Origin of the sequence: Streptomyces sp. NPDC096324, assembly GCF_044763015.1 — a bacterium.
Lineage (GTDB): Bacteria > Actinomycetota > Actinomycetes > Streptomycetales > Streptomycetaceae > Streptomyces.
This window is the reverse complement of sequence record NZ_JBIWFK010000014.1, coordinates 1-55,469: the sequence shown is the minus strand read 5'-3', so window position 1 is coordinate 55,469 and position 55,469 is coordinate 1. Positions and strand designations below refer to the sequence as shown.

Sequence of the window (55,469 nt, the reverse complement as noted above, 5' to 3'; positions counted from 1 at the left end):
AACAAGCGCCAGGTCCTCGAGGTCTGAGCGGCTGGTGAGAGGTCTGATGTCTGACGCCAAGGCGGATACAAACGCCAAGAAAAAGGCGGACAACACAGCCTCGTCCCACACGCTTCTGGAAGGGCGGCTCGGCTACAAGCTCGAGTCCGCCCTTCTGGTGCGTGCGCTGACCCACCGTTCCTACGCGTACGAGAACGGCGGTCTGCCGACCAACGAGCGTCTGGAGTTCCTCGGGGACTCCGTACTTGGCCTCGTGGTCACGGACACGCTGTACCGCACTCACCCCGACCTGCCGGAAGGCCAACTGGCCAAACTGCGGGCCGCGGTGGTCAATTCTCGTGCGTTGGCCGAGGTGGGCCGCGGCCTCGAACTCGGCTCCTTCATCCGGCTCGGCCGGGGCGAGGAAGGCACGGGAGGCCGGGACAAGGCGTCCATCCTCGCCGACACCCTTGAAGCGGTGATCGGCGCCGTCTATCTCGACCAGGGTCTTGAAGCGGCGGGCGAACTCGTCCACCGTCTCTTCGACCCACTGATCGAGAAGTCCTCGAATCTCGGTGCCGGCCTGGACTGGAAGACCAGTCTCCAGGAGCTCACCGCGACCGAAGGGCTCGGAGTTCCCGAGTACCTGGTCACGGAGACCGGCCCGGACCACGAGAAGGTCTTCACTGCTGCCGCCCGCGTCGGAGGCGTCTCGTACGGCACCGGCACCGGCCGCAGCAAGAAGGAGGCGGAGCAGCAGGCCGCGGAATCCGCGTGGCGTGCCATCCACTCCGCCGCGGACGAACGCGCGAAGTCGGCGCAGGCCGCCGAACAGGCGGCTCGTGCCGCCCAGCAGGCGGCGCAGGACATCGAGGAGACCGCCGACGCCTCCTCGACGCCCAGCACCGACACGGCCACCGCCTGAATCCTTCACCCGGGCGGGAACGCGCTGATCCGCGTCCCCGCCCGGCCCCCGCACCACCGGACCCCGCCCCGCCGCACTCGCGCCGGGGCGGGGTCCGTGCGTTGCCGCTGCCGCGGAGGGGGCCGGGTGAGTGGGGCCGACTGAGCCCCGGCCGGCGGAAGGCAACTCCGAACCCCGCGCGGCTGGGCGCCCGCGCGGTTTCCCGGCTCCGCCCCGGGCCTTCGGCCTGCCCCGGGTTCGCGGCGGTGAGGGGCCGGGATCGAACCCCGGGGGAACGCTTGCCTCAGGCTGGGTGGTGAACCGCTCCCCGACGGTCGCCGTCCGGTGCGATGTACCCTTCCGGCATTACCGGCCCAGCCCGTTCCCCCAGGAGGAGTCCCGTGCCCGAGCTGCCCGAAGTCGAAGTCGTGCGGCGGGGGTTGGAGCGCTGGGTCACCGGGCGGGTGGTGCGATCGGTGGAGGTCCGTCATCCGCGGGCCGTACGGCGGCATCTGGCGGGCCCCGACGGCTTCGCCAAGGCGCTCGCAGGGCACCGGGTGGGCGAGGCGATGCGCCGCGGCAAGTACCTGTGGCTGCCCCTCGACGACTCGCCGTACTCCGTGCTCGCCCACCTGGGCATGAGTGGACAGCTCCTCGTGCAGCCGGAGGACGCCGCGGAGGAGAAGCACCTGCGCATCCGCGTCCGCTTCGAGGACGAGCAGGGGACCGAGCTGCGCTTCGTCGACCAGCGCACCTTCGGCGGGCTGTCGCTGCACGAGAACACCCCGGACGGCCTCCCCGACGTCATCGCGCACATCGCCCGCGACCCTCTCGACCCCCTCTTCGACGACGCCGCGTTCCACACCGCGCTGCGCGCCCGCCGGACGACCCTCAAGCGCGCCCTGCTCGACCAGTCACTGATCAGCGGTGTCGGGAACATCTACGCCGACGAGGCGCTGTGGCGTTCCAAGCTGCATTACGAACGCCCCACGGGAACGATGACCCGGCCGCGCACCGCCGAACTCCTCGGCCACGTCCGCGAGGTCATGAACGACGCGCTCGCCGCCGGAGGCACGAGCTTCGACAGTCTGTACGTCAACGTCAACGGCGAGTCCGGCTACTTCGACCGCTCGCTCGACGCGTACGGGCGCGAGGGCGAGCCCTGCCGCCGCTGCGGGACGCCGATCCGCCGACGCGCCTGGATGAACCGCTCCAGCTACTTCTGCCCACGCTGCCAACGGGCCCCCCGCCCGACCGCCTGAGGCGCCGGACCCCGGACCCTGGGCCTTTGAGCCCCTACGCTCCCCGCGCCGCCCGCGAGGTCCCACTGGCCTCGCGGATCTCGTCGTAACGCCCGCGGGCCTCCAGGACGTCGTCCATGCGTCCTTCGACGAAGTCGATGAGGGCCAGCAGTCGCTCGGCGACCTCGCGGCCCAGCGGCGTGAGGGTGTAGTCGACGCGCGGCGGGTTCGTGGGCCGCGCGTCACGGAGCACCAGACCGTCGCGCTCCAGCGCGTGCAGGGTCTGCGAGAGCATCTTCTCGCTGACGCCGTCGACCCGGCGGCGCAGCTCGTTGAACCGGAACGTGCCGTCGTACAGCGCTCCGAGCGTGAGCGAGCCCCAGCGACCGGTGACGTTCTCCAGCGTGCCCCGGGACGGACAGCCGCGGGCGAACACGTCGTACGCGAGGTCCCCGCCGCCGGCACTCACGCCGTCCTCGCCGCTCCCGGCGCGCTCCGTGATCCCCGCGGACGATTCCATGCAGCCAGCATACTCAGCCACAGCGCCACCCGACAGGTTGCACTAACTCCTGGTTAGCTCCCTGCCCGATGCCCTGCTCCCGCCCCTGAGCAGCCGCGAGCAGACGTGTTCATGCGCGAGGTCCACCGGTCCGCCAGGCTGGCCGGTCCACACACGATCGGGGGACCGGCGGAGGCCACGGGGGATCGGGGCGGAAACGCCACATGGCCGACCCCCCGAGCGGGTCGGCCATGCGTGGTGCGATCGGCTCAGTAGCCGAAGTCCTGCGTCCACCAAGGGCCGCCCTCGCCGAAGTGGGCTCCGACGCCGAGGGTCTTGAAGTCGCAGTTCAGGATGTTGGCCTTGTGGCCGGGGCTGTTCATCCAGGCTTCCATGACGGCTGCCGCGTCGACCTGGCCGCGGGCTATGTTCTCGCCGCCGAGGCTGGTTATCCCGGCGTTCGCCGCGCGGTCCCAGGGGCTGAGCCCGCTCGGGTCGGTGTGGTCGAAGAAGGACCGGGCCGCCATGTCCTCGCTGAAGGTCCGGGCCAGGTCCGTCAGGGCGCTGTTCGCGGCCACCGGGCTGCAACCGACCTTGGCTCGCTCGTCGTTGACGAGCTTGAGCACCTCGGTCTCGGCGGCGGACTCCGCGGACACGTTCACCGGGGTCTTGGCGACCGGCGCCTTGGTCTCCTGCTTGGAGGGCTTGGTCGTCTTCGGAGCCTTGGGCTCCTTCGTCTTCTCTTCCTTGGAAGCCCCGTCGTCCTGCTTCTTCGGCGGCTCGGTCGTGGTCGGAGCGGCCGACGGTGACGTGGAGGTCGAGGGGGCGACGGTCGAGGGGGTCGACGCGCGACCGGAGCCACGGCTCGTCGACGTGCCCTCGCGGGAGTCCGCGCTGCCCGAGGTGCCGCCCTGCTGGGTCTCCACGCTGGAGGGCGAGCTCGCGGCCTGGACGCTGTCGGAGTTGTTGCTGCCACCGCCGAGCGCGTAGTTCTCGGCGCCGGGCACGACACCGGCCGCGACGGCCACGGTGCCGAGGGCCACGGCCGCCGAGACGCCGAGCAGTCCCGTCTTGACCGGGCTCGGACCCTTCCGCTTGCGGTGCGAGCGGGCGGAGGCGGCGGTCGGGAGATCGGCGACGGCCGCGTAGCCGTACAGGTTCTCCGGGCCGTAGCTTTCCGTGGGGGTCCCGCTCGTATCTGTGACTCCGGTGGCGCGCCCTGTGGCGGCGCGGCCGGCGTCGGAGCGTCGGTGGCGTCCCATCTCTTGGGCCTTCCTCGATCTTGAGTCAGCGATCCTCATTTAAACCTCACCCGAAAGAGTGAGTTTCTAATGAGACTCATTGGGTCGGGACGGTACCCCATGGCGCGTGTGGAGGATGTGCTCCACGAGACATTGTCCGGTTAGCGTGCAGCCATGAACGAGGTTTCACGGCTGGTCGTCTGGGTCCGCGGACGGGTCCAAGGTGTGGGTTTCCGCTGGTTTACGCGGGCCAGGGCGCTGGAGATCGGAGAGCTGAGTGGTTTTGCTCTCAATCTCGACGACGGACGCGTCCAGGTGGTCGCGGAGGGCCCCCGGGCCGGCTGTCAGAGTCTGCTCGACTGGCTCCAGGGAGACGACACGCCCGGCCGGGTGGACGGAGTCACTGAGATCTGGGACACGCCCCGGGGGATCTACGACGGCTTCGCCATCCGCTGACGACGACGGCCCGCGGGGGCCCCGGAAGGTGGCGTGGCGTATGCCACCGGCACCCGTCAGTAGTGGGAATGGCCTGGTAGTTGCCAAGAACGGCGCGAAGTGGCAGGCTCCCGAGATAACGATGATCCCGCCGCCCTGAGGGCCCCACCGGAGTCGCAGCGCCGCCGCTTCAGAAGCCGCGCGACAGTGGGTTGCCCGCCGATACAGGGCGTGATCGTGTTGACCGTCAAACTTTTTGGTGAGACGCTGAAAGCCCCGCGCACCTTAGCTGTTTGGCATGTGGAACGGCAGCACGACAACAGCAGTGTCAAGCATCGCGGGTGCGATTCCCTCACGACCCACACCGCTTCGGTCGGTCACTCAGTGTGGAGGACCATCCATCATGGCAAAGGCGCTTCTCGGTTACGTCGGCGGTTCCGACCCGCGACTCATTGCCGAGATGCGACGGCTCCAGCAGCGCGTCCAGGACCTCGAATCCGAGCTTGTACGGATTCAGGCCGAGAACGACGCGCTCGCGGCTGCCGCTTCTCACGACTCGATTCTCGAGAGCATCGACGTACCCCAGGCGGAGCCTGCGCTCACCTGATCACTGCACCGCACCATGACAGCAGTGGTTGGGCGGCCCGAATCAACCGCTACGTTGTCAGATTTGCAAGGGACGCCGTCCGGCGTCCCTTCTTTCTTTTCCCCGAGCGGCCATCCCCGTCATCCCCCCTCTTCAACGTCTGGTGTGCCCTGCGCGTTCATGGGCGAAACCGCGCGTTCATGGAGTGAGACCGGCCCGAAAGGTAGAGTCCGGCGGCGTGCACCTCAAGGCCCTGACCCTGCGCGGGTTCAAGTCGTTCGCCTCCGCGACCACGCTGCGGTTCGAGCCGGGCATCACCTGTGTCGTGGGCCCCAACGGCTCGGGCAAGTCCAACGTCGTGGACGCCCTGAGCTGGGTCATGGGCGAACAGGGGGCCAAGTCGCTGCGCGGCGGCAAGATGGAGGACGTCATCTTCGCCGGCACCACCGGGCGCCCGCCGCTCGGCCGCGCCGAGGTCTCCCTGACCATCGACAACTCGGACGGGGCGCTGCCCATCGAGTACGCCGAGGTCACCATCACGCGGATCATGTTCCGCAACGGCGGCAGCGAGTACCAGATCAACGGCGACACCTGCCGCCTGCTCGACATCCAGGAACTGCTGTCCGACTCCGGCATCGGCCGCGAGATGCACGTCATCGTCGGACAGGGCCAGCTCGACTCCGTCCTGCACGCCGACCCGATGGGCCGCCGCGCCTTCATCGAGGAGGCGGCGGGCGTCCTCAAGCACCGCAAGCGCAAGGAGAAGGCGCTGCGGAAGCTGGACGCGATGCAGGCCAACCTCGCGCGCGTGCAGGACCTCACCGACGAACTGCGGCGCCAGCTCAAGCCGCTCGGCCGGCAGGCCGCCGTCGCCCGCCGCGCCGCCGTCATCCAGGCCGACCTGCGCGACGCCCGGCTGCGCCTCCTCGCCGACGACCTCGTAAGGCTGCGGGGCGCCCTCCGGTCCGAGATCGCCGACGAGGCCGCGCTCAAGCAGCGCAAGGAGTCCGCCGAGGCCGAGCTCAAGAAGGCGCTCCAGCGGGAGGCCCTGCTGGAGGACGAGGTCCGCCGGCTCACCCCGCGCCTCCAGCGCGCCCAGCAGACCTGGTACGAACTCTCCCAGCTCGCGGAGCGGGTGCGCGGCACGGTCTCGCTGGCCGACGCGCGCGTGAAGAGCACCACCTCGGTGCCCGCCGAGGAACGGCGCGGGCGCGACCCCGAGGACATGGAGCGCGAGGCCGTCCGCGTCCGTGAGCAGGAGGCCGAGCTCGAAGCGGCCCTGGACGTGGCCGAGCGGGCCCTGGAGGACACGGTCGCGCACCGCGCCGAACTGGAACGCGAGCTGACCGTCGAGGAGCGCCGCCTCAAGGACGTGGCCCGCGCCATCGCCGACCGCCGCGAGGGACTCGCCCGCCTCGGCGGCCAGGTCAACGCCGCCCGGTCGCGCGCCGCCTCCGCGCAGGCCGAGATCGACCGGCTCGCCGCCGCCCGCGACGAGGCCCAGGAACGCGCGGTCACGGCACAGGAGGAGTACGAGGAACTGAAGGCCGAGGTCGACGGGCTCGACGCGGGCGACGCCGATCTCACCGAACAGCACGAGGCGGCCAGGCGCGCCCTCTCCGACGCGGAGGCCGCGTTGAGCGCGGCCCGCGAGGCCGCCACCGCGGCCGAACGCAAGCGGGCCGCCACCCGGGCCCGGCGCGACGCCCTCGCCCTCGGCCTGCGGCGCAAGGACGGCACGGGAGCGCTGCTCGGCGCCACGGACCGGCTCACCGGGGTGCTCGGTCCCGCCGCCGGACTGCTGACGGTCACCCCCGGCTTCGAGGTCGCGCTCGCCGCCGCGTTCGGCGTGGCCGCCGACGCCGTCGCGGTCGCCACCCCCGCCTCGGCCGCCGAGGCCATCCGGCTGCTGCGCAAGCAGGACGCCGGCCGCGCGGCCCTGCTCCTCGCCGGAGCACCCGGGGAACCCGACGCCGAAGCGCACGCCCCCGCCGGAGCGGCGGACGGCGCCTCCCCGCACGTACCCCTCGACGGCGACACACCGCCGTACGCCGCCGATCTCGTCCGGGGACCCGCCGAACTGATGCCCGCCGTACGGCGGTTGCTGCGCGGGATCGTCGTCGTCGGCACGCTGGAGGAGGCCGAGGACCTGGTCTACGCACGGCCCGGACTCACCGCGGTGACCGCCGAGGGCGACCTGCTCGGGGCGCACTTCGCGCACGGCGGGTCCGCCGGGGCGCCCAGCCTGCTCGAAGTACAGGCGTCCGTGGACGAGGCGGCGGCCGAGCTGGAGGAACTGGCCGTACGCTGCGAGGAGTTGGCCGAGGCGCAGCGGCTGGCGACCGAGCGGCGGGGCGAACGAGCCGCGTTCGTCGAGGAGTTGGGGGAGCGGCGGCGCGACGCCGAACGGCAGAAGTCGTCCGTCGCCCAGCAGCTCGGGCGGCTGGCCGGACAGGCGCGCGGCGCCGCGGGCGAGGCAGAGCGGAGCACCGCCGCGGCCGCCCGAGCGCAGGAAGCCCTCGACCGGGCCGTGGCCGATGCGGAGGAACTCGCCGAACGGCTCGCCGTGGCCGAGGAGATGCCGGTCGAGGAGGAACCCGACACCTCGGTACGGGACCGGCTCGCCGCGGACGGCGCCAACGCGCGGCAGACGGAGATGGAGGCCCGCCTCCAGGTGCGCACGCACGAGGAGCGGGTCAAGGGACTCGCCGGACGGGCCGACTCGCTGGACCGTGCGGCCCGCGCCGAACGCGAGGCACGCGCGCGTGCCGAACAGCGGCGCGCCCGGCTCCGCCACGAGGCCGCCGTGGCCGAGGCCGTCGCCTCCGGCGCACGGCAGCTTCTCGCGCACGTCGAGATCTCGCTCGCCCGTGCCGAGGAGGAGCGCACCGCCGCCGACAGCGCGAAGGCCCACCGTGAGCAGGAGCTCGTGACCGCGCGGAGTCAGGGCCGCGAGCTCAAGGAGGAGCTCGACAAGCTCACCGACTCGGTGCACCGGGGCGAGGTGCTGGGCGCCGAGAAGCGGATGCGCATAGAGCAGCTCGAGGCGAAGGCGCTGGACGAACTCGGCGTCGAGCCGGCGGGACTCGTCGCGGACTACGGCCCCGACCAGCTCGTACCGCCGTCGCTGCCCGCCGAGGGCGAGGAACTGCCCGAGGACCCCGAGCACCCGCGCAACCAGCCCCGGCGGTTCCACCGTGCGGAGCAGGAGAAGCGGCTCAAGTCGGCCGAACGGGCGTACCAGCAGCTCGGCAAGGTCAATCCGCTGGCCCTGGAGGAGTTCGCCGCGCTGGAGGAGCGCCACAAGTTCCTCAGCGAGCAGCTGGAGGACCTCAAGAAGACGCGCACCGACCTTCTCCAGGTGGTGAAGGAGGTCGACGAGCGCGTCGAGCAGGTCTTCACCGAGGCGTACCGGGACACCGCCCGGGAGTTCGAGGGCGTCTTCAGCCGGCTGTTCCCGGGCGGGGACGGGCGGCTCATCCTGACCGACCCCGACAACATGCTCACCACCGGCGTCGACGTCGAGGCCAGGCCGCCGGGCAAGAAGGTCAAGCGGCTCAGCCTGCTCTCCGGCGGCGAACGGTCGCTGACCGCCGTCGCGCTCCTCGTGTCGATCTTCAAGGCGCGCCCCAGCCCGTTCTACGTCATGGACGAGGTCGAGGCGGCGCTGGACGACACCAACCTCCAGCGGCTGATCAGGATCATGCAGGAGCTGCAGGAGGCCTCCCAGCTCATCGTGATCACGCATCAGAAGCGCACGATGGAGGTCGCCGACGCGCTCTACGGCGTCTCCATGCAGGGCGACGGCGTCTCGAAGGTCATCAGCCAGCGCCTGCGCTGATCACCGGGGCCGCGGCCCGCGGTCGTCCGCCCGGTTGCGGTCCGAACCGCAACCGGGACGGCTGGGCTCTAGGGCAGGTCGTCCGGTGCCGGCAGGTCCTCGCCCACGCCCTCGTCGGCGAGTTCGGCGAGCACCTCGGCGTGACAGCGCTCGGGGACGCACCAGCAGCCGAGGCGGTGACCGCGCAGGGCGGGCAGCCGGGCCAGCAGTTCCGGGTGTGCCAGCAGATGGGCGCGGTACATCTCGACGACCTCGTCCCGGGTGCCGTCGTGGCCGGGGCGGAACGGGCTCGCCAGCGGGGAGCCGGCCAGGTGCCAGCCACCCCGGTGCATGGCGCGGCCGACGTACACCACATCGGCGTACGCGGGATCGTCGCGGTGACCCTTGAGGTTGACGACCGTGGTCTGCGGCATGACCGGATCCTCCTCGCTCCGGCGGCCGGGGGCAACGCGAGCACGGACGAGAACGGTCCCTCGTTGGACCATTCGGGCACGTGATGTTCAAAGCTTGAACACAGCAACGTCACATCGGCAGGGAAAGTCCACAAACAGCCGGAACCACCCCCGGGTTTGACTTCGAAAAGTGAAGGCATAGTCTCTCCGACGTTGCTTTTACCTTCAGGTGGTGGCCCGCGTGAACCTGTGCGCCACTGGTAACCACCAACGAAGGCTTTCGCCCCCCACCCCCGGCAGCGAGGCCGGTGGCCCGAGGAGTCTTACGTGACCAGCGCATCGCAGGCACCTGTGCCAGGAGCCAAGCCGGCTCCTCCCGAGCATCTCGGGCATGTCATCTTCATCGCGGCGGCGGCCGCGATGGGCGGCTTCCTGTTCGGCTACGACAGCGCTGTGATCAACGGCGCGGTCGAGGCCATCCGCGACCGCTACGACATCGGCTCCGCGGCGCTGGCCCAGGTCATCGCCATCGCCCTGATCGGCTGTGCCATCGGCGCCGCGGCCGCCGGCCGCATGGCCGACCGCATCGGACGCATCCGCTGCATGCAGATCTCCGCGAGCCTCTTCACCATCAGCGCCATCGGCTCGGCCCTGCCCTTCGCGCTGTGGGACCTCGCCTTCTGGCGCATCATCGGCGGATTCGCCATCGGTATGGCCTCCGTCATCGGCCCCGCCTACATCGCCGAGGTCTCCCCGCCCGCCTACCGCGGACGGCTCGGCTCGTTCCAGCAGGCCGCGATCGTCGTCGGCATCGCCATCTCGCAGCTCGTCAACTACGCCATCCTGAACGCCGCCGACGGCGACCAGCGCGGTCAGCTCCTCGGCGTCGAGGCCTGGCAGGTCATGCTCGGCGTCATGGTCATCCCGGCCGTCCTCTACGGTCTGCTCTCCTTCGCCATCCCCGAGTCGCCGCGCTTCCTGCTCGAAGTGGGCCGCAGGGACCGCGCCCGCGAGGTGCTCAAGGAGGTCGAGGGCGACAAGATCGACCTGGACGCCCGCATGACCGAGATCGAGACGGCCATGAAGGGCGAGCACAAGTCGACGTTCAAGGACCTGCTCGGCGGCGGCTTCCTCTTCCTGCCGATCGTCTGGGTCGGTATCGGCCTCTCGGTCTTCCAGCAGTTCGTCGGCATCAACGTCGCGTTCTACTACTCCTCGACGCTGTGGCAGTCGGTCGGCGTCGACCCGACGGACTCGTTCTTCTACTCGTTCACCACGTCGATCATCAACATCATCGGCACCGTGATCGCCATGATCTTCGTGGACCGTGTCGGCCGTAAGCCGCTCGCCCTCATCGGCTCGGTGGGTATGGCCATCGGTCTCGGCCTGGAGGCCTGGGCCTTCTCCTACGACCTGGTCGACGGCAAACTGCCGGCCACGCAGGGCTGGGTGGCCCTGATCGCCGCGCACGTCTTCGTCCTCTTCTTCGCCCTCTCCTGGGGTGTCGTGGTCTGGGTGTTCCTCGGCGAGATGTTCCCGAACCGGATCCGCGCCGCCGCGCTCGGTGTCGCCGCCTCCGCGCAGTGGATCGCCAACTGGGCCATCACCGCGAGCTTCCCGTCCCTCGCCGACTGGAACCTCTCGGCCACCTACGTGATCTACACGTGCTTCGCCGTGCTCTCCATCCCCTTCGTGCTCAAGTTCGTCAAGGAGACGAAGGGCAAGGCCCTGGAGGAGATGGGCTGACCGCCCGTCTCACCGGCGGCTCCCCACGGCCGCCGCGGGCTCCCCGGAACCCGGGGAGAAGGGCCAAGTCCCCGCTGCCCCTCTCCCCGTACTCGTCAAGAGGGCGTGCTGCCCCGGCTCGGACCGTCAGGTCGTACGAGCCGGGGCAGCACGCTTTCGCAGAACAGACGCAGGCTGCGCCAGCCCTCGTCCACCGGCATCCCGCCGGACAGCGGATGCAGGACGAGGCTGTCCAGGCCCAGCTCCACGCACTGGTCGGGCGTGAGGACGCGGTAGACACCCTCCGCGCGCAGCTCCTCGACCGTCGTGGCCGCCGATTTCACCGCCGAGAGGATCTCGCCGGACTGCCAGGAGGCGTACGTCCGTGCCTCGTGCAGGAAGTGGCGGCCGTACTCGGCCCAGGCCCGGTCCGGGTCCTCGGCGATGTGCAGCAGCGGCGTCTCGGCACCGGGCATCATGGTCCAGCCCTCGGTGCCGTACTCGATGAGCCGCTCCTTGTAATAAGCCTCCAGCTCCGGCAGATGCGCGCTGGGGAAGAACGGCAGGCCGAGCCGGGCGGCACGCCGGGCCGCCGCCCGGGAGGAGCCGCCCACCAGCAGCAGGGGGTGCGGGTCCGAGAACGGGCGCGGGGTGACCCGTACCGTACGGCCCCGGTAGTCGAACTCCTCGCCGGTCCAGGCCTTCAGCACCGTCTCCAGAAGCTCGTCCTGGAGTTTGCCTCGCCGCTTCCAGTCGACGTCGAACTGCGCGTACTCCTCGGGCCGGTAGCCGATGCCGGCCACGGTCACGAGGCGGCCGCCGCTGAGCAGGTCGAGGACGGCGATGTCCTCGGCGAGACGCAGCGGGTCGTGCAGCGGGCCGATGACGGCGGAGACGGTGACCGCGATCTGCCGGGTCGCCCCGAAGACCGCGCCCGCGAACGCGAACGGAGAGGGCAGCCAGTTGTTGACGGCGCCGTGGTGCTCCTCCGTCTGCACCGTGGTGATCCCGCGGTCGTCCGCGTACGTGGCCATCTCGACGGCGGCCCGGTAGCGGGCGCTGAGCGAGGCGGGCGTGGCGTCGGGTTCGACGAGGTTGAAGCGCACGACCGTCACGGGCATGGGGAGCCCCCCTTCGTGGGTGGAGGGGGACGGTAGCTGACGAGGCGTCAGGTTGCCATAGTCGCGGGCACGGATGCGGCCGCGGGCAGGTGCGGGGCGGGGTCGGGGATGCAGGGACGCCGAAGCGGGCCAGGATCCCGGCGCCCCGCCGCGCGATACGCGGTTCGCGCCCGGCGGTGTTCGTATGAAACTACAAGCGTTCGCCCGCGCGGGGAGAAAGCTTCCCGCACAGGGGATGGCCGATACTGAGGACGTTATGGAAACCATCATCCTTGCTGTAGTCATCGCCGTGGTGGTGATCGGCGCGCTCGGTGGGCTCGTCGTCGGCAGTCGCAAGCGGAAGCAGCTGCCCCCACCGCCCCCCGCCGCCCCCGACATCACCGCTCCACCGGCCGAACCGCACGTCGGCGACGAGGCCGAGGCGCCGCACGACGAGCCGCGCCGCACCCTGGAGGAGGTGGATCTCCCCGACGGCTCGGCCGCCCCGTCGGTCGTCGTCGAAGAACCTCCGGTAGCCGCCCCCCAGATCGAGATCCCGGAACCGACCGCCGGGCGCCTGGTGCGCCTGCGCTCCCGGCTCTCCCGCTCGCAGAACGCGCTCGGCAAGGGGCTGCTCACGCTGCTCTCGCGCGAGCACCTCGACGACGACACCTGGGAGGAGATCGAGGACACGCTGCTCGTCGCCGACGTGGGTGTGCAGCCCACCCAGGAACTCGTCGATCGGCTGCGCGAGCGGGTGAAGGTGCTCGGCACGCGGACGCCCGACGAACTGCGCGCCCTGCTGCGCGAGGAGCTGATCCAGCTTCTCGTCCCGGAGTTCGACCGTGCGGTCAAGACCGACTCGAACCTCGACACCCCGGGCATCGTGATGGTCGTCGGCGTCAACGGCACCGGCAAGACCACCACCACCGGCAAGCTCGCGCGCGTGCTCGTCGCCGACGGCAAGAACGTCGTCCTCGGCGCCGCCGACACCTTCCGCGCCGCCGCCGCCGACCAGCTCCAGACCTGGGGCGAGCGCGTGGGCGCCCGTACCGTCCGCGGCGCCGAGGGCGGCGACCCCGCCTCGATCGCGTTCGACGCGGTCAAGGAGGGCATCGAGGAGGGCGCGGACGTCGTCCTCATCGACACCGCGGGCCGGCTCCACACCAAGACCGGCCTCATGGACGAGCTCGGCAAGGTCAAGCGCGTCGTGGAGAAGCACGCGCCGCTCGACGAGGTGCTGCTCGTCCTCGACGCGACCACCGGGCAGAACGGTCTGGTGCAGGCGCGCGTGTTCGCCGAGGTCGTCGAGATCACCGGCATCGTGCTCACCAAGCTCGACGGCACGGCGAAGGGCGGCATCGTCATCGCGGTGCAGCGCGAGCTGGGCGTCCCGGTCAAGCTGGTGGGCCTCGGAGAGGGCGCGGACGACCTGGCGCCCTTCGAGCCCGAGGCGTTCGTCGACGCCCTGATCGGAGAGTGACCACCCGCGCGAACGCGTAGGTGCCCGACGAAGCGCCCGTCCCCGCGATACCGCGGGGAACGGGCGCTTCGTCCGTTCGGCTCGCTCCGGCGGTCAGGCCCGCGAACGGTGTGCCACGTAGGCGAGGGTGCCCAGCAGCAGCCTGGCCGGGGGCGGCTTCGGGGCGGAGTCGAGAGCGGGGGAGCGCAGCCAGCGGACCGGGCCGAGCCCCGCACGGTCGGAGGGCGGGGCGGTGATGAACGCGCCCGGGCCGAGGCCGTGCAGGTCGAGGGAGGCGTCGTCCCAGCCCATGCGGTAGAGCAGCTCGGGAAGTTCGGCGGCGGAACCGGGGGAGACGAAGAAGTGGGCGCGGCCGTCCGGGCCGGCCGTCACGGGACCGAGCGGCAGGCCCATGCGCTCCAGCCGGACGAGCGCCCGGCGCCCGGCCGCCTCGGCCACCTCGATGACGTCGAAGGCCCGGCCGGCCGGCAGCATCACCGCGGCGCCCGGGAAGCCCGCCCAGATGCCGGTCGCCTCGTTCAGCGTGGTGCCCGCCGGGATCGTGGGGGCGAAGGCCAGGGGGTGCGCACCCGGCGCCGGGCAGTCGGCCAGGCCGCACGAGCACGCCCCCGCGGCGGCTCGGGCACCCGGGACCACGTCCCATCCCCACAGTCCGGTGAACGCGGCGACGGCGCCGCCCTCCGACGAGCGGCCGCGGCGACGAGCACCGGTCCGGATGTCGCGCATCGCCCGACTACTGCCGATCGTGAAGCCCATGCCCCCTCCAACGGGTCCGGTGCGCCCGTGGTTACGTCACGGAACCGGATTGTCACCCTCTGTTCCTGCCTGCCCGGTTTCACGCGATCCAGGCAGCGCCTTGTCGTGCAGGGGGTGGTGTGTTCGGCTCCGTGCGCCCTGGCGTGCGCTTCTCCGCCCACCCTTGGTCGTTCTGTGTCAAGTGAATCGCGAGCAGGGCGACTGGAGTTCATTCGAAGGGGTGGCGAATGGTGGCGTTTCACGGATCGCCATGGCTGGACGCGTGATCGTAGGATTACTTTGAGTGCACGAGTCCTGGGGTTTTGTTTACTCGCGAGTATGCCAAGGGCAAGCAGGGTTCCCGTTCGAAGGGTGAGAACTACCGGACGCGCGGCCGCGTTTACGGGCATTCTGATAGGGCTTGGCGCAGAGCGGCGACAAGTGGTCTCGGGGAGTGGGGGCGTTCCAGTGGGCGGCAACGGCGGAGGCGGGACGAACGCTGACAGGCGCCCCAACGAGCTGCTCGGCTCGTGGTTCGTGCGCAGTGGCTGGTCGAAGGGCGAGCTGGCGCGCCAGGTGAACCGCAGGGCCCGCCAGTTGGGGGCCAACCACATCTCGACGGACACCTCGCGGGTGCGCCGCTGGCTGGACGGGGAGAACCCGCGCGAGCCGATCCCGCGGATCCTGTCGGAGCTGTTCTCCGAGCGGTTCGGCTGTGTCGTCGCCGTGGAGGACCTCGGCCTGCGCGCCGCCCACCAGGCGCCCTCCGTGTCCGGCATCGACCTTCCGTGGACCGGCCCCCAGACCGTCGCGCTCATCAGCGAGTACTCGCGCAGCGACCTGATGCTGGCCCGGCGCGGCTTCCTCGGCAGTTCGCTGGGGCTCTCCGCGGGCCCGGCCCTCATCGAGCCCATGCAGCGCTGGCTCGTGCCCACCCCGCCGACGGCGTACGAGCCGGCCGAACCGCCGGCCTCCACGCGCCGCGGCGGGAGGCTCTCCCAACCGGAGCTGGATCTCCTGGAGTCCACCACCGTGATGTTCCGTCAGTGGGACGCGCAGTGCGGCGGCGGACTGCGCCGCAAGGCCGTCGTCGGCCAGTTGCACGAGGTGACGGACCTTCTCCAGGAACCGCAGCCCGTCGCCACCGAGAGGCGCCTGTTCAAGGTCGCCGCCGAACTGGCCGAGCTGGCGGGCTGGATGAGCTACGACGTGGGCCTCCAGCCCACCGCGCAGAAGTACTTCGTCCTCGCCCTGCACGCCTCGAAGGAGGCGGGCGACAAGCCGCTCGGCTCGTACATCCTCTCCAGCATGAGCCGTCAGATGATCCACCTGGGGCGGCCCGACGACGCGCTGGAGCTGATCCACCTCGCCCAGTACGGCAGCCGTGACTGCGCGAGCCCGCGCACCCAGTCGATGCTGTATGCGATGGAGGCCCGCGCCTACGCCAACATGGGCCAGCCCGGAAAGTGCAAGCGGGCCGTCCGCATGGCCGAGGACACCTTCACCGACGTGCACGAGTGGGACGAGCCGGACCCCGACTGGATCCGCTTCTTCTCCCGCGCCGAGCTGTACGGCGAGAACTCGCACTCCTACCGCGACCTCGCCTACGTCGCCGGGCGCAGCCCCACGTACGCCTCCATGGCCGAGCCCCTGATGCAGAAGGCGGTCGACCTCTTCGGCAAGGACTCCGAGCACCAGCGGTCGTACGCGCTCAACCTCATCGGCATGGCCACGGTGCACCTGTTGCAGCGTGAGCCCGAGCAGAGTGCGGTCCTGGCCAAGGAAGCCCTGAGGATCGGCAGGAAAGTGCGCTCCGAGCGCGTCAACACTCGTATCCGAAAGACGGTCGACACCGCCGTCCGTGACTTCGGGGATCTCGCCGAGGTCATCGACCTCACCGACCAGCTCGCCGTCGACCTGCCCGAGACGGCCGAGGCGGTCTGACACCGGGCCGCCGCGGCGGCCCAGCCTCGTACCCCGGCCGCGGCCGGTCGTCCTGAACTGCCCGACTCGGCTCCCCCATGCCAGGTCATCGGACGACCGGACGTGGCCGGTTCCGCTGTATGCGGCCCCCGTAGGCGCCGCTCGCGCCGCCCCGGCCCCGCTCCCGCGAGAATGCCCCACACGGTGGTCACGCCCCCGCGCGCCCAGAGCGCCGCGGGCATCCCTCGGGAGATTGCGTCACGATAACGATCGCTTCGACCGCAATCAGGCAGTTCATGAACGTGTAACACACGGAGCGCCTTCGTCACTGGTGCGAAACATCGAGGGGCGTCCACGGAAACCGCGCTGCGTCAATCTCATGGCGCATAACCGGCCCACCCCTCACGACCCATTCAGGCTTCGCCCGCACGGGGCCGTACCAACGACGAGGAGACGCCGATGGCACCAGCCATCACCCTTGCCGCAGAGGCACCCAAGCTGTCTGCCGCCAACACAGGGTTCATGCTCATCTGTTCCGCCCTCGTGCTCATCATGACGCCGGGCCTCGCCTTCTTCTACGGAGGCATGGTCCGCGTCAAGAGCACGCTCAACATGCTGATGATGAGCTTCATCAGCATGGGGATCATCACCATCCTGTGGGTGCTGTACGGCTTCTCCCTCGCCTTCGGCACGGACAAGGGATCGTTCATCGGCTGGACCTCTGACTGGGTCGGCCTCAGCAACATCGGCCTGACGGAGCTGTGGGACGGCTACACCATCCCGGTCTTCGTCTTCATGGTCTTCCAGCTCATGTTCGCGATCATCACGCCCGCACTGATAAGCGGTGCCCTCGCGGACCGCGTGAAGTTCACGGCGTGGTCGCTGTTCATCACGCTGTGGGCCACGCTCGTCTACTTCCCCGTCGCCCACTGGGTGTGGGGCGCGGGCGGCTGGGCCTTCGAGCTCGGTGTGATCGACTTCGCCGGCGGTACGGCGGTCCACATCAACGCGGGTGCCGCGGCGCTCGGCGTGATCCTGGTCATCGGCAAGCGCGTCGGCTTCAAGAAGGACCCGATGCGCCCGCACAGCCTCCCGCTGGTGATGCTCGGCTCCGGTCTGCTGTGGTTCGGCTGGTTCGGCTTCAACGCCGGCTCGTGGCTCGGCAACGACGACGGCGTCGGCGCGCTGATGTTCGTCAACACGCAGGTCGCCACCGCGGCCGCCATGCTCGCCTGGCTCCTCTACGAGAAGATCCGGCACGGCGCGTTCACCACGCTGGGCGCAGCCTCCGGCGCGGTCGCCGGTCTGGTCGCCATCACCCCCTCGGGCGGTGCCGTCTCCCCGCTCGGCGCCATCGCGGTCGGTGCCATCGCCGGTGTCCTGTGCGCCATGGCCGTCGGCCTGAAGTACCGCTTCGGCTACGACGACTCGCTCGACGTCGTCGGCGTCCACCTCGTCGGCGGTGTCATCGGCTCCCTGCTGATCGGCTTCTTCGCCAGCGGCCACGGCCAGTCCACGGTCGAGGGTCTCTTCTACGGCGGCGGCCTGACCCAGTTCTGGAAGCAGTGCGCCGGCGTCTTCGCCGTCCTCGGCTACTCCCTGGTCGTCTCTGCGATCCTCGCCTTCGTCATCGACAAGACCCTCGGCATGCGGGTCACCGAGGACGAGGAGATCGCCGGCATCGACCAGGCCGAGCACGCCGAGACCGCATACGACTTCAGCGGCGCCGGTGGTGGCGCCGCCCGGACCGCCGTGCCCGCCCCGGCCGACACGGACGCCAAGAAGGTGGACGCATGAAGCTCATCACCGCCGTCGTGAAGCCCCACCGGCTCGACGAGATCAAAGAGGCACTGCAGGCCTTCGGCGTCCACGGACTGACGGTCACCGAGGCGAGCGGCTACGGTCGGCAGCGGGGACACACCGAGGTGTACCGCGGCGCCGAGTACACGGTCGACCTCGTTCCCAAGATCCGCATCGAGGTGCTGGTCGAGGACGACGACGCCGAACAGCTCGTCGACGTCGTCGTCAAGGCGGCCCGCACCGGCAAGATCGGTGACGGCAAGGTGTGGTCCGTCCCGGTCGACACGGCCGTCCGGGTCCGCACCGGCGAGCGCGGCCCCGACGCGCTCTGACGGACCGGCCCGCACGAAGAGGAAAGACAGGAGTCGCTGGGTGACGAGTACCAACACGCGAGTGGAAGCAGAGGACTCGGGACCCAGCGGCTACGCGGCGGCCCGGCTGCGCCTCCTCCAGGAGGAGGCGCGGTCCGGGCCGCCGCGCCGTACCGCCCTCGCGGAACTGACGGACGACTGGCTGACCGGCCTGTTCACCGCCGGATCCCAGGGCCTGCGCGGAGTCTCCCTCATCGCCGTCGGCGGCTACGGCCGCGGCGAGCTCTCCCCGCGCAGCGACCTCGACCTGCTCCTCCTGCACGACGGCACCGACCCCGGCGCCGTAGCCGCCCTCGCCGACCGCGTCTGGTACCCCGTCTGGGACCTCGGCCTCGATCTCGACCACTCGGTCCGCACCCCGGCCGAGGCCCGCAAGACCGCCGCCGACGACCTCAAGGTCCAGCTCGGCCTCCTCGACGCCCGCCATGTCGCCGGCGATCTCGGCCTCACCGCCGGACTGCGCACGGCCGTCCTCGCCGACTGGCGCAACCAGGCGCCCAAGCGGCTGCCCCAGCTCCAGGAACTGTGCGCGGAGCGCGCCGAACGCCAGGGCGAACTCCAGTACCTCCTCGAACCCGACCTGAAGGAAGCCCGCGGCGGACTGCGCGACGCCACCGCGCTGCGTGCCGTCGCCGCCTCCTGGCTCGCGGACGCACCCCGCGAAGGCCTCGCGGACGCCCGCCGCCGGCTCCTGGACGTCCGCGACGCGCTGCACCTCGCCACCGGCCGCGCCACCGACCGCCTCGCCCTCCAGGAACAGGACCAGGTCGCCGCGGAACTCGGACTGCTGGACGCCGACACCCTCCTGCGCCAGGTGTACGAGGCCGCGCGCGTCGTGTCGTACGCCAGCGACGTCACCTGGCGCGAAGTCGGACGCGTCCTGCGCTCGCGCGCCGTACGACCGCGGCTGCGCGCCATGCTGGGCGGCGGCAAGCCCGTCACCGAACGGTCCCCGCTCGCCGAGGGCGTGGTCGAGCAGGACGGCGAGGTCGGGCTCGCCCGCGCCGCCCGGCCCGAGCGCGACCCCGTGCTCCCGCTGCGCGCCGCGGCCGCCGCCGCGCAGGCGGACCTCCCGCTGTCCCTGCACGCCGTACGGCGCATGGCCGCCGCCGTACGTCCGCTCCCCACACCCTGGCCCGCCGAGGCACGCGAACAGCTCGTCACCCTCCTCGGCTCGGGCCGCCCGACCATCGAGGTCTGGGAGGCGCTGGAGGCCGAAGGGCTCATCACCCGGCTGCTGCCCGACTGGGAGCGGGTGCGCTGCCGGCCCCAGCGCAACGCCGTCCACATCTGGACCGTCGACCGCCACCTCATCGAGACGGCCGTCCGCGCCTCCGAACTGACCCGCCGCGTCGGCCGCCCCGACCTCCTGCTCGTCTCCGCGCTGCTGCACGACATCGGCAAGGGCTGGCCCGGCGACCACTCCGTCGCCGGCGAGATCATCGCCCGCGACGTGGCCGCCCGGATCGGCTTCGACCGCGCGGACGTGGCGGTGCTCGCCACCCTCGTACGCCACCATCTGCTGCTCGTCGACACCGCGACCCGGCGCGACCTGGAGGACCCGGCCACCGTCCGCTCCGTCGCCGAGGCCGTCGGCTCGCAGGGCACCCTGGAACTGCTGCACGCGCTCACCGAGGCGGACGCGCTGGCCACCGGGCCCGCCGCATGGTCCTCCTGGCGCGGCTCCCTCGTCGCCGACCTGGTCAAACGGGTCTCGGCCGTACTGTCCGGGGACGCTCCCGAGGAGCCCGAGGCCGCCGCGCCGACCGCCGAGATGGAACGCCTCGCGATCGAGGCGTGCCGCACGGGCGGGCCCGTCCTGTCCCTGCGCGCGCAGACGGAACCCCTCGACTCCGAGGCCGAACCCCCCGCCGCCCCGGCCGATCCGGAACCGCTCGGCGTGGAACTCCTCATCGCCGTCCCCGACCAGCCCGGCGTGCTCCCGTCGGTCGCCGGCGTCCTCGCCATGCACCGGCTGACCGTCCGCACCGCCGAGCTGCGCGCCCTGGACCTGCCCGACGGTGTCGACGGCTCGGTGCTGCTGCTCAACTGGCGCGTCGCCGCCGAGTACGGCTCCCTGCCGCAGGCCGCCCGGCTGCGCGCCGACCTCGTACGCGCCCTCGACGGCTCCCTCGACATCAGCGCCCGCCTCGCCGAGCGCGACGCCGCCTACCCGCGCCGCCGGGGCGTCGTCGCACCCCCCGCGCGCGTCACCGTGGCGTCGGCGGCCTCCCGCCTGGCCACGGTCATCGAGGTCCGCGCCCACGACGCCCCGGGCCTGCTGCACCGCATCGGGCGGGCCCTGGAGACGGCGCGGGTGCGGGTACGGAGCATGCACGTCTCCACGCTCGGCGCGAACGCCGTGGACGCCTTCTACGTGACGGGCGCGAAGGGGGAGCCCCTGCCGGGGGAGGAGGCGGCCTCGGTGGCACGGGCGGTGGAGGAGGCACTCCGCTCCTGACCCTCCGGCCACCGGCCACCGGCCACCGGCCACCGGCCCGAGGGCCGTTCCGCGCCGGCACCGGTTCCGCCCCGTGGGGCCGTCGGCCCGGCGGCCATTCCGCGCCCGGCTGGTTCCACCCCGGTCTCGGTCCGCGCCCGCGCCGTTCCGCGCCCGCGTACGCACCGGTCTCGGTCCGCGCCCGCGTCGGCACCGCTTCCCTGCTTCCGCGGCCGCACCGCTTCCGCACCGCGTCCGCCCCGGACTCGGCCCGCGCCCGCACCGCTTCCGCGCCCGCACCCCATCCGCGTCCGCACCGGGTCCCTCGCGTGCTGCCTCCGGGTGCCGGGCCGGGATGTGATCTCCGCGACCCGGGGAGTCGTCCGGTCGCCGGAAGTCGGTCCAGCGGGGGGTGGGGACCGCCGTCTCCGCCCCCGCGGGCCGCGTCCCCGCCCGTCGAATGCGGTGTGCGGGGAGGAATCGCTTGCGCGGACAGATACCCTGGAGGGCAGCCCGAAACGACCCCGACTCCGAGGACCGAAGCCACCGTGTTCGATACCCTCTCCGACCGCCTCAGCGCGACGTTCAAAAACCTCCGCGGCAAGGGGCGCCTCAGTGAGGCGGACATCGACGCCACGGCCCGCGAGATCCGCATCGCGCTCCTCGAAGCCGACGTCGCCCTGCCCGTCGTCCGCACGTTCATCAAGAACGTCAAGGAACGGGCCATGGGCAGCGATGTCTCCCGGGCCCTGAACCCCGCCCAGCAGGTCCTGAAGATCGTGAACGACGAGCTCGTCACGATCCTCGGCGGTGAGACCCGCCGTCTCCGGTTCGCCAAGAACCCGCCCACCGTGATCATGCTCGCGGGCCTCCAGGGCGCCGGCAAGACCACGCTCGCCGGAAAGCTCGGCAAGTGGCTCAAGGACCAGGGTCACTCCCCGATCCTCGTCGCCGCCGACCTCCAGCGCCCGAACGCGGTGAACCAGCTCAGCGTCGTCGCCGAGCGCGCGGGCGTCGCCGTCTACGCCCCCGAGCCGGGCAACGGCGTCGGCGACCCGGTCAAGGTCGCCAAGGACTCCATCGAGTTCGCGAAGGCCAAGGTCCACGACATCGTGATCGTGGACACCGCCGGCCGCCTCGGTATCGACCAGGAGCTGATGCAGCAGGCCGCGGACATCCGCGACGCCGTCAGCCCCGACGAGATCCTCTTCGTCGTCGACGCGATGATCGGCCAGGACGCGGTCAACACCGCCGAGTCCTTCCGTGACGGCGTCGGCTTCGACGGCGTCGTGCTCTCCAAGCTCGACGGTGACGCCCGCGGTGGTGCCGCCCTGTCGATCCGGCAGATCACCGGCAAGCCGATCATGTTCGCCTCGAACGGCGAGAAGCTCGACGACTTCGACGCCTTCCACCCTGACCGGATGGCCTCCCGCATCCTCGACATGGGTGACCTCCTCACCCTGATCGAGCAGGCGGAGAAGACGTTCAGCCAGGAAGAGGCCGAGAAAATGGCCTCCAAGCTGGCGTCCAAGAAGGGCCAGGACTTCACCCTGGACGACTTCCTGGCCCAGATGGAGCAGGTCCGGAAGATGGGCAGCATCAGCAAGCTGCTCGGCATGCTTCCGGGTATGGGCCAGATCAAGGACCAGATCAACAACCTGGACGAGCGGGACGTCGACCGCGTCGGCGCGATCATCAAGTCGATGACCCCGGGCGAGCGCCACGACCCGACGATCATCAACGGCTCGCGCCGTGCCCGTATCGCCAAGGGTTCCGGCGTCGAGGTCAGCGCGGTCAAGGGCCTGGTCGAGCGCTTCTTCGAGGCCCGCAAGATGATGTCCCGCATGGCCCAGGGCGGCGGGATGCCGGGCATGCCGGGGATGCCGGGCATGGGCGGCGGCCCCGGCCGCGCCAAGAAGAAGCCGAAGCAGGCCAAGGGCAAGCAGCGCTCCGGCAACCCGATGAAGCGCAAGCAGCAGGAGGAAGAGGAGGCCGCGCGCCGCGAGGCCGGCGCGCAGGGCGGCAACGCCTTCGGCCTCCCGCAGCAGGGCACCCAGGACGACTTCGAGCTGCCGGACGAGTTCAAGAAGTTCATGGGCTGACGCTCCTGGACCGACCTCCCGTCCCGTACGGGAGCCCCGTCGTGACGCCCACTGGGGGCGCCTCTCACCGCGAGAGGCGCCCCCATTGGCATGACCGCGGGTGCCGGTGTCCGCCATCTGTCGTAACGTCCCCTTATGAGCAACCCTGTGCCGCCGCGCAAGGCACCGGACCAGCCGTGGCGTACCGAGGGCACGCCACCCGAGCCGACACCGCCGCCGGGCGGCCGGAAGAAGCTGCCGGGCGGCTGGTGGAGCCTGGCCCTGGCCGCGCTCATCGTGTTCCTGATCGCCAACCTGGTGCTGTCCTTCTACAACAAGGGCAACGAACCGACGATCTCGTACACGGAGTTCAGCCGGCAGGTCGACGACGGCAACGTCACCAAGATCTACGCCAAGGGCGACGCGATCCAGGGGCAGCTCAAGACCTCGCAGGAGAAGCCCGACGGCGACGGGAAGTACACCAAGTTCAAGACCCAGCGACCCGTCTTCGCCGACGACAAACTGTGGGACGACCTCCAGAAACACGAGGTCACGGTGACCGCCTCGCCGGTGGTCCAGGAACGCAGCCTCCTGTCCAACCTGCTGATCTCGCTCGCCCCGATGATCCTGCTCGTCGTCCTGTGGATCTTCATCGCCCGGCGGATGGGCTCCGGCATGGGCGGCGGGGGCGGCATGCTCGGCCGCAAGACACCGCCGAAACCGGTCGAGCTCGTGCCCGGCGGCAAGCGCACCACGTTCTCCGACGTGGCCGGCATCGACGAGGTGGCCGGCGAGGTCGACGACGTCGTGGACTTCCTCAAGAACCCCGACGCGTACCGCAGGATGGGCGCGAAGATGCCGCGCGGCGTGCTGCTGGCGGGACCGCCCGGTACGGGCAAGACCCTGCTCGCCCGGGCCGTCGCGGGCGAGGCGGGCGTCCCGTTCTTCTCCGCCTCCGCCTCCGAGTTCATCGAGATGATCGTGGGCGTCGGCGCCTCGCGCGTGCGCGAACTGTTCGCCGAGGCCCGCAAGGTGGCCCCCTCCATCATCTTCATCGACGAGATCGACACCATCGGACGGTCACGGTCGGGCGGCTCCGCCATGGGCGGTCACGACGAGCGCGAGCAGACGCTCAACCAGATCCTCACCGAGATGGACGGCTTCTCCGGCTCGGAGGGCGTCATCGTCATCGCCGCCACCAACCGCGCGGACATCCTGGACCCGGCGCTCACCCGCCCCGGCCGCTTCGACCGCGTCGTCAACGTCTCGCCCCCCGACCGCGGCGGCCGCGAGGCGATCCTGGAGATCCACACCCGCGACATCCCGCTCGCCCCGGACGTGAACCTGACCCAGGTGGCCCGTACGACCCCGGGCATGACCGGCGCCGACCTCGCCAACCTCGCCAACGAGGCCGCCCTCCTCGCCGTCAAGCGCAAGCAGACCGAGGTGAACCAGAGCGACCTCTCCGAAGCGCTCGAAAAGGTCCAGCTCGGCGCCGAACGCTCCCTGGTCATGCCGTACGAGGAGCGCCGCCGCACCGCGTACCACGAGAGCGGCCACGCCCTCCTGGGCATGCTGCGGCCCGGCGCCGACCCCGTCCGCAAGATCACCATCGTTCCGCGCGGCCGCGCGCTCGGCGTCACCCTCTCGACGCCGGACGCGGACCGGTACGCGTACACCGAGGAGTATCTGCGCGGCCGGATCATCGGCGCCCTCGGCGGCATGGCCGCCGAGCACGTCGTCTACGACGTCATCACCACGGGCTCGGAGAACGACCTGGAACAGGTCACCAACCTGGCCCGGGGCATGGTGGCCCGCTGGGGCATGAGCGAGCGCGTCGGCCGGCTGTCGGCGCTGCCCAACGACGCCCAGCAGGCCTACGGCCTCGCGGCGGCCCCGGGCACCCTCGACTCGATCGACCACGAGATGCGCCGCATCGTCGACGAGTGCTACGAGGAGGCCTGCCAGAAGCTCCGCGACCATCGGGGGCAGCTCGACGCCCTGGCGGAGGCGCTTCTCGCGAACGAGACGCTGGAGGAGGCCGAGGCCTACCGGATTGCCGGCGTGCCCCGGACGACCAAGGAGGTGTGACCCCGGCCCCGGGACTGCACCAAGCCACCACACCCAAGCCACCACACCCAAGCCACCACACCCAAGCCACAGCGCTCCCGCAGCCGGGATCCGGCGCGAGGGGACGTGCCGGTACATCGATGCCCGTCGCCACCGACGCCCACGCCTCACCCGACGGCGACGGGCTGATGCACCGGCACGGCCCCGACCCACCCACCGGTCTCAGGGCGTACGGGCGATCAGATACCGGAACACGTTCGGCATCCACACGGTCCCGTCCCGCCGCAGATGGGGATGCAGCGCCTCCGCCACCTCCTTTTCGACCTGCGCCTGGTCGGTGGCGTCGACGGCCGCGTCGAAGAGCCCCGTGGAGAGCAGCCCGCGTACGGCACTGTCCACATCGGCGTAGCCGAACGGGCAGGCCACCCGCCCCGAGCCGTCCGGCCGCAGTCCGGCCCGCTGGGCCACGTCCTCCAGGTCGTCCCGGCGGGCGGCACGCCAGCTCGCCGCGCGCAGGGGATCGGCCAGTTTCGTGGCCACCCGCAGCACGGCCGAGGTGGTGCACCGCTCCGGCGGCCCCCACCCGACGAGCACCACGGGCGCTCCCCGGCCCGCGAGCGGTGCCGCCTCCACGAGCTGCGCACCGAGCCCCTCGGAGTCGCCGGCCACGCACCCGATCGGTTCGAACGCGGTCACCAGGTCGTACGCCGGCGCTCCCTCCACCACCGTGTCCCACGGGGACCCGGACACGATCCGGGCCACGGCGCGCGGGCCCGTGTCCCGTTCGGACGGCAGCAGACGATCCCGCGCGAGGGCCAGCCGTTCGGGCGACGAGGAGTCGACACCCGTGACCGCGGCGCCGCGGGAGCCGGCCATCAACAGCGCGAGCCCCGACCCGCAGCCGAGCCCGAGCAGCCGTGTCCCGCCGCCCACTTCGAGCCGCTCGTAGACGGCCTCGAAGAGCGGCACCAGCATCCGCTCCTGGATCTCGGCCCAGTCACGCGCGCGTGCACCCCGGTCCGAGCGGGGCGATGGGCCCGCATGAGGAAGGTGCTGCCGCACGAGCGTAGGTGTCATCGAAAGTGCCCCAATCCGCCGAGAGTTGCCGCCGGGCCCCCTTCCTCCGCCCCCGCGCGCGAGGCCCGCACTCCCCCCGTATGTCAGGTAACTCCGCCCTCGACGTGCCGTCCAGGGGTCTCGGGGGCCCGTTTACGGCCCGGCCGCGAAAGGCGCAAGAATTCACATACCGGCAACGTGGGCCCGTAGCATCACCCGCATGGCAAAGGCACCCGTGCTCACTCCCCAGGCGGACGATTTCCCGCGCTGGTACCAGGACTTGATCAACAAGGCCGAGCTCGCCGACAACGGACCGGTGCGCGGCACCATGGTCATCCGGCCCTACGGGTACGGCCTGTGGGAGCGGATGCAGCAGGAGCTGGACGCCCGCATCAAGGACGCGGGTGCCCAGAACGCCTACTTCCCGCTGTTCATCCCGCAGTCGTACCTGACCCGGGAGGCGGAGCACGTCGAGGGCTTCGCGCCCGAGCTGGCGGTCGTCACGCACGGCGGGGGCAAGGAGCTGGAGGAGCCGGTCGTCGTCCGCCCCACCTCCGAGACGATCGTCAACGAGTACTTCTCCAAGTGGGTGCAGAGTTACCGCGACCTGCCGCTGCGGATCAACCAGTGGGCGAACGTGGTCCGTTGGGAGATGCGCCCGAGGGTGTTCCTGCGAACGACCGAATTCCTCTGGCAGGAGGGCCACACCGCGCACGCCACGTACGAGGACGCCCGGGACTACGCCGCGCGCATCCACAAGGAGGTCTACGCCGACTTCATGGTGAACGTCCTCGGCATCGATGTCGTCCTCGGCCGGAAGACGGCGAGCGAGCGGTTCGCGGGCGCGATCAACACCCTCACGCTCGAAGGCATGATGGGCGACGGCAAGGCGCTCCAGATGGGCACGAGTCACGAGCTGGGGCAGAACTTCGCGAAGGCGTTCAACACCCAGTACCTGTCCAGGGACGGGAAGCAGGAGCTCGTCTGGCAGACCTCCTGGGGGGCCTCGACCCGCATGGTGGGTGGCCTGATCATGTCGCACGGTGATGACAGTGGGTTGCGGGTGCCGCCCCGGCTCGCCCCGGTACAGGTCGTCGTCCTCGCGATCAAGGGGGACGATGCCGTTCTGGCCAAGGTCCGCGACATCGGCGAACGGCTGGCGGCGGCGGGTGTACGGGTCCAGGTCGACGACCGTACGGACACCCCCTTCGGGCGCCGCGCCGTCGACTGGGAGCTCAAGGGCGTCCCCGTACGGATCGAGGTCGGGCCCCGTGACCTGGAGAACGGCACGGCGATGCTCGCCCGCCGCATTCCCGGCGGCAAGGAGCCGGTGGCCCTCGACGCGCTGGCCGCCCTGCTGCCCGGCGTCCTGGAGGAGGACCAGGCGCTCCTCCTGAGGCAGTCCCGCGAGCGCCGCGAGTCCCGTACGACGGACGTGTCGACCATCGGCGCGGCCGTGGAGACCGCCGTGGCCGGCGGCTGGGCGCGCATCCCCTGGGCCGACCTCGGCGAAGAGGGCGAGGCCAGGCTCGCGGAGCACGCGGTGACCGTACGGTGTCTGGTCGCCGAGGACGGGTCGGTGCCGGACACCGACGACGCACCCGGTAACGTCGCCGTCGTCGCCCGCGCCTACTGAGCCGAACGGCAGGGCGGCCGAAACACCTCTTGCGCATCTGCCGACCACAGGTGCCCCGGCGTGCTGAAATCGTCTACGCGCCGGGGCGTACGTGTGACTACGTACCGCCTTGGTATGAGCTGTAACGCTTCTCCGCAGATCAGCGCACCCGACCTCGTCGGTTCACATCAGTGGCAACTGACGGGTACGTGCAAATTATTTGGGATGCCCCGTAATAGGAACACGGAGGCACTCCCGCTCGTTCTCATTACGTGAGCACGACACCACCTGTTCTCGCCGCAGAGCTGGCAGGGGCGTGGGCCGACATTCAGCGGCACCACCCCGAACTGCCCGATCTTGCCGCGCCAGAGTCCCTGATCGGAGAATCGTCGTCCGCCTGCGGACACGAACTCTCCTTCGAACGACTGCTTCACGAAGCAGTCCACGGCATCGCCGCCGCCCGCGGAGTCCGCGACACCTCGCGCGCCGGCCGCTATCACAACCGCAGATTCCTCGCGATCGCCGAGGAGTTGGGCCTGGACCATCCCGAGGAGCCGCATCCCAGCAGTGGCTTCTCGCTGGTCACGCTCAACCCCGAGGCGAAGCGCCGCTACCGTCCGACCATCGAGCGGCTCCAGCGGGCGCTGAAGGCCCACACGGCCGCCACGTCCGCGGACACCGCCCGCTCGTTCCGCGGCCCGGCCGCACGCCACGGCTCATCCGGGGGAGGTGTCCGCGTCAAGGCCGTCTGCGACTGCGGGCGCAACGTGCGCGTGGTCCCGTCCGTCCTCGCGCAGGCGCCGATCGTGTGCGGAGGGTGCGGCAAGCCCTTCCGGATTCCGGAGGTGGTCGGGGCGGCCGCCGGCTGAGGAGCGGGCTCCACCGGCGTCTCGTGGGTGCCGGACGAGTTCGCGCGGCCCGTGAGCAGTCGTGCCTCCCTCACCGCCCTGGAGCAGGTGGGGGAATTCAGGAGGCACGAGTGCGCACGGGCGGCATCTCTCCGAGGCCCCGGCGGCCGGTGCACGTCGCCCATGCCTGTCGGGCACCCGGAACACCGGGTGCCCGACAGGCATGGGCTCGGTCAGGCATGCGGTGGTCCCGGCAGGGCTCGTCCGGGCGCGGGCTCGTGCGGCGGACGTGGGCTCGCCCACCCTCGGTCCGGGCGGAGCGCGGGATGTGGCAGAATGGCTAGCTGTACTCGACAGCCGCATAGGACCCCTCTCTCCTCCGGCTGACGCGTCCATCGGGCACTCGGGTACCGCAACCCCACGCGGCCATCTCTGCGTGCCCAACCCCGTCAAGACCAGGAGACACCACTTCCGTGGCAGTCAAGATCAAGCTGAAGCGTCTGGGCAAGATCCGTTCGCCTCACTACCGCATCGTCGTCGCCGACTCCCGTACCCGCCGTGACGGCAGGGCCATCGAGGAGATCGGTCTGTACCACCCGGTGCAGAACCCTTCGCGCATCGAGGTCGACTCGGACCGCGCGCAGTACTGGCTGGGTGTCGGCGCGCAGCCGACCGAGCCCGTGCTCGCCATCCTGAAGCTGACCGGTGACTGGCAGAAGTTCAAGGGCCTGCCGGCCCCGGCTCCGCTGCTCGTCGCCGAGCCGAAGGCCGCGCGCCCGCTGTTCGACGCCCTCGGTGGCGACGACACGGGCAAGGGTGAGGCCATCACCCAGAAGAAGAAGGCTGAGAAGAAGGACGAGGCCGCGGCCGAGTCCGAGTCGACCGAGGCCTGAGCATGCTCGAGGAGGCTCTCGAGCACCTCGTGAAGGGCATCGTCGACAACCCCGACGACGTGCAGGTCGCCTCGCGCAACCTGCGCCGTGGGCGCGTTCTCGAGGTCCGGGTCCACCCGGACGACCTCGGCAAGGTGATCGGCCGCAACGGTCGCACCGCGCGCGCTCTGCGTACCGTCGTGGGTGCCATCGGCGGCCGCGGTGTCCGCGTCGACCTCGTCGACGTGGACCACGTCCGCTGACGTAACAGGCAACACCGGCTCGGGCCGGGGAGGGCTTACGAGCCGTCCCCGGCCCGTAGTCGTCTGCGAACCCGTCCGGGCGGCCACCGGGTCCCTCCCGGAAGGGACGCCCGTCAACCTCACGGACGCCCGCGCTCCCGCGGTCGTCCGCAAACATCGCCGTCGGCACACGACAGGAGATCAAGCACAGTGCAGCTGGTAGTCGCTCGCGTCGGCCGTGCCCACGGCATCAAGGGCGAGGTCACCGTGGAGGTCCGCACCGACGAGCCGGAGCTCCGGCTCGGCCCCGGTGCCGTCCTGCTCACCGATCCGGCCTCCACCGGACCACTGACCATCGAGACGGGCCGCGTCCACAGCGGCCGTCTCCTGCTGCGCTTCGCGGGCGTGCGGGACCGCAACGCCGCCGAGGCGCTGCGCAACACCCTGCTGATCGCCGAGGTCGACCCGGACGAGACGCCTGAGGACCCGGACGAGTACTACGACCACCAGCTCATGGACCTGGACGTGGTCACCGTCGACGGCTCCGAGGTCGGGCGCATCACGGAGATCTCGCACCTGCCCTCGCAGGACCTGTTCGTGGTGGAGCGCCCGGACGGCACCGAGGTACTGATCCCGTTCGTGGAGGAGATCGTCGTCGAGATCGACCTGGAGGAGCAGCGGGCCGTCATCGACCCGCCGCCCGGCCTGATCGACGACCAGGCGGAGATCGTCTCCACCAGGGACGCGGAGGACGAGTCCGCCGCGGCCGGCGAGGACGCCACGGAGGCCGGCGCCTGATGCGGCTCGACGTGGTCACGATCTTCCCCGAGTACCTGGAACCGCTGAACGTCTCACTCGTCGGCAAGGCCCGCGCGCGCGGACAGCTCGACGTGCACGTGCACGACCTCCGGGACTGGACGTACGACCGGCACAACACGGTCGACGACACGCCCTACGGCGGCGGCCCCGGCATGGTCATGAAGACCGAGCCCTGGGGCGACGCCCTGGACTCCGCCCTGGCGGACGGCTACGAGACGGGCGCCCACGGCCCCGCCCTCGTGGTCCCCACCCCCAGCGGGCGCCCCTTCACCCAGCAGCTCGCCGTCGAACTCTCCGAGCGCCCCTGGCTGGTCTTCACGCCCGCGCGCTACGAGGGCATCGACCGCCGAGTCATCGACGAGTACGCGACCAGGATGCCCGTCTACGAGGTGTCCATCGGCGACTACGTCCTCGCCGGCGGCGAGGCGGCCGTCCTCGTCGTCACCGAGGCCGTGGCGCGACTGCTGCCGGGAGTCCTCGGCAACGCCGAGTCCCACCGCGACGACTCGTTCGCTCCCGGGGCCATGGCCAACCTCCTGGAGGGGCCGGTGTACACCAAGCCCCCGAGGTGGCGCGGCCGTGAGATCCCCGAGGTGCTGGTCAGCGGCCACCACGGGAAGATCGCCCGCTGGCGCCGCGACGAGGCACTGCGCCGTACGGCGGCGAACCGGCCCGACCTCATCGAGCGCTGCGACGCCTCCGGCTTCGACAAGAAGGATCGCGAGATGCTCTCGATCCTGGGCTGGAGCCCGGCCCCCGACGGCCGATTTTGGCGCAGGCCGGACGTCGTGGAAGAATAGGCCGCTGCTCTCCGTCGTCCGGCGTGCGCCCCTGCCACAGGGGGACACGACGCCCGTCCCGACGAGACGGCATCATCTTCGAACCTCTCTCCCGTTGATGACCTGTGGCATCAGCGAAGAAAGCAGACACAATGTCCCACCTGCTCGACACGGTCGACGGCGCCTCGCTGCGCACCGACATCCCGGCCTTCCGCCCGGGTGACACCGTCAACGTCCACGTCCGCGTCATCGAGGGCAACCGCTCCCGTGTGCAGCAGTTCAAGGGCGTAGTCATCCGCCGCCAGGGCTCCGGTGTCCGCGAGACCTTCTCGGTCCGCAAGGTCTCGTTCTCCGTCGGCGTCGAGCGCACCTTCCCGGTGCACACCCCGATCGTCGAGAAGATCGAGGTCGTCACCCGCGGTGACGTGCGCCGCGCCAAGCTGTACTACCTCCGTGACCTGCGCGGCAAGGCCGCGAAGATCAAGGAGAAGCGCGACCGCTGAGCCCGTCCGCCGCGGTGATCCGTCGGCGACCGAGCCGGTAAGAAGGTGTCTCAGACGGGCCGGATAGCATCTGGCCCCGATGGACACCGAAGCACAGCCCGTGGAGCGCGACCGCTCCTCCGGCCCTTCCGCTCCCGAGGAGATCTCGGACACAGCGGGGCCGGAGGAGGGGTCGCGTTCTGCGTTCGCCGACAAAGTCGCCGCGTGGCTCCCCGGGGGCCGGATCACCCTGACCGTGCTGGTCTGTCTGGTCTTTCTGCTGCTGGTCAGCCGCTTCGTGATGCAGCCCTTCGAAATTCCCAGCGGGTCCATGGAGTCCGGATTGAGGATCGGGGACCGCGTTCTCGTAAACAAGTTGGCGTACCGTTTCGGTTCCGAGCCGCAGCGGGGCGATGTCGTCGTGTTCGACGGCACCGGTTATTTCGGGAACGCGGACTACGTCAAACGCGTCGTCGGGGTTGAGGGGGACCACGTGGTCTGCTGCGACAAGGAGGGGAGACTCGAAGTGAACGGCCGATCGGTCGACGAGTCGACATTTCTCTATCAGGGCGACAGCCCGTCCGAGGTGCCCTTCGACGTCGTCGTGCCCGAGCGGTCCCTGTTCCTCCTGGGTGATCACCGCGGCCGCTCCAGCGACTCCCGTGATCACCTGGGCTCGCCCGGCGGCGGCATGGTCCCCGTCGGCGAGGTCATCGGCAGGGCCGACTGGATCGCCTGGCCCGCGGGCCACTGGACCCGTCTGACGCGTCCCGACGCCTACGCGCGCGTGCCCGCCGCCGGGGGTGCCCGTGGGTAACCGCGGACGGGCGCGCGGGGTCTCCGCCAGCGCCGCCGACAACCTGCTCCCCACCGGGTCCCGGCGCGCCGCCGGAGGCGCCGCCCGGCCCAGCCGGGTCGAGCGCCGCAAGCTCGCGCGCAAGATCAAGCGGCGCAGGCGCCGCTCGGCGGTCAAGGAGATCCCTCTCCTCGTCGGCGTGGCCGTGCTGATAGCCCTGGTCCTCAAGACGTTCCTCGTCCAGGCCTTCGTGATCCCGTCGGGCTCCATGGAGAACACGATCCAGATCGGCGACCGCGTCCTGGTGGACAAGTTCACCCCCTGGTTCGGCTCCGAGCCCAAGCGCGGTGACGTCGTCGTCTTCAAGGACCCCGGAGGCTGGCTCACCGCCGAGGAGTCCCAGAAGAAGAACGACCCCGTGGTCGTCAAGCAGTTCAAGGAGGGGCTGACCTTCATCGGTCTGCTGCCCTCCGACAACGAGAAGGACCTGATCAAGCGGGTCGTCGGACTCGGCGGGGACACCGTCAAGTGCTGCGACACGGAGGGCCGGGTGACCGTGAACGGCACCCCCCTGAACGAGCCCTACATCTACGCCGGGGACAAACCCTCGGACTTCGCCTTCGAGGTGAAGGTGCCCGCGGGCCGGCTGTTCGTCCTGGGTGACCACCGGGGCAACTCCGCGGACTCCCGGTACCACCGCAGCGACAAGTTCAGCGGCACCGTCTCCGAGGACTCGGTCGTGGGCCGGGCGATGGTCATCGGCTGGCCCATCGGTCACTGGACCCGTCTGACGGAGCCGAACACCTTCTCGACGGTGGCCGACGCGCCCGGAGGGTCGGCTTCCGCTCCAGCCCTGTCGCATAGGGTGGCCTCTGCGGATCCAGACGGATTGATCCCGCTCCCGAGCCCTGCGGAACTCCCGCTCGTTATGGGAGTGGTGGGCCTGCGCCGAATACGGCGCGGGCGGCGGCACGGAGTGAGGAGTGGATGTGGGGGATGTGGCGGTCGGCGCGCGATCTGGGCACGAAGGTCCCGAGGGACAGCCGGAGCGGCCCGAGGATGCGGCTGCCCCGGCCGTAGAGCCCGATTCGGGTTCCGGGAGCGGCTCCGAGGACGGGGACGCCTCGACCGGGCGTTCCGGACGGGACCCGAAGTCCACCAAGCAGCGCTCCTTCTGGAAGGAGCTGCCGATCCTGATCGGCATCGCTCTAGTGCTCGCGCTGATTATCAAGACGTTCCTGGTCCAGGCGTTCTCGATCCCGTCGGACTCGATGCAGAACACCCTCCAGCAGGGTGACCGCGTCCTGGTCGACAAGCTGACTCCGTGGTTCGGCTCCGAGCCGGAGCGCGGCGAGGTCGTCGTCTTCCACGACCCGGACAACTGGCTGGCGGGCGAGCCCACGGCCAACCCGAACGCCCTCCAGACGGTCCTGAGCTGGATCGGCCTGATGCCCTCGGCCGAGGAGAAGGACCTCATCAAGCGGGTCGTCGGCGTCGGCGGTGACACGGTCGAGTGCAAGGGCACCGGCCCGCTGAAGGTCAACGGCAAGGCGCTGAACGAGTCGGCGTACGTGTACGCGGGGAACACCCCGTGCAGCCAGGACGAGGACGGCGGCCAGTTCAAGGTCAAGGTCCCCAAGGGCATGATCTGGGTGATGGGCGACCACCGCCAGAACTCGCGGGACTCGCGCTACAACCAGACGGACAAGCACCACGGCATGGTGCCCGTGAACGACGTCGTCGGCCGTGCCATCGTCAAGGCGTGGCCCATCAACCGCTGGGGCACCCTCCCGGTCCCGGACACCTTCGACCAGCCCGGTCTGAGCGACCAGGCGGCCGCGGCGGTCACCTCGCCGGGTTCCGTGGCCCTGCTGGGCGCGGCCCCGCTCGTGCTGGTGCGACGCAGGCGCAAGGCGTCCAAGGACGACTGAGCCATCTCACGGCCTTCGGGGCCGGCCTCCGCGGACCTGTCCGCGGAGGCCGGCCCCGTTCGTTTCCGGGCAAGGATCCGGCCCGCTCCGGCGATCGTGATCCAGCGGGGGCTGACCCCGGACCGTACCCCTGGGTAAGGTGCGGGCTTATGGGTGGCGAGAGCGCAACACGTACGGCCCCGCGCGGCGGCGGCACGAGCAGGGCCCCGGCGGGCAGCAGGACCGGACAGCGGTTGTCCGGGGTGGCCGTCGCGCTGGGCCTGCTGCTGTTCCTCGGTGGATTCGCCTGGGCGGCGGTCGACTACCGGCCGTACACCGTCCCCACGAGTTCGATGGCGCCGACGATCAACATCGGCGACCGGGTGCTGGCGCAGCGCGTCGACGGCAGCGAGGTCCGCCGCGGTGACGTCGTCGTCTTCGAGGACAAGACCTGGGTCACGGGCTCGTCGGTGGTCAAGCGCGTGGTCGCCGTCGGCGGCGACACGGTCGCCTGCTGCACCGACGGCAAGCTGACCGTCAACGGGAAGAAGATCGACGAATCGTATCTGCCGAAGGGAAGCCTCGCCGAGCTCACGGGCTTCCCGACCGTGAAGGTCCCCGAGGGACGGCTGTTCCTGCTGGGTGACGAGCGGCGTGGCTCCCTGGACTCCACCGCGCACCTCACGGACGCGGCCAGCGGGACCGTGGCGCGCGGCACCGTGAAGGCCCGGGTCGACGCCATCGCCTGGCCGATGAACGGCATGCTCGCCCGCCCCGACGGCTTCAAGGTGCTCGGTGCCCTGTCCCAGCCGGGACCGCTCCCCACGATGATCGCCCTGGTGATCGCCGGCGCCGTCCTCGTGCTCGGCGGAGCGGCGTACGGGCCTGTCGCCAAGCTGGCCGGCCGTTCCCGGGCGCGCACGGAGTCCGCCGGTGCCCGCTGAGGCGGCGGAGTCGGACGAGGCCCCCGACCGCGACGGGTTGCGCAAGGTCGCCCGGGTCGTGCTGCTCGACCCGCAGGACCGCATCCTGCTGCTCCACGGCCACGAACCGGACGATGCCTCCGACGACTGGTGGTTCACCCCCGGCGGCGGCGTGGAGGGCGACGAGACCCGGGAGCAGGCGGCTCTGCGGGAACTCGTCGAGGAGACCGGGATCACCGAGGTCGAACTGGGTCCCGTGCTGTGGCGGCGGATCTGCTCGTTCCCGTTCGCGGGGAGGCGCTGGGACCAGGACGAGTGGTACTTCCTGGCCCGTACGACCCAGACCGCCACGGCGGCCACGGGGCTGACGGACCTGGAGCGGCGCAGCGTCGCCGGAGCGCGCTGGTGGACGTGCCGGGAACTGACCGAGGCACATGAGACGGTGTATCCGACCAAGCTCGCCGAGCTGCTCCGCAGGGTGCTCGACGAGGGTCCCCCGGCCACGCCCGAGGTCCTCGACACGGAAATCGTCTAGGGGCTCTCGGGGCTGGCGCACAATAGGGGGACGCACGGCTGAAGGGGAACATGCCATGAGCGCCGAGGACCTCGAGAAGTACGAGACCGAGATGGAGCTGAAGCTCTATCGGGAGTACCGCGATGTCGTCGGTCTGTTCAAATATGTGATCGAGACCGAACGGCGCTTCTATCTCACCAACGACTACGAGATGCAGGTGCACTCGGTCCAGGGTGAGGTGTTTTTCGAGGTGTCCATGGCGGATGCCTGGGTGTGGGACATGTATCGCCCCGCCCGCTTCGTGAAACAGGTGCGTGTCCTGACATTCAAGGACGTGAACATCGAAGAACTGAACAAGAGCGATCTGGAACTGCCGGGCGGCTGAGGACCGGAACCACGGTGATGACTCGTACGGGTGACTGGGCTTTCCACAGTCACCCGCTCGTCCACCAAGATCCAAAAGTTGTGTGACCTGGCCTCAGTGTCGGTGCCGGAGGTGGTGCCGACATGAAGACATCCGAGGCACGCAAGGCACTGGGCGCCTACGGCGAGGAACTGGCCGCACGGCGGCTGACCGGGTCGGGCATGACGATCCTGGCACGCAACTGGCGCTGTGGCCGTACGGGCGAGATCGACATCGTGGCCCGGGACGGCGACGCGCTGGTCGTCTGCGAGGTCAAGACCCGCGGGGCCGGAGCGTTCCAGCATCCGATGGAGGCCGTCGCGCCGGCCAAGGCCCGCCGGCTGCGCGGTCTGGCCGAACGCTGGCTCCAGGAGCACGGCGGAGCCCCGCCGGGCGGCGTCCGCATCGACCTGGTCGGCGTCCTGATCCCCGAACGCGGCGCACCCGTGGTCGAGCACGCGCGGGGGGTGGCCTGATGGCATTCGCGCGTACGTGTTCGGTGGCCCTGGTGGGCGTGGAGGGCGTCGTCGTCGAGGTCCAGGCCGACCTGGAGCCGGGCATCGCCGCCTTCACGCTGGTCGGGCTCCCCGACAAGAGCCTGACGGAGAGCCGGGACCGGGTCAGGGCCGCGGTGGTCAATTCCGGCGCGGCCTGGCCGCAGAAGAAACTGACGGTGGGGCTGAGCCCGGCCTCGGTGCCCAAGGGCGGCTCCGGGTTCGACCTCGCCGTGGCCTCGGCGGTGCTGGGCGCCGCCGAGCGGATCGACCCACGGGTGCTCGCCGACATCGTGATGATCGGGGAGCTGGGGCTCGACGGCAGGGTGCGGCCGGTCCGCGGCATCCTGCCGGCCGTCCTCGCCGCGGCGGACGCCGGCTACGAACAGGTGGTGGTGCCGGAGTGCGCGGCGGCCGAGGCCTCACTCGTGCCGGGAATCTCGGTGCTCGGGGTCCGCAGCCTGCGCCAGCTCATCGCCGTGCTGGCGGACGAACCGGTTCCTGAGGAGGAGCCGGACGAGCGGGGCCGCCCGGACCCGCTGACGGCCGGACTGCGCCTGCCCGGCACGGGCGAGGCCACCGGCCTGTGCGGCATCGCCGTGCCCGAACACGACCCGGGCCACGACCTCGGCGACGTCGTCGGCCAGCACTCGGCGCGCACCGCGATGGAGGTGGCGGCGGCGGGCGGCCATCACGTCTTCCTTCAGGGGCCACCGGGCGCGGGCAAGACGATGCTGGCCGAGCGGATGCCGCTCATCATGCCGCGCCTGACCCGGCAGGAATCCCTGGAGGTCACGGCGATCCATTCCGTCGCGGGCCTGCTGCCGCCCGGCAAACCGCTGGTGGACGTCGCTCCGTACTGCGCGCCCCATCACTCCGCGACCATGCAGGCCCTCGTCGGCGGCGGCAAGGGGCTCGCACGGCCCGGCGCGGTGTCCCTGTCGCATCGGGGCGTGCTGTTTCTGGACGAGGCACCGGAGTTCAGCGGCTTCGCGCTGGACGCCCTGCGGCAGCCGCTGGAGGCGGGACACGTGGTGATCGCGCGCAGCGCCGGAGTCGTGAGGTTCCCCGCCAAGTTCCTGATGGTGCTGGCCGCCAACCCCTGCCCCTGCGGACGCTTCAGCACGACGAACGACTTCTGCGAGTGTCCGCCCTCGGTCATCCGCCGCTATCAGGCGAGGCTCTCCGGGCCGCTGCTCGACCGGGTCGACCTGCGGGTGGACGTCGAGCCGGTCACCCGGGCCGAACTCACCGCGCGCGGTGCGCGGGGCGAGTCGACGAAGACGGTCGCGGACCGGGTCCTCGCCGGGCGCGAGCGGGCCGCCGAACGTCTGAAGGGGACTCCCTGGCACACCAACAGCGAGGTGCCGGGACGCGAGCTGCGCGGACGCTGGCAGGCGCGGCCGGGAGCGATGGACGAGGCCGAGCGGGGCCTGGAACGCGGGGTGCTGACCGCCCGTGGGCTCGACCGGGTGCTCCGGGTCGCGTGGACGGTCGCCGACCTTTCGGGACACGACCGGCCCGACGCCGGTGACGTCGCCCTGGCCCTCCAACTGCGCACCGGAGTCCCGCGCGGGGTGCCGATGGCGATCGGCTCGCCGGCATGACAGCCGGCGAGCGCCGGGCCCGCGCCACGCTGTCCCGGGTCGTCGAACCGGGCGACGAGGTCTGCGGGCGCTGGATCAGGGAGGTCGGAGCCCCAGAAGCGGTCCGGTGGCTGTACGGGGACCTGGGGCAGCCGAGAGGGATGACCGACCGGAGGTGGGCCGGGCTGCGGGCCAGGGCCGCGCGGGCCGCGCCGGAACGCGACCTCGCCCTCGCCCGGGACGCCGGGGTGCGGTTCATCTGTCCCGGTGAATCCGAATGGCCCGCGCAGCTCGACGACCTCGGGGACGCCCGGCCCGTCGGACTGTGGGTGCGGGGGCGGGCCGGCCTGCGGCTGTGGGCCCTGAGATCCGTCGCCGTCGTCGGAGCCCGCGCCTGCACGGAGTACGGCGCGCACATGGCCGCCACCCTCGGCGCCGGACTCGCGGAGCGGGGCTGGGTGGTGGTGTCGGGCGGTGCCTACGGCATCGACGGCGCCGCGCACCGGGGCGCCCTCGGGGCGGGCGGCGCCACCGTCGCGGTGCTCGCCTGCGGCGTCGACCGGCCCTATCCGCGCGGGCACACCGGGCTGATCACCAGGATCGCGGAACAGGGCCTCGTGGTGGGGGAGTTGCCGCCGGGCGAGCATCCGACGCCGAGCAGATTCATCCTTCGCAACCGGGTCATCGCCGCGCTCACCCGGGGCACCGTCGTCGTCGAGGCGGCGTACCGCAGCGGAGCACTCGTCACCGCCCGTGCCGCACAGCGGCTCGGCAGGTTCACGATGGGCGTGCCGGGACCCGCCACCAGCGCGCTGTCCGCCGGGGTGCACGAACTGCTGCGAGGCGAGGCCGTCCTGGTGTCCGACGCCGCCGAAGTCGCCGAACTCGTGGGTGCCATGGGCGAGCTGGCGCCGGACCGGCGTGGTCCCGTACTGCCCCGCGACCTGCTGCACCCGGACGCGGTCCGGGTCCTGGCCGCTCTGCCGGCGCGGGATCCGGCCGGGACCGGGGAGATCGCCCGGCGAGCGGCGACCAGCGCGGACGACGCGGTCGGGAGACTGTACGAACTCCGAGCACTTGGATTCGTCGAACGACACGGCGACGGCTGGAAGTTGACACGCCAGGCGACGGCGTCCGTCGGAGGTGATCGGGAGGGATGCTGACCGAGCGTGTTCGGCCGTCCGGGGGAACGCCGACACGCCTGGTAATCCTCGCAGTTGGCGCCCCTGATGGTCACGCAGGGCGACCGTCGTGACTCCGGGAGACGTCCCGGGGAAAGGTTTCGCGTGCGGGTGACAGCCCGCTCTTCGCGCACTGCGACAGCTCAGTCACGCTACGCTCACAAGGATCCGAAGTAGGCACGCGATCTCGGCACGAGGCCGACAGGACACCCAGGTCATCCCAGTTCACGGCAGAACGGCACAAGGCGACGAATGCCCCAGCACACCTCCGGGTCCGACCGGACGGCCATCCCGCCAGCCGCCCGCGACGGCGGCAGCGTGCGCCCGCCCGCGCCCTCGACACTCGACGAGCTGTGGCGGTCGTACAAGTCGACCGGTGACGAGCGGCTGCGGGAACAGTTGATCCTGCACTACTCGCCGCTGGTGAAGTACGTCGCGGGCCGCGTCAGCGTGGGTCTGCCGGCCAATGTCGAGCAGGCCGACTTCGTCTCGTCGGGAGTGTTCGGACTGATCGACGCGATCGAGAAGTTCGACATCGAACGGGAGATCAAGTTCGAGACGTACGCGATCACCCGCATCCGCGGGGCGATGATCGACGAACTGCGGGCGCTGGACTGGATCCCGCGGTCGGTGCGGCAGAAGGCGCGCAATGTCGAGCGTGCCTACGCGACGCTGGAGGCGCGGCTGCGGCGCACCCCCTCGGAGGGCGAGGTCGCCGCCGAGATGGGCATCGGTGTGGAGGAACTCCACGCGGTCTTCAGCCAGTTGTCGCTGGCCAACGTGGTCGCCCTGGAGGAGCTGCTGCACGCCGGCGGCGAGGGCGGCGACCGGCTGAGCCTCATGGACACGCTGGAGGACACCGCCGCCGACAACCCGGTCGAGGTGGCCGAGGACCGGGAGCTGCGCAGGCTGCTGGCACGGGCGATCAACACGCTGCCCGACCGGGAGAAGACCGTCGTCACGCTCTACTACTACGAAGGGCTCACGCTGGCGGAGATCGGCAATGTGCTCGGGGTGACCGAGAGCCGGGTCAGCCAGATCCACACCAAGTCGGTGCTCCAGCTCCGCGCCAAGCTGGCCAGTTTCGGACGCTGAGCCCGGTCGTGCCGTGACGGCAGGCGGTCCCGCCGTGCCGTCCGGGCTGCGGGCCCGGCGCGACGGACGCCACCTCGCCGGGCTCGCCGGAGTGGTTCCCGTCCGCGGCGCCGCGTCCGTACAGTGGTTGACGTGCCAAGGATTCGAGCGGCCTCCGTGGCCGAGCACCGGTCGATGCAGCGAGCCGCCCTGCTGGACGCGGCGCGGTCCCTGTTGTCCGAGGGCGGGACGGAGGCGCTGACCTTCCCCGCGCTCGCGGAGCGCACGGGGCTCGCGCGGTCCTCCGTGTACGAGTACTTCCGGTCCAGGGCGGCCGTGGTCGAGGAACTGTGCCAGGTCGACTTCCCCGTCTGGGCGGCCGAGGTCTCGGCCGCGATGGCCGCGGCGGAAGGCCCCGAGGCCACGGTCGAGGCCTATGTGCGCAGTCAGCTCGCCCTGGTCGGGGACCGGAGACACCGGGCCGTCGTCGCCATCTCCGCCAGCGAACTCGACGCGGGTGCCCGGGAAAAGATCCGCGCCGCGCACGGCGGGCTGGTGACGATGATCGGTGAGGCGCTCGCCGAGATGGGTCACGCCGAGCCGCGACTGGCCGCCATGCTCCTCCAGGGCGTGGTGGACGCCGCGGTGCGCCGCATCGAGCTGGGCGCCGCCGAGGACCCCTCCGCGATCACGGAGGCGGCCGTGACGATGGCCCTCCGGGGCGTCCGGGGCTGACCCCGCCGCCGACGGCCGACCCCGCCTCACGCCGACGGCCGACCCCGCCTCACGCCGACGGCCGACCCCGCCTCCCGGCCGACCCCGCATCCCCGACTGACCCCACCTCCCTGGCCGGGCCGCCTTCCTGGCCGGACCGCCTCCCCGTCCCCCCGGTCTTCGCCGGTCAGGAGGGAGCGCCCGGGCCGTTGAGCGGCAGCAGGCGGGACGGGCCGGCGTTCAGGAGCCACGGGGGAAGCAGGGACAGCGGGTTCAGATAGGCGGGGCCTCTGAGCAGGCCCCAGTGCAGACAGGGCGCCGCTCCGCAGTGCGGATCCGGAGCCTCCAGGGCGCCGACGACCTCGCCCGCGAGGACCTCGTCGCCCTTGCGCACCGAGGCCCGCACGGGACCGTACGTCGTCCGCAGCGGAGGCGCCCCCGTGCCCGACAGCTCCACCGAGACGACCCCGCGCCCCGCGACCCGGCCCGCGTACGAAACCCGCCCGGGCGCGACGGCCCGCACCGGGGCGCCGGCCGTGGCCGCGAGATCGACCCCGCGATGCCCCCGGGAGTAGGCCGTCGCCGGCTGTTCCCAGCCCCGTACGACGAACGGCCGGACACCCACGGGCCACGCGCGCGCGAGGGCCGGCACCGAGGGGTCGGCCGCCGGCGGGGAGGCCGGAGCCCTCGGTCCGGGGCCGGTCCCGGGAGCCGGCGCCGCCGGGGCCGAGGCGCCCAGAAGGGTCGAGGCCAGGCCCACGAGAAGCCACATACGCGCACATCGGTTCACTCGCATGCGGGAACCGTGCCGCACCGAACGGATCATGGCCGGGATCTGTGGAGTACCGGCCGGTTGTGGACAGCGGCGTCACCTGCGCCCTCTCGGGTCCCGTACACTTCTGATGGCGACCCGGGTCATCGGGTCGACTTCGCACGCCCCGACATCCGGTCACCACCGGTGTCAGCGCCTCTCGGTCCTCTGTGGCAAGGCGCGTCGCGGGCGTCAGGCGCGAGTGCCGTCCGGCACACGCGGCACAACCGAGAAAACCGAGGAGAACGGCCATGGCCGTCGTCACGATGCGGGAGCTGCTGGAAAGCGGCGTCCACTTCGGTCACCAGACCCGTCGCTGGAACCCGAAGATGAAGCGCTTCATCTTCACCGAGCGCAACGGCATCTACATCATCGACCTGCTCCAGTCGCTGTCGTACATCGACCGCGCCTACGAGTTCGTCAAGGAGACCGTCGCCCACGGCGGCACGGTCATGTTCGTCGGCACGAAGAAGCAGGCGCAGGAGGCCATCGCCGAGCAGGCCACCCGCGTCGGCATGCCCTACGTCAACCAGCGCTGGCTGGGCGGCATGCTCACCAACTTCTCCACCGTCTACAAGCGTCTGCAGCGCCTCAAGGAGCTCGAGCAGATCGACTTCGAGGACGTCGCGGCCTCGGGTCTCACCAAGAAGGAGCTTCTCGTGCTCTCGCGCGAGAAGGCCAAGCTGGAGAAGACCCTCGGTGGTATCCGCGAGATGCAGAAGGTGCCCAGCGCCGTCTGGATCGTGGACACCAAGAAGGAGCACATCGCGGTCGGCGAGGCCCGGAAGCTCAACATCCCGGTCGTCGCCATCCTCGACACCAACTGTGACCCGGACGAGGTCGACTACAAGATCCCGGGCAACGACGACGCGATCCGCTCCGTCACCCTGCTCACCCGCGTGATCGCCGACGCCGTCGCCGAGGGACTCATCTCCCGCTCCGGCGCCGGCAAGGCCGCGGGTGACAAGGCCGCGGGCGAGCCGCTCGCCGCGTGGGAGCGCGACCTGCTCGAGGGCGAGAAGAAGGCCGACGACGCCGAGGTCCAGACCTCCGCCGAGACGGAGAAGGTCGCCGACGCCGAGCAGGCCGAGGCTCCGGCCGCCGAGGCCGAGGCCGTCGAGGCGCCCGCCGCCGAGGCCCCTGCCGCCGAGGCTCCCGCCGCGGACGCCGAGCAGGCCTGACCCCTCACCCCTTCGGGTTTGTGAACGGCGGGGGCCCTCAAAGCCCCCGCCGTTCGTCCCGTAGATCTTCAGACTTCGAGAGAGATTCCAGGAATCATGGCGAACTACACCGCCGCCGACGTCAAGAAGCTCCGTGAGCTCACGGGCGCCGGCATGATGGACTGCAAGAAGGCGCTGGACGAGGCCGACGGCAACGTCGACAAGGCCGTCGAGGCGCTGCGGATCAAGGGCCAGAAGGGCGTCGCCAAGCGCGAGGGCCGCTCCGCCGAGAACGGCGCCGTGGTCTCCATCATCGCTGACGACAACACCTCCGGTGTCCTGGTCGAGCTGAAGTGCGAGACGGACTTCGTCGCCAAGGGCGAGAAGTTCCAGGCCGTCGCGAACGAGATCGCCCAGCACGTCGTCAAGACGTCGCCGGCCGACATCGCGGCGCTCCTCGGCTCCGAGATCGAGCCCGGCAAGACGGTTCAGGCGTTCGTCGACGAGGCCAACGCGAACCTGGGCGAGAAGATCGTCCTGGACCGCTTCGCCCAGTTCTCCGGCGCCTTCGTGGCCTCGTACATGCACCGCACCATGCCCGACCTGCCCCCGCAGATCGGTGTTCTGGTCGAGCTGGACAAGGCCGACGCCGACCTCGCCAAGGGCATCGCGCAGCACATCGCCGCCTTCGCGCCGAAGTACCTCTCCAAGGAGGACGTTCCGGCCGAGGTCGTCGAGTCCGAGCGTCGCGTCGCCGAGGAGACCACCCGCGCCGAGGGCAAGCCCGAGGCCGCGCTCCCGAAGATCGTCGAGGGTCGCGTCAACGGCTTCTTCAAGGAGGCCACCCTCCTCGGCCAGCCGTACGCGCTCGACAACAAGAAGTCCGTCCAGAAGGTTCTGGACGAGGCCGGTGTCACCCTGAAGCGCTTCTCGCGCATCAAGGTCGGCATCTGAGTCCGTACAGCGATCGACGCGCGACCCCGATAGGGTCGACAGCAGTCGTCCGCGTACGCCGGCACTCATACGTGTGTGTCGGACGACAGCAGATCTGACGAGGAGGCCATTGCCGAGCATGGGATGCGAACACACCCCACCGGCAATGGCCTTCTTCGTATGTGCACCATGAGGAGATCTCCATGACCACCACCCAGGCCGGCAACGGCGAGAAGAGCGACGACGGCAAGGGCGCGGGCCGCTTCCTGCTGAAGCTTTCCGGCGAGGCGTTCGCCGGTGGCGGGGGACTGGGCGTCGATCCCGACGTGGTGCACAAGATCGCCCGCGAGATCGCGGCCGTCGTGCGCGGCGGTGCCCAGATCGCCGTCGTCATCGGCGGCGGCAACTTCTTCCGCGGCGCCGAACTCCAGCAGCGCGGCATGGACCGGGCGCGCTCCGACTACATGGGCATGCTCGGCACGGTCATGAACTGCCTCGCCCTCCAGGACTTCCTGGAGAAGGAAGGCATCGACAGCCGCGTCCAGACCGCCATCACCATGGGCCAGGTCGCGGAGCCGTACATCCCGCTGCGCGGCGTGCGGCACCTGGAGAAGGGCCGCGTGGTCATCTTCGGCGCGGGCATGGGCATGCCGTACTTCTCCACCGACACCACTGCCGCCCAGCGAGCCCTGGAGATCGACGCCGAGGCGCTCCTCATGGGCAAGAACGGTGTGGACGGGGTCTACGACTCCGACCCGAAGACCAACCCCGAGGCGGTCAAGTTCGACGCGCTCAGCTACGGCGAGGTCATCACCCGGGACCTCAAGGTCGCCGACATGACCGCCATCACGCTGTGCCGGGACAACAAGCTGCCGATCCTGGTCTTCGAACTCCTGGCGGAGGGCAATATCGCGCGGGCCGTCAAGGGTGAGAAGATCGGCACACTCGTGGGCGACCAGAGCGGCCGAGCCTGACGGGGAACGCGCCGGACCGGATACGCCTTCCGGTCCGGGACGGACCCCGACCGGGGGATGGACAATGTCCTGCCGGTCCGGAACCGTGCAGGAACAAGACGCGACGCAGCCGGCCGCCGGACTCCGACGAGGAACCGCTGCCGGGCCTACTCAAGACACGCAGGAGCAAGTGGTGATCGAAGAGACCCTCCTCGAGGCCGAGGAGAAGATGGAGAAGGCCGTCGTGGTCGCCAAGGAGGACTTCGCCGCGATCCGCACCGGTCGTGCGCACCCGGCGATGTTCAACAAGATCGTGGCCGACTACTACGGCGCGCTGACGCCGATCAACCAGCTGGCCTCGTTCTCCGTTCCGGAGCCGCGCATGGCCGTGGTGACCCCGTTCGACAAGAGCGCGCTGCGCAACATCGAGCAGGCGATCCGCGACTCCGACCTGGGCGTCAACCCCAGCAACGACGGCAACATCATCCGGGTGACGTTCCCCGAGCTGACGGAAGAGCGCCGCAAGGACTACATCAAGGTCGCGCGGACCAAGGGCGAGGACGCCAAGGTCTCGATCCGCGCCGTGCGCCGCAAGGCCAAGGACGCCCTCGACAAGCTCGTCAAGGACAAGGAGTCCGGCGAGGACGAGGTCCGCCGTGCGGAGAAGGAACTCGACGACACCACGGCGAAGTACGTCGCCCAGGTGGACGAGCTCCTGAAGCACAAGGAATCGGAGCTGCTCGAGGTCTGATGAACGACTCTTCCTGGGGAGCGCCGCCACAAGCCGGGTACTGGGGGCCGTCCGAGCAGGGGCCTGCTCAGGGGGCGGCCCCGGCGGGTCCCACGTACGATGCGCATGACGCGCAGCACACTCGGCCCATGCCCACCGCGCCCGACGTACCCGCACATGGCGGAGACCAGGATGACGACAGGGGGGCCGCTCGGCTGAGCGGCCCCTCCGTCCGCAACGACACGCCTCCGACGGCGCCCTACGGGGAGCCGTCGCACAATCCGCAGAGCCCGCAGGAGCCCATGCCCAGCACCACACCCGAGCCCGCCCCCGCACCTCCGAAGAAGAGTGCGGGACGCGACCTGGGCGCGGCCATAGGAGTGGGCGTCGGTCTCGGCGCGGTGATCGTCGCGTCGCTGTTCGTCGTCAAGGCCGTCTTCGTCGGCGTCATAGCGGTCGCCGTGGTGGTGGGGCTCTGGGAGCTCACCTCACGGCTGGAGGAGCGCAAGGGCATCAAGGCACCCCTCGTGCCGCTCGCGCTCGGCGGGGCCGCCATGGTCGTCGCCGGATACGTGCGCGGTGCCGAGGGTGCCTGGGTGGCCATGGCGCTCACCGCGCTGGCCGTCCTGGTCTGGCGGATGACGGAACCGCCGGAGGGCTACCTCAAGGACGTCACGGCGGGGGTCTTCGCGGCCTTCTACGTGCCGTTCCTGGCGACCTTCGTGGCCATGATGCTCACGGCCGACGACGGCCCGCGCCGCGTTCTCACCTTCCTGCTCCTGACGGTCGTCAGCGACACGGGGGCGTACGCCGTCGGCTGGCGCTTCGGCAAGCACAAGCTGGCACCGCGGATCAGCCCCGGAAAGACCCGCGAGGGCCTGTTCGGAGCGGTCACCTTCGCGATGGTGGCGGGTGCGCTGTGCATGGAGTTCCTGATCGACGACGGCACCTGGTGGCAGGGTCTGATCCTCGGCCTCGCGGTCGCGGCCAGCGCCACCCTCGGTGACCTCGGCGAGTCCATGATCAAGCGGGACCTCGGCATCAAGGACATGGGCACCCTCCTGCCGGGCCACGGCGGCATCATGGACCGGCTGGACTCCCTGCTCCCGACGGCTCCGGTCGTCTGGCTGCTGCTCGTGCTCTTCGTCGGATCCGGCTGATCGTTTTTCCGCACGCGCGTACGACACGTACGCGCGCACGGCGTACGTGTCCGCGAGGCGCGCACATCCACGACACCACCCCTTCGGGTCACCCGATCACCTCACCGTGATCCCCGTGACCCGGAGGGGTGGTGTCGTATGTACGGGGCCTGCCGTCCTGCCAGTCCACCCATTGCGGATCGTCCAGGTACTCCCACGCGTCCGGCAGGCCCGCGCGGCGCAGGAACTCGACCACGTCGGCGTCGCTGTGGGCGACGCCGGCGCTCCGCCCGCGGATCGTGACGCGACGCCCGCCGGTTCCGGCGGGTCGGCCGACGGCGATGGGTGCGGGGGCGGGTATGCGCTCGTGGTCCGACTGCACGTGCTCGTGCTCCGGTTCCGCGTGCTCGTTCTCCGGTTGCGCGTTCTCGTCCTCCGGTTCCGCGTGTTCGTGGTTCGGCTGTGCGTGGTCGTGGTTCACAGGACACCCAGATCCGTGTCGGGTCGGCAGTACGGGCAGGCCGTGACGCCGTCTTCGGTGATCGCCCGGAGAGCCTGCTCGCGGGCGAGCGGCCTCGTGTTCTTCCCCGCCATGCCGCAGTCGCCGGTGTGGACGGCGTCGGGGGTCGCGCCCGTGCCGTCACCACCCGCCCGCCGCATCGCGAGCTTCCAGCCGCGCGGCGGCGGGGGCGACGTACGGGCCACGCGCTGGGCGGCGACCTCCTGGCGCTCCAGCTCGGCGATGGTGTCGTCGGTGCGGCGCAGTTGCCAGAGCAGCCAGGCGCGGACGCTGCGCAGGTGCTGCAGGCGGGACACTTTTTCGGACACATATTCGATTCTAGGGCTTGGTGCGGCGTCGTGACAGCACCCCTCGCCTGCCCGCCCGCGCCCCGGCCCGAACCTCGCGGATTTCTCGCGGGAGGGGGTGCCCGTCGCCGCATCGCGAGGAGACGCAGGTCACATTCAGGTCGGTCACACCGGGCCGGGCCGTTCCGTCAATCAGGTGTAACCACGAGAAGCGACCCGAGGGAGCACGCCATGGAAGCCCGTCTGAACCTCTTCGCCAGCACGGTGTCGGCCAAGTTCATGAAGCACATCGTCGCCGCGGGCAGGCCGCTCGCGGAGTCGACGCTGCCGCTCGCGACGCAGGAACTGGTGAAGCTTCGTGCCAGCCAGATCAACGGCTGCGGTTTCTGCACCGACATGCACAGCAAGGACGCGGAGGCCGCGGGCGAGACCTCCGTGCGCCTCAACCTGGTCGCGGCCTGGCGGGAGGCGACGGTCTTCACCGACGCCGAGCGCGCGGCCCTGGAGCTGACGGAGCAGGCCACGCGCATCGCCGACGCGGCCGGCGGCGTCTCGGACGAGTGCTGGGCGAACGCCGCCAAATACTACGACGAGGAGCAGCTCGCCGCCCTGGTGTGCTGCGTCGCCCTCATCAACGCCTTCAACCGCGCCAACGTCATGGTCCAGCAGCCGGCGGGCGATTACCGGCCCGGCCAGTTCGCGTAGTCGGGGACGGGCGGGCGGGCGGGGCGGGTTCCGGGGGCGGGTGCCTCTGGGGGCCCGTCCGCCAGGGCGCCGATTCGCCCGCGGATCGACGGCCGGCTTAGTCCGCGGATCGGCCGATGGCCGGGCCCTTCGGATCGTCCGACGGCTGGTCCGGCACCTTCGGATGGCCCGGCGGCCGCTGTCGTACGAGTGAATCCCGCCGTTCTCCGGTCGGCGACGGTGGCGACAGCGGGAAGCCTTTCCCGCACCGGACACATCAGAGGCAGGAAGCACCCCTATGCCGAAGTTCCTCATCCAGGCCCGCTACACGCCCGAGGGGGCGAAGGGCGTCCTCAAGGAGGGCGCGAGCGGCCGTCGCGCCGCCGTCGAGCACGTCGTCGCCGGCCTCGGCGGGACCGTAGAGGCGATGTACTTCTCCTTCGGGGAGGACGACTTCGTGTGCGTCCTCGACTTCCCCGACGCGGTCTCCATGGCCGCCGTCAGCCTCAGCGTCAAGGCCAGCGGAGCGCTCCACACCAGGGCGACACCGCTTCTCACCCTCGACGAGATCGACGAGGCCGCCCGCAGAGAGGTCGCCTTCCGCCCGCCGGGCGCCTGACCCGAGCGGACCCGGGCCCGCTCCGGGCCGGCTCGGTTCGCCGCCCCGCGTACGGGCTCAGCGCCGGGTCCCCGGGGCGATCTCGTCGATCAGGGCGCGAACGCGCTTCTCGATCTCGTCGCGGATCGGGCGGACGGCTTCCACTCCCCGCCCGGCGGGGTCGGGGAGCTGCCAGTCGAGGTAGCGCTTGCCGGGGTAGACCGGGCAGGTGTCGCCGCAGCCCATGGTGATGACGACGTCGGAGGCCCGGACCGCTTCCGCGGTGAGGACCTTGGGCACCTCGGCCGCGATGTCGATGCCGCTCTCGGCCAGGGCCTCGACGACGGCGGGGTTCACCGTGTCGGCCGGAGCGGAACCGGCGGAGCGCACCCGGACGCGGTCGCCCGCCAGGTGGGTGAGGAAGGCGGCGGCCATCTGCGAGCGTCCGGCGTTGTGGACGCACACGAAGAGCACGGACGGCTGTTCGCCGGGGGTGTTCACGTCGGAGGGAGTGTTCAAGGCGGGTGCGCTTTCTGGCGAGGGGCGGGTCAGGGAAGAGCGCGAGCGGCGGGTTCGGGTTCGCCCTGGACACCGACGGGGCCGGCCGGTGCGGGTGCCGGACGTCCGAAGACGGCGACGACCAGCCCCAGTCCCAGCGCTGCGCCCACCAGTTGGGCCGCGACGAACGGGCCGACGGAGCCGGGGGCGATTCCGGCGAACGTGTCGGTGAAGGCCCGGCCGACGGTGACCGCGGGGTTCGCGAACGAGGTGGACGACGTGAACCAGTACGCGGCGCCGATGTACGAGGCCACGGCCACGGGCGCGTAGCGGGCGCGGCCGGTGCGGGCCAGGCCGAAGATGAGCAGGACGAGGCCGGCGGTCGCCACGGTCTCGCCCAGCCACAGGTGACCGGCGAAGCGGTCGTGGGTGGACCAGCGCACGAGCGGTTCGCCGAACATCGCGTCGGCCAGGACCGCGCCGGCCACGGCTCCGGCGACCTGGGCCGGTACGTACGCGGCGACCTCGCGCGCGGTCGGTCCGTCCCCGGTGCGGCGGCCGGTGGCCCAGGCGGCGAGGGTGACGACGGGATTGAAGTGCGCGCCGGACACCGGGCCCAGGAGCGCGATCAGCACGCCGAGACCGAAGACCGTGGCCAGCGAGTTGGCGAGCAGTCGCACGCCCACGTCGCTGGTCAGCTCGGTGGCCTGGATGCCGGAGCCGACGACCACCGCGACGAGGGCGGCCGATCCGACCGCCTCGGCGACGGCCCGGCGGCCCAGCGGGACGCTCACGCGGTCGCCTCGGCGGTCTGCGAGGTCTTCAGGAAGGCGGCGAGCCGGTCGAGGGTGGCGGGCAGCGCCCAGTAGTAGACCCACGTGCCCCGTCGCTCGCAGTCGATGAGACCGGCCTGCCGCAGGAGCTTGAGGTGGTGCGAGATCGTCGGCTGGGACAGGTCGAAGGCCGGAGTCAGGTCGCAGACGCAGACCTCACCGCCGGCCCGCGACGCGATCATCGACAGCAGTCGCAGGCGCACGGGGTCGCCCAGTGCCTTGAACAGCTTGGCCAGCTCGGCCGCCTGGTCCTCGTCCAGCGGCGCGGTCACCAGGCCGGGACAGCACGCGCCGCTCTCGTCGGTCTGTCCGAGGACCACAAGCTCTTGCTTCGACATACGTCTATGTTGACATCCTTCGAATCAAGACACAAGCTTGCATCGACAAACATCAATGCAAGCCCGACCGCCGATGCAAGCCGGCCTTCGATGCAAGCAAAACGTTCATGAAAGCCAGGCGTCGGTGCAAGCCAGACATCGATGCAAGCCGATGGGAGACCGCCATGTCCCGTGCTCAGCTCGCCCTGCGTGTCAGCGACCTCGACGCGTCGATCACCTTCTACACGAAGCTGTTCGGCACCGAACCCGCCAAGCGGCGTGAGGGCTACGCCAACTTCGCCATCACCGAGCCCCCGCTCAAGCTCGTTCTGATCGAGGGCGGCCCCGGCGAGGACACCCGGCTCGACCACCTCGGCGTCGAGGTCGAGTCCACCGACCAGGTCGGCGCGGCCGCCACCCGCCTCAAGGACGCCGGCCTGGCCACCTTCGAGGAGAACGACACCTCCTGCTGCTACGCCCTCCAGGACAAGGTGTGGGTGCACGGCCCCGGCAAGGAACCGTGGGAGGTGTACGTGGTCAAGGCCGACGCCGGCACACTCGGCAAGGACGCCGCCCCGGCCGGCGACGGCTGTTGCACCAGCCAGATCACCGAGGAAGCCGCCCCCGCAGCCGCCGGATGCGCCTGCGGACAGTGAACCGAACGGTCCGACCGGCGTCCACGCGAGCCAGGGAATGGGTATCCCGGGCCTGGAGGAGCACGCGTCACCGGCATACGAGGATCCCGCACGTGACCGCCCGCACCCCACCCCACCCCGCTCCGGTCCGGGCTGGGAGCTGGGGAGAGCGGTGGGTTGAGGCGATGGGGACAAGACCGAGGTCTAAGCTCCCGGCCAGTGGCGAAGGGGGAGGATGCTCGTGGAGCAGCAGTGGCCGGAGGGGACGAACGCTGATCCGGATGCGGCAAGAGAGCGCTACAAGGCAGACATGCAGGCATCTCGGAGGGCGGCGCGGGAGCTGTTTCGCGTGGAGATGCCCGTTGCCCACCTGGGCTTGGCCATCACAATCATTGCGAGCGTCTTTGTGAGTGTGGTCTGGTCGCCGGGGACGGGCGCGATCTTCGCTGGAGTCTTTGCCGCACTGTTCGTCGTCGCGCTGGCTGTAGCGCTCCTGGCAGGTGGCCGGGGATGGGACGCGGCACGTGCCGCCTACAAGTTCGCTTTTGGCTGGGCAGATTGGATCACACCTTAGCTCCGTGCCCCATCCGTGCCTGATAGACCGGGGACTCACGGGGAATCGTGGTCACCAACGAGCACCGCGCAGGTCGAAGGCCCCCAACTGATGTTCCTGGTCGGGGGCCTTCGACCTGCGCGGTGGGTGTGGGATTTGAACCCACGGTGACTCGCGCCACGACGGTTTTCAAGATTGCTGAAGTGTTGACTCGCTCGCCCATTGAGACTCCGCCGACCGCACGAAAATGGAAGGTGCGTCAGCGTGATCGCACAGCACAATGCGCTCATGGTGTTCGCGGATGTCATAGGCCGAGCCGAGAACGGTCCATATCGCTGCCCTTGCTGTGGATTTGTCACCCTCGCTGAGCGTGCAATGTACGAGATCTGTCCAGTTTGCTTCTGGGAGGACGACGGTCAGGATGACCACGATGCAGACGAGTGCCGAGGCGGCCCGAACGGTCGGCTCAGCCTGACTGAGGCACGGCGGAACTTCGAAGCTACCGGCGCAAGCAGCGGGCGTCTCTCGCCACAGGTGCGCGCGCCGCGACCGGAAGAGCACCCGGACATCGCTCCGCACTACGGCACGGGTGTCCTCTACCGCGGGACCCCGTCGAGTGATCAAAGCTAGGTCCCACCTTGTCCGATCGTTCACCTCCGCTGTACAGCAGCGAAGTACAGCAACCGAGGCGACCGCAGGTGACCGTCCAGAACCCGCAAGGTCCTCCTGTCCGGCCCGGGAGACCTCACCGACCTCCGCGCCCATAGTTCGCGTCGAGAGGGCCAGGGCCTCGCAGGTCCACAGTGCTCGGCCGGCCGAGACGCCAGCGGCGCGAGATGTATGGTCACGCGCGTAAGGAGGGCTCAATGCCAAAGAAGAGACGTGCAACTGTGCCGGACTGGTTGCTCGCACTGGGGTGCATCGCATTCGCCCTCGACCTCGGAGACAAGGCGTTCTTTGACTCCAGCGCGATTGTGCGAGCTGGGGCGATCTTCGCTCTGGTCGTGCTGGCCTTCAGCGCGGGGATCGTGTTTGGCCGACTGCAGGAGCGGCGTAAGCCCAACTCCCAAGGCCCTCAGACCCCTCTTCCTGACATCAGCGCCTGACACCAACAAGCACAAATGGCGACGGACAACATCGAACCTTCGCGCACCGCGAGCCGAAGCGACGCACGGCTCGACCGGCGTCGACGGGTCGCCGTAATCGACCTGATAAAGATGAGGCCAGACCTCAAAAAATTGCGATGCAACCTACAGTCGGCGGGGATCCAGGGGAACTACGGCGCTCAAAGGAAGGACCGATCCACCCCTTCCAAATCTTCCGTGACGCTTGTCTCGTGCTTGACGGTCTCAGCCCGTTGACCAGCGGTTTATGATCTCGGACATGCGTCATGCCATTACCCGTCTCGCCCATCTCCTGCCTTTGATCGGTTTGATCGCAGGGTGCGGAGGCGCCCAGACCCCCCAGCCCTCCCCGAGTCGAGCAAGGATGAGCGTCGACCCTTCAACGGCGCAGCACCGTAAGGAATACGAGACCGTTCGGGGGGAGCTGCTTCAAGCGGCGGCGCGGGTGGACGTGCCCGGTGGGTTCACAGGAGACGGCAAAGAAAAGCCGTCCGGCAATTACTGCTCGATCTTTCTTGACGGCTTTGTACCGGCGAAGAGTGCGGCTCACTCCCGAGAGGATGTGGCAGCGGCACTTCGGGCAGACGGCTGGAAGCAGATCCACTCCGGGGGCACTGACGAGAGTCTGCTCGCCCGCGGCACCTGGGCGGTTTTCGTCACACGCACAAACGCACCTCTCCTGGGTGCCGATGGCAAGGTGCTTCACGAACTCACGATCAAAGCCGACTGTAAGGGGAACTCGTAGCAGTGGAAGTTGATCGGCGGTACAGCAGTGAAGCACCGCAACGACAGCAACCGACCGTGACCCGCGGCACCCCTGGGGACCTCACGGCGACTGCTCTCTCTAGAGCTACGGATCAGAAGGTCGCGTGCCACAGTCCGTGCCACATCGTGCGGTCAGCCATGGTCAATGACGGCTCGCCGCAGTCGAGATGAGCCGTGCGCCTGGGCAGCAGCTATATCCGGAGCGACCTGGGGAAGTGCGCCGCCGACCACGTCCGCCCGTACAAGGCGGATGTCGGCGGTTCGAAATCGTCCGTGCCCACCAGTCTCAGGACACGAACAAGGCCCAGGTCGTCCGGTGTGAACCCGGTGATCTGGGCCTCTGTCGTTTCCGGCCGGTTCCGGTCGGTGGGGGTCGCCGTGCCACTCACGTGCCAGGCCGTGCCACTCACGTGCCAGATGGACCGCGCGGAGGCCGCCGCACCTTCCTGATCCGACCGTCCACGTAGTCAGCGATCTCGTGGTCGCCGCTCCAGGCTGCCGGCCGCGAGGAACTGGGCATCACGCTGTTGCTCGGTCGCCTCCTGGCCGTCGACTGGGCACCGAACGGCGCGGAGGGCGACAAGGTGTTGTACCTGTTCGACGGCGGCGAGCTCTTGCAGGAAATCGTAGAAGGGATCCACCTCCAGGCGGAGGAACTGAAGGCCGTCAGGTTCGTCCCCCTAGGTGAGATCGCAGATCGCACGATCCCGCGATTGGCCCGGAGAATCCTCGCAGCGATCGAGGCCCCCGCCGAGAGTGCTCCGGTCTACCTCGAGCACGGCCAAGCGCCGGGCAAGCAAGCGGCGTAGCGGCAGTGAGGGAGAACCCGAAACACTCGGTGTCTGTCGCGGGAGTCGCCGTTCGCGCCGTAGATCGCGATCATGGATGTCGGCGCCGCGCGTCGGTAGCCTCCGGATGTGGCTGAGACCTGGGATGAATTGCAGCTGATCGCGGACGGCTTCGAGCGTGTGTACGTCGAGTTGGAGTGGTACAGCGGGCCACGTGCCGGCCTCGCTGATGTCGGCGGCCAGCCTCACTACTTCCAGGGCTACGACTGGGATGACGCCGACGAGGCCGACGAGTACAGCGTCTGGCCCGCAAGCGATGTGGCAGTGGAGCTGGAGCGCGAGCAGTGGGCGATCTTTGTCAGGTGGAACGAGCGCCAAGGGGCGGGAACCGTGGGGCCGGAGACTCGTCCGGGCCAGAGCGGGATCGACGACCGCTACGACGAACTGGCCCTGCTGCTGGCTCCATACCGTCAGGCACCGGACGACGCCCAGCGACTGATGGGCGAGGTGCGCTTTGATGCGGGGGTCCGCTACCGGGTCGAGGGGCCGGATTACTGGTTCCGGTGGCGTCCAGGCAGGTGAGAGGCCGCCGTTGATCAATCCACGACCTCGCACACCGCAAGCCCCAGCAATCAGCGGGATAGAACTTTCTCTCCTTCATCAAGCCCCGGCTGCGCTCCGCTCCGCCGGGCGGGCTCCCGGCTCCGCTCGGGGCGCCGCTCCTGCCTTCGGCCCGCTCCGCCCGCGCTGCGCCGACGCGCGCCCACATGTGGATAGGGCCGCTGGCCATGAGTCGAGCACCGCAGGAACACGGCAGCGGTCAAAGCATGCCTCCGGCGGGGGCCCTCAGGCTCCGAGATGGCGGGGGCGCCGTTCGCGGGTGCCGGCCGAATGTGGCGTGCGCGGGGGTGCTCCCATCCCGTCTGCCATCGACCCAGGCAGAGCCGAGCAGTCGCGGCCCAGGGCGTCAAGGAAGCTCCTATAGAA

57 protein-coding genes and 1 pseudogene (1 of these 58 running past the window's edge) are annotated in these 55,469 nt (G+C 70.5%); 46 read left to right on the top strand and 12 right to left on the bottom strand.

What is annotated here, in order from left to right; genetic code table 11:
- The 3 genes from rpmF to mutM all read left to right on the top strand — a co-directional run.
- Window positions 1–27 carry the 3' portion of a 50S ribosomal protein L32 gene (gene rpmF / locus ACIQ7M_RS32430; protein WP_006139588.1) on the top strand. The gene continues 147 nt to the left of window position 1, outside the view, so 27 of the gene's 174 nt are visible here — the last part of the coding sequence; its start codon lies off the left edge, out of view; it ends in the stop codon at window positions 25–27.
- Between the two features lie 19 nt (window positions 28–46).
- Window positions 47–904, top strand: coding sequence for a ribonuclease III (gene rnc, locus ACIQ7M_RS32425; RefSeq protein WP_355766650.1), 858 nt, complete (start codon window positions 47–49; stop codon window positions 902–904).
- Window positions 905–1,284: 380 nt separating this feature from the next.
- Window positions 1,285–2,145, top strand: a complete 861-nt coding sequence (mutM, locus tag ACIQ7M_RS32420) for a bifunctional DNA-formamidopyrimidine glycosylase/DNA-(apurinic or apyrimidinic site) lyase (protein ID WP_355773412.1) — start codon at window positions 1,285–1,287, stop codon at window positions 2,143–2,145.
- Window positions 2,146–2,179: 34 nt separating this feature from the next.
- Here mutM and ACIQ7M_RS32415 read toward each other — a convergent pair whose 3' ends face one another.
- Together ACIQ7M_RS32415 and ACIQ7M_RS32410 are read right to left on the bottom strand one after the other, a co-directional pair.
- Window positions 2,180–2,644 carry a winged helix-turn-helix transcriptional regulator gene (locus tag ACIQ7M_RS32415; RefSeq protein ID WP_403650994.1) on the bottom strand — a complete coding sequence of 155 codons (465 nt, stop codon included), beginning with the start codon at window positions 2,642–2,644 and terminating at the stop codon, window positions 2,180–2,182.
- Between the two features lie 248 nt (window positions 2,645–2,892).
- Window positions 2,893–3,885 (bottom strand): CAP domain-containing protein, encoded by a 993-nt coding sequence (locus tag ACIQ7M_RS32410; RefSeq protein WP_403650992.1) that lies wholly within the window; start codon window positions 3,883–3,885, stop codon window positions 2,893–2,895.
- Window positions 3,886–4,038: 153 nt separating this feature from the next.
- Between ACIQ7M_RS32410 and ACIQ7M_RS32405 the strand changes: the two genes are divergently transcribed.
- The 3 genes from ACIQ7M_RS32405 (at window position 4,039) to smc (ending at window position 8,726) form a co-directional block, all read left to right on the top strand.
- A complete protein-coding gene (locus ACIQ7M_RS32405) occupies window positions 4,039–4,320 on the top strand; it encodes an acylphosphatase (protein WP_328447682.1) in 282 nt (93 codons plus the stop codon).
- Between the two features lie 382 nt (window positions 4,321–4,702).
- Window positions 4,703–4,906 (top strand): hypothetical protein, encoded by a 204-nt coding sequence (locus tag ACIQ7M_RS32400; protein ID WP_355773424.1) that lies wholly within the window; start codon window positions 4,703–4,705, stop codon window positions 4,904–4,906.
- A gap of 217 nt (window positions 4,907–5,123) precedes the next feature.
- A complete protein-coding gene (gene smc / locus ACIQ7M_RS32395; RefSeq protein ID WP_403650989.1) occupies window positions 5,124–8,726 on the top strand; it encodes a chromosome segregation protein SMC in 3,603 nt (1,200 codons plus the stop codon).
- Window positions 8,727–8,794: 68 nt separating this feature from the next.
- Here smc and ACIQ7M_RS32390 read toward each other — a convergent pair whose 3' ends face one another.
- On the bottom strand, window positions 8,795–9,139 hold the full coding sequence (locus ACIQ7M_RS32390) for a DUF4326 domain-containing protein (protein WP_403650987.1): 345 nt from the start codon (window positions 9,137–9,139) through the stop codon (window positions 8,795–8,797).
- A gap of 306 nt (window positions 9,140–9,445) precedes the next feature.
- On the opposite strand from ACIQ7M_RS32390, the gene ACIQ7M_RS32385 reads away from it, so the two are divergent.
- A complete protein-coding gene (locus tag ACIQ7M_RS32385; protein ID WP_355773611.1) occupies window positions 9,446–10,864 on the top strand; it encodes a sugar porter family MFS transporter in 1,419 nt (472 codons plus the stop codon).
- 95 nt (window positions 10,865–10,959) lie between these two features.
- Here the strand turns inward: ACIQ7M_RS32385 and ACIQ7M_RS32380 are convergent, their stop codons facing one another.
- Complete coding sequence (locus ACIQ7M_RS32380; RefSeq protein WP_403650984.1) at window positions 10,960–11,964, bottom strand: LLM class flavin-dependent oxidoreductase; 1,005 nt, start codon at window positions 11,962–11,964, stop codon at window positions 10,960–10,962.
- Between the two features lie 256 nt (window positions 11,965–12,220).
- On the opposite strand from ACIQ7M_RS32380, the gene ftsY reads away from it, so the two are divergent.
- Window positions 12,221–13,426, top strand: a complete 1,206-nt coding sequence (gene ftsY, locus ACIQ7M_RS32375; protein WP_403650982.1) for a signal recognition particle-docking protein FtsY — start codon at window positions 12,221–12,223, stop codon at window positions 13,424–13,426.
- Between the two features lie 93 nt (window positions 13,427–13,519).
- Here the strand turns inward: ftsY and ACIQ7M_RS32370 are convergent, their stop codons facing one another.
- Window positions 13,520–14,182 carry a bifunctional DNA primase/polymerase gene (locus ACIQ7M_RS32370; RefSeq protein ID WP_403650980.1) on the bottom strand — a complete coding sequence of 221 codons (663 nt, stop codon included), beginning with the start codon at window positions 14,180–14,182 and terminating at the stop codon, window positions 13,520–13,522.
- Between the two features lie 447 nt (window positions 14,183–14,629).
- Here ACIQ7M_RS32370 and ACIQ7M_RS32365 point away from each other — a divergent pair, with 447 nt between their 5' ends.
- From ACIQ7M_RS32365 to ftsH, 6 genes are all read left to right on the top strand, one after another.
- A complete protein-coding gene (locus tag ACIQ7M_RS32365; RefSeq protein WP_386983195.1) occupies window positions 14,630–16,105 on the top strand; it encodes a hypothetical protein in 1,476 nt (491 codons plus the stop codon).
- Window positions 16,106–16,543: 438 nt separating this feature from the next.
- Complete coding sequence (locus ACIQ7M_RS32360) at window positions 16,544–17,881, top strand: ammonium transporter (RefSeq protein ID WP_355773623.1); 1,338 nt, start codon at window positions 16,544–16,546, stop codon at window positions 17,879–17,881.
- On the top strand, window positions 17,878–18,216 hold the full coding sequence (locus ACIQ7M_RS32355) for a P-II family nitrogen regulator (protein ID WP_037625082.1): 339 nt from the start codon (window positions 17,878–17,880) through the stop codon (window positions 18,214–18,216). The genes ACIQ7M_RS32360 and ACIQ7M_RS32355 overlap by 4 nt, the downstream gene beginning before the upstream one ends.
- Before the next feature lie 40 nt (window positions 18,217–18,256).
- Window positions 18,257–20,716, top strand: a complete 2,460-nt coding sequence (locus ACIQ7M_RS32350; RefSeq protein WP_403650977.1) for a [protein-PII] uridylyltransferase — start codon at window positions 18,257–18,259, stop codon at window positions 20,714–20,716.
- A gap of 527 nt (window positions 20,717–21,243) precedes the next feature.
- Window positions 21,244–22,797 carry a signal recognition particle protein gene (ffh, locus tag ACIQ7M_RS32345; RefSeq protein ID WP_355769579.1) on the top strand — a complete coding sequence of 518 codons (1,554 nt, stop codon included), beginning with the start codon at window positions 21,244–21,246 and terminating at the stop codon, window positions 22,795–22,797.
- Between the two features lie 135 nt (window positions 22,798–22,932).
- Window positions 22,933–24,867, top strand: a complete 1,935-nt coding sequence (gene ftsH, locus ACIQ7M_RS32340) for an ATP-dependent zinc metalloprotease FtsH (RefSeq protein ID WP_403650975.1) — start codon at window positions 22,933–22,935, stop codon at window positions 24,865–24,867.
- A 201-nt stretch (window positions 24,868–25,068) separates the two neighbouring features.
- On the opposite strand, the gene ACIQ7M_RS32335 is transcribed toward ftsH, so the two are convergent.
- Complete coding sequence (locus tag ACIQ7M_RS32335; RefSeq protein WP_403650973.1) at window positions 25,069–25,923, bottom strand: SAM-dependent methyltransferase; 855 nt, start codon at window positions 25,921–25,923, stop codon at window positions 25,069–25,071.
- A gap of 199 nt (window positions 25,924–26,122) precedes the next feature.
- Here ACIQ7M_RS32335 and proS point away from each other — a divergent pair, with 199 nt between their 5' ends.
- The 18 genes and pseudogenes from proS (at window position 26,123) to ACIQ7M_RS32245 (ending at window position 41,175) form a co-directional block, all read left to right on the top strand.
- A complete protein-coding gene (gene proS, locus ACIQ7M_RS32330) occupies window positions 26,123–27,538 on the top strand; it encodes a proline--tRNA ligase (protein ID WP_403650971.1) in 1,416 nt (471 codons plus the stop codon).
- Between the two features lie 251 nt (window positions 27,539–27,789).
- Window positions 27,790–28,386 carry a hypothetical protein gene (locus ACIQ7M_RS32325; protein WP_037625093.1) on the top strand — a complete coding sequence of 199 codons (597 nt, stop codon included), beginning with the start codon at window positions 27,790–27,792 and terminating at the stop codon, window positions 28,384–28,386.
- A 452-nt stretch (window positions 28,387–28,838) separates the two neighbouring features.
- Window positions 28,839–29,258 (top strand): 30S ribosomal protein S16, encoded by a 420-nt coding sequence (rpsP, locus tag ACIQ7M_RS32320; RefSeq protein ID WP_355769591.1) that lies wholly within the window; start codon window positions 28,839–28,841, stop codon window positions 29,256–29,258.
- Between the two features lie 2 nt (window positions 29,259–29,260).
- Entirely contained in the window at window positions 29,261–29,500 is a 240-nt protein-coding gene (locus tag ACIQ7M_RS32315; protein ID WP_003973401.1) for an RNA-binding protein, read from the top strand.
- 189 nt (window positions 29,501–29,689) lie between these two features.
- Entirely contained in the window at window positions 29,690–30,277 is a 588-nt protein-coding gene (gene rimM / locus ACIQ7M_RS32310) for a ribosome maturation factor RimM (RefSeq protein ID WP_355769594.1), read from the top strand.
- On the top strand, window positions 30,277–31,098 hold the full coding sequence (trmD, locus tag ACIQ7M_RS32305; protein ID WP_403650968.1) for a tRNA (guanosine(37)-N1)-methyltransferase TrmD: 822 nt from the start codon (window positions 30,277–30,279) through the stop codon (window positions 31,096–31,098). The genes rimM and trmD overlap by 1 nt, the downstream gene beginning before the upstream one ends.
- Before the next feature lie 131 nt (window positions 31,099–31,229).
- Window positions 31,230–31,580: a 50S ribosomal protein L19 gene (rplS, locus tag ACIQ7M_RS32300; RefSeq protein WP_403650966.1), complete on the top strand. Its 351-nt coding sequence runs from the start codon at window positions 31,230–31,232 to the stop codon at window positions 31,578–31,580.
- A gap of 79 nt (window positions 31,581–31,659) precedes the next feature.
- Entirely contained in the window at window positions 31,660–32,376 is a 717-nt protein-coding gene (gene lepB / locus ACIQ7M_RS32295; protein ID WP_403650964.1) for a signal peptidase I, read from the top strand.
- A pseudogene (gene lepB, locus ACIQ7M_RS32290) lies at window positions 32,369–33,457 on the top strand (signal peptidase I); the annotation flags it as partial. The gene lepB (ACIQ7M_RS32295) and the pseudogene lepB (ACIQ7M_RS32290), both read left to right, overlap by 8 nt.
- On the top strand, window positions 33,345–34,286 hold the full coding sequence (gene lepB, locus ACIQ7M_RS32285) for a signal peptidase I (protein WP_403650962.1): 942 nt from the start codon (window positions 33,345–33,347) through the stop codon (window positions 34,284–34,286). The pseudogene lepB (ACIQ7M_RS32290) and the gene lepB (ACIQ7M_RS32285), both read left to right, overlap by 113 nt.
- Before the next feature lie 149 nt (window positions 34,287–34,435).
- The gene (gene lepB / locus ACIQ7M_RS32280) at window positions 34,436–35,209 is read left to right on the top strand and encodes a signal peptidase I (protein WP_403650960.1); all 774 of its coding nucleotides are present in this window, start codon (window positions 34,436–34,438) and stop codon (window positions 35,207–35,209) included.
- Window positions 35,199–35,723, top strand: a complete 525-nt coding sequence (locus ACIQ7M_RS32275) for an NUDIX hydrolase (protein ID WP_403650958.1) — start codon at window positions 35,199–35,201, stop codon at window positions 35,721–35,723. Before lepB (ACIQ7M_RS32280) ends, ACIQ7M_RS32275 begins: the two co-directional genes overlap by 11 nt.
- Before the next feature lie 55 nt (window positions 35,724–35,778).
- The gene (locus ACIQ7M_RS32270) at window positions 35,779–36,087 is read left to right on the top strand and encodes a DUF2469 domain-containing protein (RefSeq protein ID WP_003965949.1); all 309 of its coding nucleotides are present in this window, start codon (window positions 35,779–35,781) and stop codon (window positions 36,085–36,087) included.
- Between the two features lie 122 nt (window positions 36,088–36,209).
- A complete protein-coding gene (locus ACIQ7M_RS32265) occupies window positions 36,210–36,581 on the top strand; it encodes a YraN family protein (RefSeq protein WP_355769610.1) in 372 nt (123 codons plus the stop codon).
- Window positions 36,581–38,206 carry a YifB family Mg chelatase-like AAA ATPase gene (locus tag ACIQ7M_RS32260; protein WP_403650955.1) on the top strand — a complete coding sequence of 542 codons (1,626 nt, stop codon included), beginning with the start codon at window positions 36,581–36,583 and terminating at the stop codon, window positions 38,204–38,206. Before ACIQ7M_RS32265 ends, ACIQ7M_RS32260 begins: the two co-directional genes overlap by 1 nt.
- Window positions 38,203–39,348, top strand: coding sequence for a DNA-processing protein DprA (dprA, locus tag ACIQ7M_RS32255; protein ID WP_403650953.1), 1,146 nt, complete (start codon window positions 38,203–38,205; stop codon window positions 39,346–39,348). The genes ACIQ7M_RS32260 and dprA overlap by 4 nt, the downstream gene beginning before the upstream one ends.
- Window positions 39,349–39,618: 270 nt before the next feature.
- Window positions 39,619–40,461, top strand: a complete 843-nt coding sequence (gene whiG, locus ACIQ7M_RS32250) for an RNA polymerase sigma factor WhiG (protein WP_326785273.1) — start codon at window positions 39,619–39,621, stop codon at window positions 40,459–40,461.
- A 156-nt stretch (window positions 40,462–40,617) separates the two neighbouring features.
- Window positions 40,618–41,175 carry a helix-turn-helix domain-containing protein gene (locus tag ACIQ7M_RS32245; protein ID WP_355769372.1) on the top strand — a complete coding sequence of 186 codons (558 nt, stop codon included), beginning with the start codon at window positions 40,618–40,620 and terminating at the stop codon, window positions 41,173–41,175.
- Window positions 41,176–41,341: 166 nt separating this feature from the next.
- Here ACIQ7M_RS32245 and ACIQ7M_RS32240 read toward each other — a convergent pair whose 3' ends face one another.
- Window positions 41,342–41,950, bottom strand: coding sequence for a murein hydrolase activator EnvC family protein (locus ACIQ7M_RS32240; RefSeq protein ID WP_403650951.1), 609 nt, complete (start codon window positions 41,948–41,950; stop codon window positions 41,342–41,344).
- A 266-nt stretch (window positions 41,951–42,216) separates the two neighbouring features.
- Between ACIQ7M_RS32240 and rpsB the strand changes: the two genes are divergently transcribed.
- The 5 genes from rpsB (at window position 42,217) to ACIQ7M_RS32215 (ending at window position 46,901) form a co-directional block, all read left to right on the top strand.
- Window positions 42,217–43,146, top strand: a complete 930-nt coding sequence (rpsB, locus tag ACIQ7M_RS32235; protein WP_403650949.1) for a 30S ribosomal protein S2 — start codon at window positions 42,217–42,219, stop codon at window positions 43,144–43,146.
- Window positions 43,147–43,242: 96 nt separating this feature from the next.
- A complete protein-coding gene (gene tsf / locus ACIQ7M_RS32230; protein WP_355769340.1) occupies window positions 43,243–44,079 on the top strand; it encodes a translation elongation factor Ts in 837 nt (278 codons plus the stop codon).
- A 182-nt stretch (window positions 44,080–44,261) separates the two neighbouring features.
- On the top strand, window positions 44,262–45,032 hold the full coding sequence (pyrH, locus tag ACIQ7M_RS32225; protein ID WP_037625128.1) for a UMP kinase: 771 nt from the start codon (window positions 44,262–44,264) through the stop codon (window positions 45,030–45,032).
- A gap of 172 nt (window positions 45,033–45,204) precedes the next feature.
- Window positions 45,205–45,762, top strand: coding sequence for a ribosome recycling factor (frr, locus tag ACIQ7M_RS32220; protein WP_355769342.1), 558 nt, complete (start codon window positions 45,205–45,207; stop codon window positions 45,760–45,762).
- Window positions 45,762–46,901 (top strand): phosphatidate cytidylyltransferase, encoded by a 1,140-nt coding sequence (locus ACIQ7M_RS32215; RefSeq protein WP_386989091.1) that lies wholly within the window; start codon window positions 45,762–45,764, stop codon window positions 46,899–46,901. The genes frr and ACIQ7M_RS32215 overlap by 1 nt, the downstream gene beginning before the upstream one ends.
- 88 nt (window positions 46,902–46,989) lie before the next feature.
- Here ACIQ7M_RS32215 and ACIQ7M_RS32210 read toward each other — a convergent pair whose 3' ends face one another.
- A complete protein-coding gene (locus ACIQ7M_RS32210; protein WP_403650945.1) occupies window positions 46,990–47,361 on the bottom strand; it encodes a hypothetical protein in 372 nt (123 codons plus the stop codon).
- On the bottom strand, window positions 47,358–47,708 hold the full coding sequence (locus ACIQ7M_RS32205) for a DUF6233 domain-containing protein (RefSeq protein ID WP_403650943.1): 351 nt from the start codon (window positions 47,706–47,708) through the stop codon (window positions 47,358–47,360). The genes ACIQ7M_RS32210 and ACIQ7M_RS32205 overlap by 4 nt, the downstream gene beginning before the upstream one ends.
- A 210-nt stretch (window positions 47,709–47,918) precedes the next feature.
- Here ACIQ7M_RS32205 and ACIQ7M_RS32200 point away from each other — a divergent pair, with 210 nt between their 5' ends.
- Together ACIQ7M_RS32200 and ACIQ7M_RS32195 are read left to right on the top strand one after the other, a co-directional pair.
- On the top strand, window positions 47,919–48,392 hold the full coding sequence (locus ACIQ7M_RS32200) for a carboxymuconolactone decarboxylase family protein (protein WP_355769349.1): 474 nt from the start codon (window positions 47,919–47,921) through the stop codon (window positions 48,390–48,392).
- 277 nt (window positions 48,393–48,669) lie between these two features.
- Window positions 48,670–48,990: a GYD domain-containing protein gene (locus ACIQ7M_RS32195; RefSeq protein WP_384797078.1), complete on the top strand. Its 321-nt coding sequence runs from the start codon at window positions 48,670–48,672 to the stop codon at window positions 48,988–48,990.
- Between the two features lie 57 nt (window positions 48,991–49,047).
- On the opposite strand, the gene ACIQ7M_RS32190 is transcribed toward ACIQ7M_RS32195, so the two are convergent.
- The 3 genes from ACIQ7M_RS32190 to ACIQ7M_RS32180 are packed head-to-tail and all read right to left on the bottom strand — an operon-like array spanning window position 49,048 to window position 50,638.
- A complete protein-coding gene (locus ACIQ7M_RS32190) occupies window positions 49,048–49,488 on the bottom strand; it encodes an arsenate reductase ArsC (RefSeq protein WP_355769355.1) in 441 nt (146 codons plus the stop codon).
- Between the two features lie 29 nt (window positions 49,489–49,517).
- On the bottom strand, window positions 49,518–50,261 hold the full coding sequence (locus ACIQ7M_RS32185; protein ID WP_403650940.1) for an aquaporin: 744 nt from the start codon (window positions 50,259–50,261) through the stop codon (window positions 49,518–49,520).
- Window positions 50,258–50,638, bottom strand: a complete 381-nt coding sequence (locus ACIQ7M_RS32180; protein ID WP_355769360.1) for a metalloregulator ArsR/SmtB family transcription factor — start codon at window positions 50,636–50,638, stop codon at window positions 50,258–50,260. Before ACIQ7M_RS32180 ends, ACIQ7M_RS32185 begins: the two co-directional genes overlap by 4 nt.
- A gap of 164 nt (window positions 50,639–50,802) precedes the next feature.
- Between ACIQ7M_RS32180 and ACIQ7M_RS32175 the strand changes: the two genes are divergently transcribed.
- The 7 genes from ACIQ7M_RS32175 to ACIQ7M_RS32145 all read left to right on the top strand — a co-directional run bounded on the left by ACIQ7M_RS32175 (window position 50,803) and on the right by ACIQ7M_RS32145 (window position 55,064).
- A complete protein-coding gene (locus ACIQ7M_RS32175) occupies window positions 50,803–51,273 on the top strand; it encodes an ArsI/CadI family heavy metal resistance metalloenzyme (protein WP_389848108.1) in 471 nt (156 codons plus the stop codon).
- A 220-nt stretch (window positions 51,274–51,493) separates the two neighbouring features.
- On the top strand, window positions 51,494–51,826 hold the full coding sequence (locus tag ACIQ7M_RS32170; protein ID WP_403650937.1) for a hypothetical protein: 333 nt from the start codon (window positions 51,494–51,496) through the stop codon (window positions 51,824–51,826).
- Window positions 51,827–52,093: 267 nt separating this feature from the next.
- A complete protein-coding gene (locus ACIQ7M_RS32165; RefSeq protein WP_403651129.1) occupies window positions 52,094–52,435 on the top strand; it encodes a CPCC family cysteine-rich protein in 342 nt (113 codons plus the stop codon).
- A gap of 236 nt (window positions 52,436–52,671) precedes the next feature.
- Window positions 52,672–52,911 carry a hypothetical protein gene (locus ACIQ7M_RS32160; RefSeq protein WP_403650935.1) on the top strand — a complete coding sequence of 80 codons (240 nt, stop codon included), beginning with the start codon at window positions 52,672–52,674 and terminating at the stop codon, window positions 52,909–52,911.
- 382 nt (window positions 52,912–53,293) lie between these two features.
- Complete coding sequence (locus ACIQ7M_RS32155) at window positions 53,294–53,674, top strand: hypothetical protein (RefSeq protein ID WP_403650933.1); 381 nt, start codon at window positions 53,294–53,296, stop codon at window positions 53,672–53,674.
- A 547-nt stretch (window positions 53,675–54,221) separates the two neighbouring features.
- Window positions 54,222–54,503, top strand: a complete 282-nt coding sequence (locus ACIQ7M_RS32150) for a hypothetical protein (RefSeq protein ID WP_403650931.1) — start codon at window positions 54,222–54,224, stop codon at window positions 54,501–54,503.
- A 108-nt stretch (window positions 54,504–54,611) separates the two neighbouring features.
- A complete protein-coding gene (locus ACIQ7M_RS32145) occupies window positions 54,612–55,064 on the top strand; it encodes a hypothetical protein (protein ID WP_403650929.1) in 453 nt (150 codons plus the stop codon).
- Window positions 55,065–55,469: the final 405 nt, after the last annotated feature.

What these genes read in the sequence shown, in the direction of transcription:
- ACIQ7M_RS32380 (WP_403650984.1), bottom strand. Translation starts at nt 11,964, where the DNA reads ATGCCCGTGACGGTCGTGCGCTTCAACCTCGTCGAACCCGACGCCACG.
- ACIQ7M_RS32335 (WP_403650973.1), bottom strand. Translation starts at nt 25,923, where the DNA reads ATGACACCTACGCTCGTGCGGCAGCACCTTCCTCATGCGGGCCCATCG.
- ACIQ7M_RS32215 (WP_386989091.1), top strand. Translation starts at nt 45,762, where the DNA reads ATGAACGACTCTTCCTGGGGAGCGCCGCCACAAGCCGGGTACTGGGGG.
- ACIQ7M_RS32265 (WP_355769610.1), top strand. Translation starts at nt 36,210, where the DNA reads ATGAAGACATCCGAGGCACGCAAGGCACTGGGCGCCTACGGCGAGGAA.
- rnc (WP_355766650.1), top strand. Translation starts at nt 47, where the DNA reads ATGTCTGACGCCAAGGCGGATACAAACGCCAAGAAAAAGGCGGACAAC.
- ACIQ7M_RS32160 (WP_403650935.1), top strand. Translation starts at nt 52,672, where the DNA reads ATGCCAAAGAAGAGACGTGCAACTGTGCCGGACTGGTTGCTCGCACTG.
- rpsB (WP_403650949.1), top strand. Translation starts at nt 42,217, where the DNA reads ATGGCCGTCGTCACGATGCGGGAGCTGCTGGAAAGCGGCGTCCACTTC.
- ACIQ7M_RS32175 (WP_389848108.1), top strand. Translation starts at nt 50,803, where the DNA reads ATGTCCCGTGCTCAGCTCGCCCTGCGTGTCAGCGACCTCGACGCGTCG.
- ACIQ7M_RS32240 (WP_403650951.1), bottom strand. Translation starts at nt 41,950, where the DNA reads ATGCGAGTGAACCGATGTGCGCGTATGTGGCTTCTCGTGGGCCTGGCC.
- ACIQ7M_RS32195 (WP_384797078.1), top strand. Translation starts at nt 48,670, where the DNA reads ATGCCGAAGTTCCTCATCCAGGCCCGCTACACGCCCGAGGGGGCGAAG.
- ACIQ7M_RS32390 (WP_403650987.1), bottom strand. Translation starts at nt 9,139, where the DNA reads ATGCCGCAGACCACGGTCGTCAACCTCAAGGGTCACCGCGACGATCCC.
- ACIQ7M_RS32260 (WP_403650955.1), top strand. Translation starts at nt 36,581, where the DNA reads ATGGCATTCGCGCGTACGTGTTCGGTGGCCCTGGTGGGCGTGGAGGGC.
- ACIQ7M_RS32415 (WP_403650994.1), bottom strand. Translation starts at nt 2,644, where the DNA reads ATGGAATCGTCCGCGGGGATCACGGAGCGCGCCGGGAGCGGCGAGGAC.
- ACIQ7M_RS32405 (WP_328447682.1), top strand. Translation starts at nt 4,039, where the DNA reads ATGAACGAGGTTTCACGGCTGGTCGTCTGGGTCCGCGGACGGGTCCAA.
- ACIQ7M_RS32270 (WP_003965949.1), top strand. Translation starts at nt 35,779, where the DNA reads ATGAGCGCCGAGGACCTCGAGAAGTACGAGACCGAGATGGAGCTGAAG.
- ACIQ7M_RS32360 (WP_355773623.1), top strand. Translation starts at nt 16,544, where the DNA reads ATGGCACCAGCCATCACCCTTGCCGCAGAGGCACCCAAGCTGTCTGCC.
- ACIQ7M_RS32180 (WP_355769360.1), bottom strand. Translation starts at nt 50,638, where the DNA reads ATGTCGAAGCAAGAGCTTGTGGTCCTCGGACAGACCGACGAGAGCGGC.
- tsf (WP_355769340.1), top strand. Translation starts at nt 43,243, where the DNA reads ATGGCGAACTACACCGCCGCCGACGTCAAGAAGCTCCGTGAGCTCACG.
- ACIQ7M_RS32315 (WP_003973401.1), top strand. Translation starts at nt 29,261, where the DNA reads ATGCTCGAGGAGGCTCTCGAGCACCTCGTGAAGGGCATCGTCGACAAC.
- pyrH (WP_037625128.1), top strand. Translation starts at nt 44,262, where the DNA reads ATGACCACCACCCAGGCCGGCAACGGCGAGAAGAGCGACGACGGCAAG.
- lepB (WP_403650964.1), top strand. Translation starts at nt 31,660, where the DNA reads ATGGACACCGAAGCACAGCCCGTGGAGCGCGACCGCTCCTCCGGCCCT.
- ftsY (WP_403650982.1), top strand. Translation starts at nt 12,221, where the DNA reads ATGGAAACCATCATCCTTGCTGTAGTCATCGCCGTGGTGGTGATCGGC.
- ACIQ7M_RS32155 (WP_403650933.1), top strand. Translation starts at nt 53,294, where the DNA reads ATGAGCGTCGACCCTTCAACGGCGCAGCACCGTAAGGAATACGAGACC.
- ACIQ7M_RS32400 (WP_355773424.1), top strand. Translation starts at nt 4,703, where the DNA reads ATGGCAAAGGCGCTTCTCGGTTACGTCGGCGGTTCCGACCCGCGACTC.
- ACIQ7M_RS32200 (WP_355769349.1), top strand. Translation starts at nt 47,919, where the DNA reads ATGGAAGCCCGTCTGAACCTCTTCGCCAGCACGGTGTCGGCCAAGTTC.
- dprA (WP_403650953.1), top strand. Translation starts at nt 38,203, where the DNA reads ATGACAGCCGGCGAGCGCCGGGCCCGCGCCACGCTGTCCCGGGTCGTC.
- trmD (WP_403650968.1), top strand. Translation starts at nt 30,277, where the DNA reads ATGCGGCTCGACGTGGTCACGATCTTCCCCGAGTACCTGGAACCGCTG.
- ACIQ7M_RS32370 (WP_403650980.1), bottom strand. Translation starts at nt 14,182, where the DNA reads ATGGGCTTCACGATCGGCAGTAGTCGGGCGATGCGCGACATCCGGACC.
- ACIQ7M_RS32165 (WP_403651129.1), top strand. Translation starts at nt 52,094, where the DNA reads ATGGTGTTCGCGGATGTCATAGGCCGAGCCGAGAACGGTCCATATCGC.
- rplS (WP_403650966.1), top strand. Translation starts at nt 31,230, where the DNA reads ATGTCCCACCTGCTCGACACGGTCGACGGCGCCTCGCTGCGCACCGAC.
- proS (WP_403650971.1), top strand. Translation starts at nt 26,123, where the DNA reads ATGGCAAAGGCACCCGTGCTCACTCCCCAGGCGGACGATTTCCCGCGC.
- ftsH (WP_403650975.1), top strand. Translation starts at nt 22,933, where the DNA reads ATGAGCAACCCTGTGCCGCCGCGCAAGGCACCGGACCAGCCGTGGCGT.
- ACIQ7M_RS32355 (WP_037625082.1), top strand. Translation starts at nt 17,878, where the DNA reads ATGAAGCTCATCACCGCCGTCGTGAAGCCCCACCGGCTCGACGAGATC.
- lepB (WP_403650960.1), top strand. Translation starts at nt 34,436, where the DNA reads ATGGGTGGCGAGAGCGCAACACGTACGGCCCCGCGCGGCGGCGGCACG.
- ACIQ7M_RS32410 (WP_403650992.1), bottom strand. Translation starts at nt 3,885, where the DNA reads ATGGGACGCCACCGACGCTCCGACGCCGGCCGCGCCGCCACAGGGCGC.
- whiG (WP_326785273.1), top strand. Translation starts at nt 39,619, where the DNA reads ATGCCCCAGCACACCTCCGGGTCCGACCGGACGGCCATCCCGCCAGCC.